Raw genomic sequence first — 56,878 nt, 5'->3', positions numbered from 1 at the left:
CGATTCCGCAGACTTGAAAAAAGTTGGTCCAATAATTGCTCAACATCTAGCGTGTCCGGCGAGGGTCGATCCGGAGAGCCTGTCAAAGAAGGCGCTAGAAAAGAATCTCTTCGTTAAGAATGAGGAAGCGGTTCTTCGGGAAGACCCTCGATTCCGGCAAGCGAATCATGATCTTAATGCGTTATCGGAATCCATGGGAGTCTTAGCTGATGGGCGATTTTCCCCACACCAATCAAGAGGTGCCTTCCCTTGATCCCCAGATCAAGGCCTTTGCCCAGGCATCCACCCTGACGGACGCCACCCGCGCTGCCTATTGGGGCGACCTGCGCCGCTTCATCGACTGGGGTGGGGTTATTCCGGCCCACGAGAAGATGGTCGCGAATTATTTGGTGGAACATGCCAACAGTCACAAGTTCGCGACGTTGGCCCGTTGGCGGGTCTCCCTCGGCAAGGCGCACTCGGCGCAAGGGTTGGAGGATCCGACCAAAACCGAGCTGGTGAACGCGGTGCTCAAGGGGATCAAGCAGAAGCACGGTCGCGAACAGCGTCGCGTCGCTCCCCTGACCTCCAACCAGACCACCGCGGTGTTGAACGTGATGGGGGGACGCCTGAAGGATTTGCGCGACAAAGCATTGATTTTAGTTGGTTTTTCTGGTGGATTGCGTCGCTCTGAGCTGACCACCCTGGCGGTGGAGAATCTGCGCGAACGGGCCGGTGGCATGGAATTGAGCCTGAGCACCGGTCGTCTGGTGATGATTCCCCACGGCACGGACTCTTCCACCTGTCCGGTGACCGCGCTCAAGGCGTGGCTGGTGGCCTCGGGGATCGTGAGCGGAGCGGTGTTCCAGGGGATCAACCGTCACGGGCGCATCTCCGGTCAGCCGTTGACCGGTCACGGGGTGGCCCTGGTGATCAAGGAGCGGGTCAAGGCGGTGGGATTGGATCCGTCGCTCTACAGCGGGTGCAGCCCGCGGGTGGGTGGCATCCTCGAGGGTGCCCAGGACAGTCCCCATGGCGGATTGGACAGCGATCCCATGCCTCTGCCCAAGGCCGCGCACGGTCACTGACGACCGATCGTCGCTTCATCCCGAGAGGGCGGAATCACACGACCGCGCGTCTGTAACGTGCAAGATGGGGGGATCCCTCTCACCCCCCCGACTGTGGACCTCCCAGGCGGGAGTCCCACGGTCGGAGACGCGCGGTCTCCAGAATCTCCCGCCTGGCCCGTTCCACCCGCGAACGGGGCGGCGGCGGGTCAAACGCCAGGGCCTCCCGCAACGTCTCGGCCCGCTGTTTCGATACGCTCTCCCGGAAGCGCGCCACCAGCGCCGCATCGGCCCCGCGCAAGGCGGTGACCAGGGTCTCGTCCGGCACCTGGTGCAAGAGCGTCTCCAGTTCGCGTCGATCCATCCCGGACAGATCCTCGAACAACACCATCCCCTCCCGAATCGTCCGGGCCAGTTCGGACTCCCGGCTCTCCAGAAACCCCAGCAGCCGATCGGCGGTGCGACGGTCGAGAAGGGTCAGGATGCGTGCCACCCGTTCGTGGCTCAAGGTTGTCTCCTTTCGATAAGTCCTTGTTCAAACCGTCCCGGCTGCTATCATCGTGGCCGGCGCTTCAGCGCCATGCTTCAGCGCCATGCTCCAGCGCCATGCTCAATCGTCATGCCATTCGGGAGTCCCGCATGCCAGCATCCACACCAGGGGGTCTGCGCCGTTTCTGGTCGGCGTTCGCCATCTATCGGGAACCCCGCGTGCTGGTGATCCTGTTGTTGGGCTTTTCCAGCGGCCTGCCGCTGGCCCTGACCGTGGGTACGCTCTCATTATGGCTGGCCGAGGTCGGGGTGAGCAAGAGTTCCATCGCCCTGTTCGCCCTGGCGGGCACCCCGTATACCTTCAAGTTTCTCTGGTCGCCGCTGGTGGATCGCATGCCGGTGCCCGGCCTTACCACCCGTCTCGGACAGCGACGCGGCTGGGCGATCCTGACCCAACTGGCGTTGATCGTCGGCATCCTCGGGCTTGGAGCGGGCGATCCGGCCCGCGATCCCTTCTGGACCGCCTGGTTCGCGCTGTTCGTGGCCTTCTGGTCGGCCACCCAGGATATCGTCATCGACGCCTATCGGGTGGAGAGCCTGGAAGAGCGGCAGTACGGCGCCGGCGCGGCGATGAGCGTGCTCGGCTATCGTCTCGGCATGGTCGCATCCGGAGCCGGGGGGTTGTACCTGGCCACCTATTGGGGGTGGTTTTCCGCCTATGCGGTGATGGCCGGCCTGATGGGGGTCGGCATGCTGGTGATGCTGCTCAACCCCGAACCCGTGCGTCCGATGGCGGAGGGGCTTTCCACGCCAACCGAAACCGACGGGTGGCGCGTCCGGGTCGCAGCCTGGCTCCGAAGCGCCGTGATCGCCCCGTTCGCCGAGTTCATGCGGCGGCGCGGCTGGCTGATGACCCTGCTCTTCATTCTGCTCTACAAGTTCGGCGATGCCCTGGCCGGCGTGATGAGCGGTCCGTTCTATCTGGAGATGGGGTTTTCGAAAATCGAGATCGCCAATGTCACCAAGCTCTTCGGATTGGTGGCGGTGTTGGTCGGCGGGGTGGTCGGCGGAATTTTGACGGAACGTCTGGGTATCAATAAGGCGTTGATTCTGTGCGGGATCCTGCAAATGGTCTCCAACCTGATGTTCGTGGTGCTCGCCGAGGTGGGATACTCCCTGCCGATGCTCACCGTGACCATCGCGGTGGAGAACGTCACCGGCGGCATGGGTACCTCGGCCTTCGTGGCCTACCTCTCCCGGCTCTGTCATGTCGCCTATACCGCGACTCAGTATGCCCTGCTCTCTTCGTTCATGGCCTTCGGACGCACGCTGCTGGCCTCGAGCGGGGGTTGGATCGCAGAGCGGATCGCCTGGGCGGACTTTTTCCTCATCACCACCTTTGCCGCCATTCCGGGATTGTTGTTGTGGGTGTTCATGGCGCGCCGCTTCGAGATCCGTTGAGAGGGGGCGCCCGTCCGGCGGAGGTTCATGCCCCTCTGCCGGACGGGGAGTCGTTCAGGCGCCGATCTTCTCCTTGATCCTGCCGATCTCGTCGCGGGCGTAAAAGCAGCACACGCCGCGTTTGGAGGCCGGCTCGATCCCGAGATCCTTGATCGCTTTCTTGACCTTGGTGTCCGATACCCCCAACTCCTTGGCGATGTTGGTGGCGGACAGAACGTTCTCCTTGGCGGGTTCGGTCATGGTGGTTCTCCTTCGTGGTGGGGGGTTGAGATCTGCGTTGTGGATGGCAGATGCCGCATCTGCCGGGGCGGGGCATGCGTGGCCGCTTTTTTGGCCGTATTGTGCATGGATCGTCGATCGACTTCCAGGGCTTGCGACCATCGGTCCGGATCGATGCCGGTCACCTCTCTCAGGCCCGTTTCCACCAGTTGGATCAAACGGGGCAGGGCGATCTGGTGGGTCTGGCCGGTGGTGGCGTGCAGCCAGTCCGAGAAGGCCAGGAAGGTGGCAAAGGGCGAGCGGTTTTCAAAGGCCAGTTGGAGTGTGGTCCGAAAGCGGCCCGAGTTGCCGACCAGATCCCAATAGCGGGACAAACGTTTGAAGCGCCGCAGGGTCATGAAGTCGAATTGCGCGTTTTCCAGCAGTTCGTAGGGTGGTTCCGGGTCGAAGCGGAAGTCGGCTGGGGTGTCGAGGGCCAGCGGGGTGCCGGGCAGTCGTTTGAGAATGCCTACCTGGATTTCGTGGGGGTCCAGGGCGAGGAGCCGGTCGAACCCGGCGGCGAACGGCTCCGGGGACTCCCCCGGCAGGCCGACGATCAGGTCGGTGTGCAGATGGGCGTGGGTGTGGGTACGCAGCCAGCGCAGGTTCTCGGTGACCCGTTCCTGCTCCTGATGGCGGTCGATGGCCGCGAGTACCGCAGGTTGGAAGGATTGTACCCCGACTTCGAGTTGCAGAGAGCCGGCGGGAAAGGCGCTCAGGCGGCGTTTGAGCCCTTCGGGGAGGTGGTCCGGCATCATCTCGAAGTGGAGGAACAGATCCGGAGTGGCAGCCAGGTGGTTCAGGAAAAAATCGAGGATCACGCCGGCATGACGCTCCCCGAGGTTGAAGGTGCGGTCCACGAACTTGAAGTGGCGTCCGCCGCGGGCGATGAGGTTTTCGAGCGCGGCCAGGAGGGGTTCGAGGGGGAAACGGCGCACCTGGAGGTCGTTGGCCGACAGGCAGAACGAACAGCGGTAGGGGCAGCCGCGCGAGGACTCCACATACAGGTAGCGGTGGGCCAGATCGGTGGCGTCGTATTCGGCATGGGGAAGGGCAAGGGCGGCGGGATCGGGGCTGGGGGCGATCCGATCCCGGCTGGCGGGGGGATTTCCGGCCAGGATCGCCCGGCAGAGATCGGCAAAGGCCAGTTCTCCCGCGCCGAGGATGCGGTAGTCGGCCAGGGTCACCAGAGGGTGATCCGCCGGCAGATGGCTTACCTCGGGTCCTCCCAGCACGAGAATCACCTCGGGACGCACCTGTTTCAACAGGGAGGCCAGATGCCGGGTCAGGGTGTGGTTCCAGACATGCACCGCGCAGCCGATGATGCGGGGGGAATGCTTCAGGAGGGTCTCCAGGGCCTCCTCGGGCCGTTTTTCCAGATCGAACTCCACCAGGCGGGCTGAATCGCGCAGGGGTCCGAGATTGGCCATCAGACAGCGCAATCCCAGCGACGGGTGGGAAAAACGGGCGTTGAAGGTGGTCAGGACGATTTCCGCCATGCTGAACCTTGAAGAGTCGTGCTACAGTTGTGTCGAAAGAGGGGATCGACAATCCACGCCAGGTTGATGGGGGTTATTATGACGCAAACCGGGACAAACGCCAATCCGGAGCAGACGACGGGAGGGAATCGGGTCGGAAAGGAGACCGACGAGGCCCTGCCCCCCGGCCTGAAGCGACCGTTGCGGGACGCCATGACGCGCCTGTTGTCGGGCCGTCCGATGGACGAGGAGATCCTGGATCCGGCCAACCCCAACCTGATCCTCGATCGGGAGCGTTGAGGCGATGGCTCGGGACGATGCGGCCTCACGCGGCGGGGCGTGGATCCAGACCTTTACCGGGCGGCAGTTCTGGCCGTTGGATGCCCGGCCCGAAGAGGTCGAGATCGAGGATGTCGCCCACGCCCTGGGGATGCTGTGCCGGTTCAACGGTCACTGTCGGCGGTTTTATTCGGTGGCCGAGCATTCGGTGTGGGTGTCGCATCTGGTGGGCGCGGAGGATGCCCGCTGGGGATTGCTGCACGATGCCGCCGAGGCCTATCTGTCCGACCTGCCCAAGCCGCTCAAGCGGGTGTTGCCGGAGTTCGATCCCTGGGAGGAGCGTCTGCTCGGGGTGATCGCCGTCCGTTTCGGGTTGACCGGATTGCCGTCGGCACGGGTGAAGGAGGCGGATTGGCGGTTGCTGGCCAACGAGAAGGTCACCTTCATGGCCCAGGAACCGGCCCCCTGGCACGGTCTGCCCGCTCCCTTTCCGGGGGTGGAGCTGGAAGGATGGTCCCCGGAGGAGGCCAAGGAGCGTTTTCTGGCGCGTTATCGGGCGTTGTTTCCAGGGGGTTGACCGCGCTGTCCGTTCAACGGTCGCGATGGGGCGGGCTTACTAGGTTGCCGGCACGAAATCATCCGCGTTGGCCATGCGCCGGGTGTCGCCGGACTGCTCGATCACGAACAGACCCTGGCGGAGGGCAAAGCGGGAGACATTCTCCTCGATCACCATGGCCGCAACCGCGCCAGTCGCCCGGTCTCCTGAAAGGCTTTCCAGACATCATTCAGAGTCACGGTTTCGGACCTGTCGGTCTCCAGAGGGTCAAAGGAGGCATCATTCGGCATGGCTCCTCAATCCGAACCGAGCGACCACATCTAACAACTTTTGTTTATTGATCGGCTTGGAAAGATAGAGATCGCACCCGGCCTGGCGGCTGCGTTCCGCCTCGCCCTCCAGGGCGTGGGCGGTCAGGGTGACGATCGGCAGGTGGAAGCGTCCCTTCACCTTTTCCCAGTCGCGAATCCGGCGTGTGGCGGTGTAGCCGTCCATCACCGGCATCTGCACATCCATGAAGACCAGATCGAACGCCTCGGTCTGAACCATCGCCACCGCCTCTTCGCCGTTGACGGCGATGGTCAGGTGGTGCGGGCTTTTTTTCAAGAAGGCGCTGATCAGCAGTTGATTGTCCTCGGAGTCTTCGACCAGCAGAATCCGCATCGCCGGACACTCCGCGTCCGCGCCGCCGGAGGAGAGACCGGCGGATTCCGGACGCGCGGGGAGATGATTGGTCGCCGGGCGTGCGGGCAGGGCGATCCGGAACGCACTGCCACGGCCTGGTTGACTCTCCACGGAGATCTCGCCGTTCATCAGGGTCACCAGACGCCGGGCGATGGTCAGGCCGAGTCCGCTGCCCCCATGACGACGGGTCATGCTGGTATCCACCTGGGTGAACGGATCGAAAATGGTCTGGCTTTTCTCCGGACTGATCCCGATGCCGGTATCCCGCACCAGCAGGATGATCCGACCAGGATGATCGGGATCGACCAGGCCGTTCAGGGTGATCCGTCCCGCATCGGTGAATTTGATGGCATTGCCCAACAGATTGAACAGGATCTGCCGCAGGCGCAGGCGATCGAACAGCAGGATGGGTGGAACATCCGGAGAGACCGCGCAGTGCATCTCCAACCCCTTGCCTTCGGCCACCACTTTCAACATCCCTGCCACCTCGAACACCAGGTCTCGAATCGCCACCGGTTCTTCGATCAAGGTCAGGTGACCGGATTCGATCTTGGTGAGATCCAGGATCTGATTGATCAACTCCATCAGATTGGCGCCCGCCTCCTGGAGTCGGGCCACCCATTCGCGTTGCTCATCCCGCACCCCGGATTCGAGCAGCAGATCCCCCATGCCGATCACCACGTTCATGGGAGTGCGAATTTCGTGGCTCATCATGGCCAGGAATTCACTTTTGGCGCGGTTGGCGTTTTCCGCCACCTCCTTGGCCTGACGCATCAGCTCCTCGTCGCGTTTGCGCCGGGCCAGATCCTGATCCAGGGCCCAGGTGAGATGGCGATTGCGTTCGAGTTCGTCGCGCAGCAGATGTTCCACCTGATGGCGCTGGGTGATGTCGATCATCGAGACGTAGAAGCGTTGCCAGTTCGTCTCGCTCTCCGGGGAGAGGGAGATGGAAAGCGAGATCCAGATGACCTGTCCCTGGAAGGTGACCTGGGTCGTTTCGGTGGCAAAGCGCGTGGCGCCGTTGTAAAAGGCATCGAGGGCCTGGGTGAAGGTTTCCAGGCCATGGGCATCGAAGAAGCGTTGGAGTTGGGATCCCTGCATCGCCTCCATGGAGGGGGCGCGCAGCAGATCCACGGTGGCCTGGTTGACCCGGATGATGCGGGTCAGATGGGCGCATTCGGCGACGATCGTCGGGGTGATGCGCGTGAGGCCGGGATGATGCGCATCCAGATGCTTCTTGAGGGCGGAGAGATCCACCTCCCACAAGGCGGCTGGGGAGTCGAGGAACAGGCCGCGAAAGCGGGCTTCGCGTTCCGCCACCGCAGTGGAGGCCTGGGCCTGGGCGATGAGGAATCGGTGCGACTGGCGCCGCGCGAACCACAAGGCCACGACACCGGCCACCCAGACCAGCCCGAGTCCGGTCAGGAGTGTGGCGAAAAACCGATCCAGCCCTTCCAGATAGGGGGTGAGGGGCACGGCGGTGCTGATGCCGCCGCGGACGCCGCCGACGGGAACCCCGCTCGCCTCGTGACAGACGATGCAGCCCGGTTCCATGATCATGGCGCGCATGATGCGCAGATAGGGTTTGCCGTCGATTTCGGCTTGTTCGGCCCGTTCCCGGTAGACCCCACGCTCGAAGGATTCCAGAGTCTCCTTTTCCCAGGCGTCCGGGGCGTTGTCCGGATTGAGGAGCTTCAGGCTGGTGATGTGACCGCGCACGCCGTAGTTCTCGGTGTGGTGTTCCATCACCTCGCGCAGCATGTAGGCCGGGTTCATCAGGGTGAGGTTCATCCCCTCGCGGGTGGTGACATCCCGATCCGGGGCATGCAGGTAGGGGTTGGGAGGGGTGGAAGCGCTGGGTTTGACGTAGACTCCGCCATGGGAGGTGGCCCATTGGCGAAACGAGAGATCCTTGTTCAGATGGGTGATTCCCTCGAGACGGGCCTGGTTCAGGAGGTGACTTTTCTCCTGGGAGAGGGTCAGGATGAAGACGATGGCGATGATGCCGCTCCATCCCAACAGCGCGGCCAGCGCCAGGCGATCGACCGTGCGCATGGAGGGCTGGAACGTGGGGGGGGTGTGCATCCGGGGTTGCCTGTCTTTGGAAAGGGGGAGTCGGATGGGGTCTTGGATTTCTCGTGAGGAACGGTTACTGGTTTATTGTACGATTTCTCTTGAAAATGCAAGTGAAAATTAATTGAAATATCATTCTGATTGCCCGGTCCGCACGGGTGGTTGACGCTTTACATGACCATGGGATACAAACATGGTTTCCACCTTGGCGCCAGGAAGGAAACTCCACGCATCCCATGAGCAAAGAGCCGCAAACGCCCTATCGTCGCATCAAGCAGACCATCTATTGGGTCATGGAGGATCCCTCCTGTCCGTATCGCCGCTGGTATCACTTCTTCATGATGAGCATGTTGATCTTGTCCCTCGGGGTGTTGATCGTCAATGCGCATCACGAGCACGATCCGGAACACGATGTCTGGGCGCATCACGTTTTTTTCATCCTTTTGGATCATGCATTCTATTATCTGTTCGTGTGCGAATACCTGTTGCGATGGTGGACCGCCACCTCCCTGCATGAAGATTACCGCAAGGCGGTACGTCGTTATCGCCGACGGGTCTATCGCCCCACGCGCCATGGCGAGATTTTCGATGGTCTTTATCACGCCGTGCTCAACAAATTGCGCTGGATGGTCCATCCCCTGGCGCTGATCGATCTGTTGGCCATCCTGCCGATCTTCCGGTTCTTTCGGCTGTTCCGGGTCATTCAACTGCTCAAATTCTTTCGCTATTCGCGCCGCATCGCCTTTGTCACCAGCATCCTGGGTGAACGACGCTACGAGATGGTATCGCTGCTGTTGGCCGGGGTGGTGATCTGGGGAACCGTGGCGGTGGCCTTTTTTCTGGCCGAACACGGGGTGAACGACAAGGTGCCGACCCTCGGCGCGGCGGTTTATTGGGCGATCATCACCATCACCACCGTCGGCTATGGCGACATCGCCCCGGTCACGGAAGTGGGACGGATCATCGCCTCCATGGGGGTTCTGACCGGCATGTCGGTCACGGTGCTCATGACCTCGCTGGTGGTGACGGTCTTCACGGACCGGTTGTTCAACCTCAAGGAGTTTCACATGGAACGGCAGATCGAACGGTTGCGGAACCACTTCGTGGTATGCGGACTCGATGCCCTGGGGATTGTGGCCTGCCAGAGTCTGCACAACGAGAAAAAACCTTTCGTGGCCATCGATATGGATCAACAAAAGGTGGATCGGGCGATCCGGGATGGCTGGATCGCCGTTCAGGGGGATGTCACGCTCCAGGAAACCTGGACGCGGGTGGGACTGGAACGGGCCGCCGGGGTGATCATCGCCATCCTCAGCGAGGCGACCAACGTCTACATCATCCTGATCGTGCGCGAGGTCAACGCCAAATGTTTCGTGGTCGCCTGCGGCAGCCAGCACAGCTCCGAACAACGCCTCCAGCGGGTGGGGGCGGATCGGGTGGTGTTGCCGTTCCAGAACGCCGGTCATCAGATGGCCCAGACCGCCTTGCGACCCGGCGCGTTGCAATTTCTGCGGTTGGCGCTGGATCAAACCCACACCGAATTCGAAATGGACGAGATCAGCATCCATCCCGGATCGATCTTCGTGGGTTCTTCGTTGCGGGATTCGGATCTGCGTCACGGCTTCGACGTGATCGTGGTGGGGATCATCTCCGAGGGAGAGGGTATGACCTACAACCCTCAGGCCAGCCATATCCTCAAGGCCGGGGACATGATCATCTGTCTGGGACAAAGGGATGATCTGGCCCGTTTGAAACGGGCTTCGGCGATGAAGGCGACCAGCAATCCCCTCGAAGGGCAGGAACTGGCCGAATTCGTGGTGCAGGCCGGTTCGATACTGGAAGGCGTGACGCTCCAGGAGGCGCACATTCGCGAGCGGTTCAATCTGATGGTGGTGGCCGTGGCAGCCAAGGGGACGAGCGTGCAGTTCACTCCGCGACCGGCCATGCGTTTTGGCGAGGGGGATGTGTTGATCTGCCTCGGGTCGCTCGAGCAGGTCGAGGCGTTCGGAGAAGAGTTGGGACAACATGCCAGGACCGCCCGTTCCCTGGCGGAACTGGAGACCGAATCGGTGCGCATTCCGCCCGGATCCCAGTTGCACGGGATCCATCTGGGTTCCTCGGCGATTCGGAGTGGATTCTCCTGCAACGTGATGGCGGTGCAGCGTCCGGGAGAGAAACTGTTTTTCAATCCGCCGCCCGATTATCGCTTCGCCTCCCATGATTTGCTGGTCTGCCTGGGCAGACGTCCAGACCTGATCCGATTGAAAGCCATGATCCTCAAGAGTTGAACGGACCCAAGAAAAAGGGTTGGCAACGCCAGGGGAGTGCCCTATTATGGAAATCCAGAATTCGCTTCGTGCGCCGCGCGGCGTCTCGACCCTCTTTACCCTGTTCCAGGCCGGTTGAAACAGCCACGGCATTTATTCATTATTCATGTCAGCCAAGGGAAGCAACACAAATGAAGAGATCATTTTTGGGAGCCTGTCTGGCCGTATTCATGGTTTTTGGTGCCACGACATCGGCGCAGGCCCAGCAGGAGCGGTGCGTCTCCGGGGATTGCGTCAATGGCAAGGGGACGTACATCTATTCGGATGGCAGCAAGTATGTGGGTGAGTACAAGAACGGCAAGATCCATGGCCAGGGCAAGTTCACCTATCCGGATGGCAGCGTTTACACAGGCGAATACAAGAATAACAAGATGGATGGCAAGGGGAGCTTCGTTTATCCCAACGGCGACAAGTATGTGGGCGAATTCGCCAACAATCAGATGAGCGGCAAGGGCAAATTCACCCAGGGTGCCAAGAACGGCGAAAAGCCCAAGGAGGCCGCCAAGGAGGCTCCCAAGGATGCCGCCAAGGAGGCTCCCAAGGATGCCGCCAAGAAGCCCGCCGCGACCAAGGAGGCTCCCAAGGATGCCGCCAAGAAGCCCGCCGTGACCAAGGCTGATGCGAAGAAGGATCCGAAAGCCAAGAAGGACGCCGAGAAGAAGGCCGAGAAGAAAGCCAAGAAGAAAGCCAAGAAAGAGGCCAAGAAAGAGGCCGCCAAGAAAGAGGCCGTCAAGAAGGATCCTGCCGGCGCGTCCAAGGATGCGGCCAAGAAGGGTGCCGTTCCCGCCAAGAGTGGCGCCAAGGAGTGAGTTGATCTCGCGGGTCTGCCGGGGGATGTCTCTCAACCCGCCCCGGCAGACCCGCGAGCCATCAACCCGCGCCAGACCCGCCAGACCCGCCAGACCCGCCAGACCCGCCGGAGATTCCCGCCGCGCCCCCGCCAGGCTTCACGCCGGACCCTCTCTCCATCTCCTCATCCCACGGGAGCAACGGCTCCACCGGCAGGTCGATCTCCACCTCCAGACCCCCTTCCGCGCGGTTGCGCACCGTCAGCCTCCCCTGGTGATCCCGTATCGCCCGCGCGGCGATCGCCAATCCCAGACCATGACCGCCGCTGGCGCGATCCCGTGCCTCGCCAACCCGGAAGAAGGGTTCGGTGATGCGCGGCAGATCCGCTTCCGGCACGCCGGGGCCCTGATCCCGAACCTGAATCCGCACCCATGCCCCATGCCGGGAGAGCAGCAGGGTCACCTCCGTATCCCGGGGGGCATGGCGCATGGCGTTGCGTACCACGTTCTCCACCGCCGAGTGCAGCGACTCTCCGTCGGCCCACAGCAACGCCGGTTCGAGCAGTTGGCTCGCCAGCACCGGGCTCTCCAGTCCGTGCTCGAAACGGGCGTCCTCCACCACCTGTTCCGCCAACGCCCCAAGATCGATCAGGGTGTCGCGTGGCATCCGTTCGGGTTGTTCCGGACGCGACACGCGGATCACCTGACCGATCAGACCATCCAGTCGTTCCATCTCTCGCGCGAGTCGCTGCATGGCCTCCTCGCGCTCCTCGTCCATGCCGCCGTTGCCCTGTTCGATCAGTCCCAGGGCGACGCGCATCCGCGCCAGCGGGGAGCGCAGTTCGTGGGAGACATCCTGGAGGAGTCGTTTCTGGCTATGAAAGAGGGTTTCGAGACGCTCGGCCATGAAGTTGAAATCCCTGGCCAGGTCGTCGAGTTCGTCGGAGACCAGTCGGCGCGCCACCGGCGCGCGGGCGGTCAGGTCACCATCCGCCAGCCGCAGGGCGGCGCCGCGCAGCAGGCCCACCGGGCGGGTGAAGTGTCGGGCCAGGGGAAAGACCACGATACCACTGATCAAAAGTGGCAAAACCGGCAGCAGGGGATATTCGCGCAGCAGCAAGGCCAATGGGGAGGTCAGGCGGCTGAAAAGGATCCGATAGGGATGACCATCCGGATCGGTCACGCCCAGGGAGCGATGGAGTGGGGGTTCGCGTGGTCCGGGAGGGGGGGGACGGAAGTTCTGGGGAGAACCTTCATCCGGGGGTAACCCGAAGCGATCCGGCCCTGCCTCATCCGGGGGAGGGGGAGGAGGGCGACTCCCCCATTCCGGGCGGTTGCGTCGGAAAGGTCCGGGAACCGGACGGTCGAGGATATCCTGATGGTTCCGGTCCAGAACCAGGATCTCCTCGAGTCCGGGCGTGGTGATGAAATGGTGGCGTGTCGCCGCGATCCCCTGATGGACGATCAGGTTGGCCACCTCGCGTCGCTGTTTCATCAACGCTTCCAGATGGGCATCGAACAGCGGTTCCAAAAGACCGCGCAGATGGTGCCCTCCCCAGAAGAAGCCGCCTCCGACCAGCGACACCACCAGCCAGAACGAGAAAAACAGTTTCCAGAAAAAGCGCATGGTGTTACTCCCGGTTGCGTGCCGCCAGTTGGTATCCGCCGCCGCGCACCGTGACGATGCGTGCCGAGCCGTCCTCGGCGGGACCGAGTTTGCGGCGCAGGTTGCTGATGTGCAGATCCACGCTGCGATCGAAGCTGGAGAGATCCCGGCCCAGACCCTGGCGGCACAGATGCTCCTTGGAGACCACCTCGCCGGCGTGGCGCATGAGCACCTGCAACAGGTTGAACTCCGCGCCGGTCAGTTCGATCGGGAGATCGTTGACCTGAATGGCTCGTGTGCCGGGGTGGAGGGTGATGGAATCGACCTTGAGGATGGTCTGATCGGTTTTGGCCGGACCGCGACGCAGCACCGCGCGCAGTCGGGCCACCAGCACCTTGGGGTTGCAGGGTTTGGTGAGGTAGTCGTCCGCGCCGATCTCCAGACCCAGGATGCTGTCCACGTCCTCGCCGCGCGCGGTGAGCATCAGCACCGGGGTGTTGCGGCGTCCGCGCAGGCGACGCACCAGTTCGAAGCCGTTCAAGCGCGGCATCATCACATCCACCACCAGGGCGTCGAAGCTCTCCTTCAGGGCCAGATCCAGGCCGGAGTCCCCATCGTGGCGGCAGAGGCATTCGAATCCTTCGGCCTGCAGGTAACGGGAGAGCATGTGACACAATTCGCGGTCATCGTCGATGAGCAGCACGCGGATCATCCAGGGGACTCCCGAGGGTGGGGGGTGTAACGTGGTTCAATCGCGCCAATCCGAGCCGGGCCGCACTTTTGGGGTGGTTCCGAATCGTTTCGCTACAGGGCGCTTCGGGACATTGTAACCGCCTCTGTTTGGATTGGAAGCAGGCTTTACACTTCCTGACGCTTTCGAAACACACCCTTACGGGTTTTTTGTGTAGGCTCCTGACCCGAAGCTCGGATGATTCGCGTCCGGGGAGGGAGGCGAGAACCTCACCAATCAATCAAGGAGAGTCAGGCATGAACATCTCGATGAACGGCATGGGCGGCATGGGTGGCATGATGGGCATGGGCGGCATGGGCAAGCCTCCCACGGCGGCGGCGTTGATGAAGAAGATGGATCAGAGCGGTGATGGGCTCATCGATGCCACCGAAGCCAAGGGACTGTTGTCCGAGCGGTTTTCCACCTCCGATGCCGACGGCGATGGCAAGATCTCCAGCGACGAGTTGCAGACCGCCATGGAGAGTTTTCACAATGAGATCAAGGCAAAAACCGGAAACGGACAGCCCATGATGGGGCCGCCGCCGTCGGGTGGCAAACCGTCGGCCAGCGATCTGATGAGCAGCATGGATCAGGATTCGGATGGTTCGATCTCCTCGGACGAGGCCGAGGGGCTGTTGTCCGAGCGGTTCGAGACGGCGGACACCAACAAGGATGGCAAGGTGAGCCTGGAAGAGTTGCAGGCCGACATGCAGGCCGCCCATGCCGAGCGTGCAGGTCAGGCGGGAGGCGTTGGCGCATCGGGCAGCAATGCCGACTCCGCCCAGACGCTCCTCAATCTGTTGGACAACGACGGGGATGGCAAAATCGGCAAGGACGAGATTCAATCCCTGCTCGACGCCATGACCAACCAGTCCGGCGGCAACGATGCGGCTTCGACGAGCGATCCGGGTCGTTCGGTCTCTCCTTTCGGCATGATCCAGTACATGCTCTCCGCGGTCCAGGGACGTCAGTCGGGCGCTACCGGTCAGTCGGTCGCGGTAAATCTGACCGCGTGATCTCCGGTCCCCATCGGCATGCTTGGACCAGGCTGACAGTGTGGAAGGTGTCGTTTTTACCGTTAAGAAAAGGAGGTAACTATTGAGCCCCCCACTATATGCAGGGGACGGGGGACCGAAGGTCCCCGGCAGAGGTTCGGAGACGGAGTCTCCGAGGTTTGGTTTTTGACTTTGCTTTTTACCGTGGAACTCCCGAAGGGAGGTCCACGGTAAGGGGGGATCCCCCCACCATGTCAAGTTAGCGCGCTCTTTAAAAAAAGCATTGTTTCGCGCTTTTTGCGAAAAAACGTGGCGTTCCGCCTTGGCTACGGCATTGTTTCGCGCCGATAGTGGAACTCCTTTGGGTAGGGAGGCGCCTCCATCATAAATACAATGGGTAATCCCCCGGCCTTGCCGGGGTAACAGTAAAAGTTTTACATGTCAGGGGGTTCACCAGGATACTCCAAAACCGTGAGCCGCTAAGCACACGATATTTTTCGCTGAGCCCAGACAAGTCGGAGTTCGGTGCCCGAAGGTCCGACTTTGGTTTTTGGAGGTTTCCAAGCTCCGGGATCACGCTACCACTGGACGCAGAATGATGTAAGGGTGTATTATGGGATAATATATCATTTTTCAGTTTGGGGTTTATTAAAATGGATAATCGTCCTGTCACTAAGCTTAAAGATCGATCTCTTGTTCTTTGTGCGGAATTTCAAGATGGTTTTGCAATAGGATATGCATGGGCTCTTCTTGAATCTTTCAAGGAAGCTTTAGATATTCGTTTTCATGAATATCATGTGTATATTTATGATTCCAACGGAAATCATGTTAAAAATTTGGAAACCAATAAGAAAGCTACTAGGTCAGTGTGGGGTTGGACTCAAGGACACGGATTCAATTTTTGTGAAGGTGATATGATTCACTCCAATCGTTTGGCGTACACCAATTGGAAGGAATTTGTCGCCAACAAAGAAAGCAAGACTATTCAGATAATAAATGGAAGACAAGCGACCAAAGACGACGATGGAGAAATTGTATATCGATATTATGAGGCTGGATTGTTTGTGAAAGTGGTAAATACAAGTCAGACAAAGTTCGTCAAATTTTTGCAAACTGGAATGGAGCCAGAGTCGGCATGATGCATCTTCAATTTCTTGTTCAAGGCAGCAAACCGGAGCCATACCGGGTGACTTTTGAGCGGACATCCGGAAATCAACTCCATGCCTTCTGCACTTGTCCGGCGGGACAGAAAGGGCAATCTTGCAAGCACCGATTCCGGATTTTGGAGGGGGACGGGGAAGGTGTGATCAGCGAAAATGCAGGAGATGTTCCCCGTGTGGTGGAGTGGCTTCAAGAGACGGCATTGCAAGAAGCCCTTGCGAGGATGCTGACGGCTGAGGAGAAAGTGAAGGCGGCGCAACAGCAGGTATCCACTGCCAAGCGCGCCATCGCCGACATGATGCATGGTCGCCGTTGACCGCGCATCAGTCTGCTACGATCCAATTTCGTTCAGCGCAATCCAGTTTCGGCACTGGGATCCGATTGTTTTGACCTCCCTTGACTGATGCTGGTACTGGGATCCGACTGTTCTGTGTGCTTGTTAGTGTACGCTAGAAAAACTTAACGAAACAAAATCTCAACGACGATTCATCTTTGGATGTTAGTTAATTCTGTAACGATGAATGACGAGGCTGAAAAGTTCGAACTGTAGTCTGTGAGTATTTACTTTTATACATATGAGAATAGTGCGAGCCCAGTACCGATTTTTCGAATAGTCTAAGCCCATTGCCCTTTTCTGCGAAAAAAACGCGGCGTGCCGCTTGGTGTGCGCGTCGTTTCCGATTCTTGGAAACGACGCGCATCCTTTTGCATGGCAGTCTTGCGGAAAACGACGCATCCATGCTGGTTGCGGTTCAATCGTTAGTTTTGTTTCGGGTCAGGTCTGACGGGGGTCAGGGTGCCATCCGGGGTGAGATCGAAGGTGAGGGTCGGCGGGTTGGCCGGGATGGTGATCGAATCGGCGCCGGGGGCAGGGCTGGTCGGCTGGTTGGAGCCGTCCGGGGCATGGACGATGACGCGGGGGGTGCCGATCCAGATTTGTTGACCGTCCGGCGTGGGGGAGAAGCGCATCTGGCCGGGATTGGCATCCCCATCGCGTTGATAGGAGAGGTCGAAAGCAGGCGGCGTGGCGTGCGGATGAGCTGGTTTTTTGGGTTCGGCATGCGCGGACCCGGACATCAGGGAACCGACAAGCATGAGCAGCGCACCTGTCACGATCGGGCCTGTGTGGAGGGAGTGCGGCATGGGATCTCCGGTTGAAAGGGAGGGGCTGGTGTGGTATGCGATCTTTAATTCAATTTTCCGCATTTCATGCCATCCTACACCATTTTTTGCATTCTTGCCATGGATCGCATGTTGCGGGTGAAAATTTGCAAATTCACGACAATCCGCACGACTGAATGTCGCGGGTCATCCAATCGCTGTACAGACCTGAGATATCCGCTTCGCCCAGTCGGTTGGAAAGGAAGAGTCGGGCGCATGGATCGCGTTGTTCCCGCGCGCCGGGCAGGGGAGCTGGCAGCAGGCGATTCGGCACCCGCAGGGAGGTGATCCCCTCCTTGAAGAGCAGGTGACGGGCCAGCGCCGGATAGTGGCGCATGAACCGCTCCCCGTCGCTGATGTGCAGGAGGTTGGTGGACTGGAACCGTCCCTGTTTGAAGGGTTTGTGGATGATGTGGCAGTATCCGTGCCGATCGCCGAGCGCCAGTTGACGCAACCAGGGGAATGGACGGTGGTGACGACACGCCTGGGCCGCTTCGGGGGGGAGCGCGGTGAGGATTTCGTGGCGGTCCACGATGACCCGGCTGGTGAATCCTCCTGGCCAGCGCAGGGTGGAGAGCGCGCTGATCCGGTCCGAGAGTCGGACGAATCGTTGGGTGGTCAGGATCCGCGCCACGGTTTCGTTGGCGTTGAACAGGGTGAAGTGGGTGTCGGGCTGGGCCTTCAGGGCGCGTAGCAGGGAGAGGCTCTGCCCCCGATACCCTTCCAGCACCACCCAATGGCCCAGGTGACAGAACTTCTCCAACCGTCCCCGGATGAGCCGTTCGGCGTGGAGCGCCATGAAAGCGCCGACCACCCGATCCTCATCCACCAGCATGAAACCGTGGTTGGGTGGGGAGGTCATCCAGGTTTGGGCGTAGGCGTTTTTCCAGGCGGCAGGGGAGAGGGCGCTGCCTGTCGCGCGGTTGGCGTGCGGGGGCGCGACCGGCGGGATGGGATCCCGCGTGCCGGTCTGGCATTCGACGAGAAACGCGCACACCGTTTCCAGATCCATGGTCCGGATGGGCAGAACCTCGGCGCGGGGCCGAGGGGATCGGGCGGTGGCGAAGAAGCTGTCCATGCGCTTGGAACGGGCGTTCGGGGTGGGGTGGAACGGGTCAGGATCCGGTGACGATATCCACCACGCCCATGTTCATGAACTTGTCGAAACGTTCCTTGATCAGGGTGCGCGAGGATTTGCGGCGCAGTTCGCGCAGATTCTGGATCAGGTGGCGTTTGAGCAGGTTGGCGGCTTCGTCGGGATTGCGATGCGCGCCGCCGATCGGTTCCGGGATGATCTCGTCGATCACCTTGAGTTCCAGGATGTCCGGCGCGGTCAGGCGCAGCGCCTCGGAGGCCAGTTCGGCCTTGGAGGAGTCCTTCCAGAGAATCGAGGCGCACCCTTCCGGCGAGATCACCGAATAGGTGGCATACTGCATCATCAGCACCCGGTTGCCCATCCCCAAGGCCAGCGCGCCCCCGGAGCCCCCTTCGCCGATGACCACCGAGAGAATCGGCACCTTGAGCGAGGCCATCTCTTTCAGGTTGCGGGCGATCGCCTCGGCCTGGCCGCGCTCTTCGGCGCCCTTGCCCGGATAGGCGCCAGGGGTGTCGATGAGGCAGATGATCGGCAGTTTGAACTTTTCCGCCAGTTTCATCAGCCGCAGCGCCTTGCGATATCCTTCGGGTTTGGGCATGCCGAAGTTGCGGCGCACCTTTTCCTTGGTGCCGCGTCCTTTCTCCTGGCCGATCACCATCACGTCGATGTCGTCGAGCACCGCCAGACCGCCGATGATCGATTCGTCGTCTCCGAAGACCCGATCCCCGTGCAGTTCCGTGAAGTTGGAGAAGACCTGTTCCAGATAGTCCGTGGAGAAGGGGCGATCCGGATGGCGCGACAGGAGGGTTTTCTGCCAGGGGGTGAGCTTGGCGAAGATCCGTTCGGTCAGGTGGATGGTCTCTTGTTCCAGGCGGGCGATCTCCTGGGAGATGTTGATGTCCGAGCTGTTGGAGAGATGACGCAGATCGTCGATCTTGGACATCAACTCGCCGATGGGGCGCTCGAATTCGAGAAAGGTCTGGGACATGGTTTGGATCATGGGGTGTCCGGCGTGGCCTGGTGTGACTTGAAAGGGAACGAAGGAGTGCAAGGAACCATTATGCCATATCCGGATGGAGCTGCTCAAGCCACGATTCCAGCAGATCGACACGGCTCTCCCAGGTGTTTTGCAGCGCCCTGGCCCGGCGGGTGACCGGCGTGCCGACGCCCTGTCCGGCCACGGCGGCGGCGATGGCCCGTTCCCATTCCGGGATCGTCTCGGCGATGGCCGCCACATCGGAGAATTCGAGCAGTGCGGTCTGGGGTGCGGCCACGACCGGCTTGCCGGTGGCCAGATATTCGTGGAGCTTGGTGGGATAGCCGTGTACCACCCAATCCTCGGGGGATCCCTCTTCCACGCGGGCGATCTTGTAGCAGATGACATGCAGATCCATGTGGACCAGGTAGGACGGCAGGATGTCGCGCGGTTTGAGCCCCAGAAAATGGATGTTCGGGCGTTGGCGCAGCCGGTCCCAGGTGAGGCGGGTCTGGCAGTCGCGCGCCTTCTGACCATGCAGGGTGACCGGTCCCATGAAGACCCAGTGCCATTCCGGATGGTTCTGGGCCAGGGCGTCGATCATCTCGAAGTCGAGTTTGGGATTGATGTTGCCCACATAGCCGATGCGCGGATGGGGAATGGAGGCCAACTCCGCGGGACAGGGGGCCAGATCCGCGGAGGCGAAATGGTGGGCATCCGCGCCATTCGGGAGCTGGCGCGCCTTTTCGGGACCGGGTGCGGGCAGGTTGAGCGCCATGCCGGGGGAGGAGGTGGTGATCAGATCGGCGCGGGAGACCAGTCGCGTCTCCATGGCGGCCTTCTCTTCCGACCACTCCCCCATCAGCCGGTAGACGTCGTAGACGTGGTAGTGGACCCGATCGGGTCGCAGGAGTTCGATATAGGGTTCGAAGCGCGGATGAAACAGCATGAGGTGCCGGCGGTCGCTCAAACGGTCGGCGGCAGAGCGCAGGCGACGGGCGTGCAGGGCGGTGACGGTGCGGCTCCAGGCGGGAAAACGGTCCCACAGACAGGGCCAGCGGCCCGGAATGTCGGTCAGGACGCCGATTTCCCGCGGTTCCAGCCGACCGCGCCAGGGCGCGCGTTGCCACTCCGGGGTGTCGCGGGACCACCAGTCCAGGGGGCCGGAGGCGTAGATCACCGGCCAGCCGCGGCGCGCCAATCGGGAGAGCAGTTGCTGACGGCTCAACCAGTGGGTATCCCAGGGGTGGGGGGCCAGGGCCAGAATGACCGGTTTGGGGCGGCGCCTTGAGTCGGACTGCATCGCGTGATACCGTGGAGCGTGGGAAATCGTTTAAGGAAACCCAACAAAACAGGGTGGTAGATTAATCGCGTTCGACGAGGGATGGCAAGGGATGGCAGGGAGTGGGGAGACGTTCGCACGGCGGGCGGGAGACCGATGAACGGGCCGTCCGGAGCGCGTCATGTTCTGGTGGTTTTCCATGCCACCTTTCCCGTGGCCCACGGCGGGATCAACGTGATGATCGCCGAGCTGGCCCATGCCTGGAGCGCCATGGGGATCCGGGTGTCGCTGTTCGCGCCCGGACCCTGGGGGCAAAAAACGTTGAGCGTCGAGCGGTTCGGCCCGATCACCCTCTACAAGATGCGTCTGCGTCCGTTGTGGGACCGGCGCAGGCCCTTGCGTGGTCTGCTGGGTCTGGTGGCCGAACTGCCGCGCACCCTGTGGACCCTGTGGCGACTCATCCGACGCGAGGGGGTGGATGTGATCCACTTTCACACCGCGCGGGATTACCAGTTCTTCTTTCATCTGCTCCGCTGGTTCGGCGGACCGCCGGGGGTCACCACCTTTCATGGCACCGATGCCCTGGTCCTGGCCGAGGGGAAACGTCGCGACACCCCGTTGTTGCGCTGGATCGTGCGCCGGTCAGCAGCCGTGACCGCCGTGGCTCCCCACATCGGGCGTCTGATCGAGAGGGCCTGTCCGGATCTGGCGCCGGTGCGGGTCGTGCTCAATGGCGTGAACGTCGGGATCGGGGGTGCGCTGGATCAACCACCGGACGACATGCGGTTGCCGGAACGGTTCTGGGTGGTGGTGGGGTGGGTCGAGCCGCCCAAGGGGCAGGATGTGGCGATTCGCGCCTGGGCCGAGGTGTCGAGGCTCTGGCCGGATTTGCATCTGGTGATCGTCGGCGGACAGACCTTCTTTCCGAATGGGGAGCCCCATTTCCCCGGATTCTTCGAGGCCATGTTGAACCTGGTCGCGGAGAACGGCACCGCGGAGCGGGTCCATTTTCTCGGCCAGTTGCCCAGGGAGCAGGTTCTGGCGGTCATGGCGCGGGCGCGGGGGTTGTTGTTTCCCTCCCTGCGCGAGGGGTTGCCCTATGCCCTGCTCGAGGCCGGCCTGTTCGGACTGCCGGTGGTCTGCCACCGCATTCCGCCGTTCTCGGATCTGATCGGGGAGGGGGTGAACGGCCTGTTGATCCCGGTTGGGGATGATCGGTCGCTGGCCGAAGCGGTCTCCCGGCTGGAGAGCGATCCGGAGGCGGCGCGCCGCATGGGAGAGGCGTGGCGGGAGCAGGTGCATGAACGCCATTCGGTGCGGGCCATGGCGCGGGGGTATGTGTCGCTCTTTGCCACCCTCGCCGGGGATGAGACCGGGTGGGGCGTGCGCGGCACCTCGGACGGGAGTTGATGGAGATGTGCGGACTGGATGGGGGCGCGGTCGAAACCAACCTGTTCTTGAGCCAGGCCTGGTTGCGGGTGATGGGCGCGGTCGGCGCGGTGAGCGCGGTCGTGCCGGTGGAGTTGGCGCGGGGCCGGATCCATGTTGGCCAGGTGCGCGAACTGGGACAGTCGCGCTGGGTGGTGTACGGCAGTTGGCCGGAACCCGCGGAGACCGAATTGCGCCACCTGTTCGACCAGGCGCGCCGCGCCGGAGCGTTTGCCGTGGCGTCGCGCTTCAACATGGCCCGTTGGCCCGAAGAGACGATCCGGAGCGTGGGGGGGGAGATCCTGGAGCCGTTCGGCACCTATGTGGTCGATCTGACCCGTGACGAGGAGCGACTCTGGATGGCGCTTAAGCCCACCCATCGCAACAAGATCCGACGCGCGCGCGCCCAGGGGATCGAGATCCGCCCGGAGCTGGAGCCGCGACGGTTTCAAAGCGGCCTGGAGAGCGCCTATGCCCGCGGAGGACGCCACAATCCCCATTCCGAAGGCTATTTCGCGGCCCTCGAACGCCATCTGGCCCCATCCACCCTGAAGATGAGCGCCTGGCTGGACGGGACGTTCCAGGCCGGGGCGCTGATCGTGTTCGATGCCAGACGGGGATACTATCTGCATGGGGCGGTGATCGATGCCCCGGCTGCCGGTGCGGCCAATCTTCTCCATTGGGAGGTGATGCGGGCGCTCAAGACGCGCGGCGTGGCCGAATACGATCTGGGGGGCGCGCGTCCGCACACCGATGACCCCAGACTGAGGGGGATCTTTCAGTTCAAGGAGCATTTCGGCGGAGCTTTCGAACCCTGTTGCTTCTGGCGCAAGATCGTCCACCCCTGGCGGCATCGCCTGCATCGCGGACTCGAACGGACGCGCGCCTGGCTGGGTTGACGGGCTGGTCGGGTCGATGGGGAGATGGCGCGCGCGAAATCTGGAAAAATTCTCCTTGGCGATTTGACGAAATTCAGATAAAGTGAATCTCTCTATGAATGGCTCGGCGTGGCTGCGTTTCTCGGGTCATTTATCTTTGCTTTTCAATAGGTTGAACAAGAATGAGCATCTACGGCGAAAATACGTTGATTTTCGGTGCAAGCGCCCAGGCCGCCTTCGACGCCCTGTCGCAACGCACCCGGACCATGGCCAGCGTCTCTCAACTGCGTCTGTTCGAGCAGCAGGCGGTGCAGAGCATGGCCGGTGTCGCCAACGACACCTCCCGCGCCTCGGTGGCCTACAAGGTCTCCCTCTCCGAAGCCGCCATGCGCCTTTATTATCAAAAAGCGGGTATCTCCACCTCGGAACCCATCTCCAAACTGATTCTGTAGGGGTCGATCTCTCCTCGATTCGTCGCGCGAGGTTCGTCCCTCCGGACCTGCCGGTTCGCTTGTCCCTCCATCGTGCCCGTTCGTCATGACTGGGGATGAGACGATTGATGACCTTTCATGATCGGATCCCAACCCGTGACCGGGTGCGGTTGACGCGCTCTGAAGGCTGTTTGGCATGTGCCAAACGGCCTCTGAACGTGGATGGAAATCGATACGAATGGATGGTCGCGAATCAGGATCATAGAAATCAATGAACTGCAAAGGAGTGCATGTGTGCGCCAAAAAAAATCAACCCATAAAAAATTTTTTCTTGTTTCGGGTTGCGCTCCTCCGTATGGTAATGTCCAGAGGGGATAAGCGGAGAGGACGATGGGACGTTTTACTCAATTTATCCTAAAGTTTATGTGGTCCAGTTGATTATCGGGAGTAGAAAACAATGTCGCAAACGGTTCGTGGGACGGTCAAGTGGTTCAACAATTCCAAGGGTTTCGGCTTTTTGGCCCCGGAAGATGGCAGCGAGGACGTGTTCGTCCACTTTTCCGCCATCAAGGCCGATGGCTTCAAATCCTTGGAAGAGGGGCAGAAGGTGAAGTTTGAAGTGGTGCGTGGACAAAAGGGCCTGCAGGCCGCGAACGTCGAACCGCTTTGATCGCTGCATTCTGACCTAGCGGTCCGTTCTCCAGGAAAGCCGTCCGGAATCCTTGTTCCGGGCGGCTTTTTTGTTTACCGTGAAAGGCTCGCGTGAACGTTCCACGGTTTTTGGGGGAGGCGGGGATGCGCTTGTCCCAACCTGTCGCCTCTCCGTGATGGAGCCGACGCGATGTTTCGGACGGTGGCATGCCGGGGATTTCCGGGTTTTTGCAACAGCGTGATTGAAGATCCATGAGTCAGGAGTTTTCCGAAAAGCCGTTCTTTCTGCAAGCCTTTCGCGGCTTGACCTTGACCATCGCCCTCTGCGAGGAGAGCGATCTGACCTTGCACACCCAACGTGCCCTGGCGGATGTGATCCGGGATCTGGTGATCCATCAGGCCAAGGTGCTGATCGTGGCCCAGGACGAAACGGTGGTGCGCGCCTTTCTGTCCGGCCTCGAGAGCGAGCTGTCCGACCTGTTGCCGGTCTTGACCTCCCACGGCGGGGAGATCCCGGCGGCCTTGTGGAATCGGGTCACCCCGGTGCATGTGGTGTATCTGGGCGGGGAGACCGCGATCGAGATTTTCTGGGAGCGGTTGGCCCGTTTCGGGGCCCTGCTGCGCCTGCCGAGACTCCTGCTGATCCATCGCGATGGCGGCGAGGGGTGGCTGGATGGGGAGGGGGAGAGCCTGAATTTCGTCAATCCGGCTCGGCTTAAACGTCTGTTGAGCGATTCCGATGCCGGAACGTCGGGTCGGGCGGTGTTGCGGCGGACCATTCTGGAGCTGTTGACCGGCGGGGTGGGCGCGGTGAGTCTGTGCCGGCTGAGCGATCTGGAACGGGAGCTCTTCTCCTACGAGGGGCGGGGGCTGTTTTTTTCGCGGCGTCATTACTGTCAGGTGCGACGGTTGACCCTGGATGATTTTTCGGCGGCGGCGGCCATGATCCGGCGTGGCGAGAGCGAGGGGTTTCTGTTGCCCCGCTCCGATGAGTCGGTGACCGCGCTTCTGACGCAGGGATATGGGGCCTTCATCTCCGAACACCACCTTTCCGGGGTGTGCGGTCTGGTGACCGGGCCGTATCGGTCGCGCAACGCCGGAGAGATCACCGCGTTGTATGCCCTGACCCGTTTTCAGGGCGAGGGAATCGGCGGGAGGCTTCTGGCCCGCATGATCCAGGAGGCGCGCCGCATGCGTCTGGATCTGCTGTTCGCCTGCGTGGGGGATCCGCGCGCCATGGAGTTTTTCGGCCACCACGGTTTCGAGCGGGTGGATTCGGATCGTTTGCCGGAAGAGAAGTGGCGACATTACGACCCGGCGCGCAAGGCGCGCGTCGTCTCTCTGGCGCGGCGCATGGGCGGCGGGCACGATGGGGACGGGGCAACGCGGGGATGACGACCGGTCGGTCGCGGCATCGTGATGCGGGGTGAGGCTTGGGTTGTGGTACGGTGAACACGGGAGGTCGGCGTGGAGAGGGTGGTGATCATCGGAGCAGGGGTGATGGGCTGTGCGTGCGCCCATCGGTTGGCCGAGGCGGGCTTGCGTGTCACCCTGCTGGAGAAGTCCATACCGGGGGCCGAGTCGTCTGCCGCCGCCGCCGGGATTTTGGGGGCCCAGTCCGAGGTGGCGGGTCCGGGTCCGTTTTTCGAGTTGTGTCTGGCCAGCCGTGGCCGTTTTCGCGACTACGCCCGCGAATTGACCGCCTTGAGCGGGGTTTCGGTGGGCTACGAGGATGCCGGCGTTTTGGAAGTGGCCCTCGACCCGGCGGAGGGGCGTCTCTCTGCGGCGCGCGCCGAATGGATGCTCGAACGGGGTTTAAGGGTCGAGATCCTGGATCGTGATCAGGCTCGGGCGCTGGAGCCGGCCTTGACGGAACGGATGGTCGGTGCGCTTTACTTTCCGGACGACCACTGGGTCGATCCGGTGGCGTTGTCCGCGGCTCTGGCCGCCGCCGCCGCGCGGCTGGGCGCGGAGTTCCGTTCCGGGGATCGGGTGCGCGCGATCGAGATCGAGGCCGGGCGGGTCACGGGGGTGAAGACCGAGGGCGGCTTCCTCCCCGCCGACCGGGTGGTGGTGGCGGGTGGGGCGTGGAGTTCGGAGATTCCCGGCCTGCCCCGGTTGCGTACCACCATCCGCCCCGTGGCCGGACAGATCATCCAGCTCGAGAGCCGTCCGCCCCGTTTTCGTCATGTGGTGTATGGCTACAAGGGGTATGTGGTGCCCCGAGCCGATGGCCGGGTGCTGATGGGCTCGACCCTGGAGGATCGCGGCTTCGACAAGGCGGTCACCCTGGGCGGATTGCACCGGGTGGCGGGCATGGCATTGGAGATGGTGCCCGGACTCGCCGATGCCCGGTATGCCAGCTCCTGGTCGGGCCTGCGTCCGGCCACGGCGGACAATCTGCCGATGCTGGGCGCCAGCGCGGTGCAAGGGTTGTTCGTGGCCGCCGGCCACTATCGCAACGGCATCCTGTTGACCCCGATCACCGCCGAGGTGATTCGCGACCTGGTGCTGGGGCGTGCCCCGGCGGTGGACATCGATCCCTTTGCCCCGTGATGGAACCGGGGGTTGGTGGGATCCGGTTGGGTGCTCTTCACCCGGCGTGGGAGTGGATCAACAGTTCGGGTCGCACGGCGCGGCTCCAGGCCAGATCGCAGCAATAGACCCGGACCTGACCGTTCTTGTGGCGCATCGCCAACGAAAGGGTCACGCAGTCCTGGGCATCGGGCAGCGAAAAGTAGGGGCCGGTCACCTGCACCTGGCCGAAGTAGCGCATCGCCCGACGGAAATAGTCGCGTCGCGACCAGTCCGCGCCTCGGGCATCGGTCAGGGGGATGAGTTGCCGACGGTGTGGATTGACGGGCGCGCACCCCTCGAGGTTCTCCCCGAGCTGAATGCCGTTACCATCCAGCACGAAGCAGCGTCGCACGCCGGGATTTTTCAGGTATTTGCCGAACCGTTTTTCATGCCGGTCGGTCTGTTTTCCGGTGACCTTTTTCTTGAACAGGGCGAGGAAATCGCCGATTCGGTTGTTGAGTTCCCGTGTCTGGGTGTGGGCATTGGCCCGTTCCCGTTCCAGCAGTTGTCCGGACAGCGAGGCGAGCAGCGGTTCGGCGGCGCGGATCGGGGTGAGATGCGGGGTCGGGCGCGCCAGGTGATACCCTTGCACGAAATCCACATCCGCGTCCATGGCGATCAGGGTCTGCTCTTCGGTTTCGATCCCTTCGAGCAGAACCAGCTTGCCGGCTTGATGGAGCATGGTCGAGATGCTGGAGAGAAAGGCGCGGGCCCGCGCGTCCCGGCTGGCCTGGACGATCAGGGAGCGATCCAGTTTGACGATATCGGCCTTGAGCTTCCAGATGCGGTCGAAATTGGCCTCGCCGGCGCCGAAGTCGTCCACGGCGATCAGGCAGCCCAGGGAACGGTAGTGATCGACGATCTCCACGATGCGGGATTCGTCGTGGAATCCCTGTTCCAGAATCTCCACCACCACCCGGTTGGGTTCGATGCCGTGGATGCGCAGCAGTTCTTCGGTAAAGCGGAAATGTCGGCTTTTGCCGGTCCGGGTGACGTTGGGATGGAAGTTCAAGAACAGCCAGCCATCCTGACCATTGCTCTGGCGCACGAAGTTGCGCAGATGCAGACAGCGGCTCAGCCAGTCGGAGTAGAGCAGATTCTTGGCGTGGTGTTCGGAGTGAAAGAACGCCAGGGGGGAGATCGGACGCCCCGTGTCGTCGTGGACCCGCAACAGGGCTTCGTGGCCGACCACGCCGCGATGCGCCAGACCGAAGATCGGTTGAAAGGTGCTGCTCAAGGTGTGGCCGAGGAACCGTTCCACGGCATGTTCCATGCGACCGAACGGACGGCGCGTGGCGCGATCCTGGCGCAGGCGGAAGTCGAACGAGGGGGCCTGATCGATCGGTTGATCCGCGGATGTTGGGGGTATGGCAGTGTTGAACACGGTACGATTCCATGACTTGAGCTGGACTGTATTGTAACGAATTTTGAAAGCAAGATGCGAGCCATTCGTGTTTGTCTTTGCAATATCGAACATTGTCGGTGGGGTTTGGTTTGATTGCGTAGTTGTTTGACAATTTTTTGTACAGATGTTAACGGTAAATTGTGTGGTTTCTGGCAATCTGCGGAATGTTTAAGCAAAATCTTCGGTGTGCGGCCAGTGCGCATGGTCATACGTTTGAAAGGGAGCTGTTTGGATGATGTCCACGGGTGAACAAATCGATCCGCGACGCTATCTGGAGTTGGTGCATGCCTTGGCCGAGGGGGGCAATGTGAAGGCCCAACACAACCTGGGCGCCATGTATCTCAAGGGATTGGGGGTGCCGCGCGACCCGGCCCAGGCGGTCGCGTGGTTTTCACGGGCTGCCGAGGGCGGGGATGTGTTCTCCCTGCACAATCTCGGCACCCTTTATTTGCGCGGCATCGGCGTGGCCAAGGATCCGGAAGCGGCGAGTGGCTGTTTCAAGCGAGCCGCGTTGCTTGGGGATGCCCGTTCCGCCCACTGTCTGGGTGCGCTCTATTACGAGGGGTTGGGGGTTCCGCGCGATCCGGCGCGGGCGATGATCTGGCTGGCGCGGGCCGAGCCGGGTGTGCCTGAAGCGTTTCGCGCGGAGGTTTCCCAGGCTTTGGAGTTGGCCCGGAGCGAGTTGGACGAGGCCGCGCTCGCGTATGTGGAGGCGCGCATTCCTTATCCTGGCGAAGAGGATTGAAACTCGGGTGATCGATACCCATTGCCATCTCGATTTTCCGGTGTTCGATGCGGATCGCGACGCGGTTTGGGCGCGGGCTCGTGCCGTCGGGGTGCGTGGATTGGTGATTCCTGGCGTGACTCTGGCTGGTTTCGAGCGGATCGTGGGGCTGCGTGGTCCGGGGTGTGAAATCGCGCTTGGGCTGCATCCGGTTTTTCTGGCGGATCATCCCGAAGATGGTCTGGCGCGGCTTGAGGGGTGGTTGAGGGGGGTCGTGCCATTGGCCGTGGGGGAGATCGGGTTGGATCATCTGTTGCCGCCGGAGACCCACGCGGTCCAGGCCGTGCTTTTCGAGGCGCAGTTGCGCTTGGCCATGGCGTTCGATCGGCCTGTGTTGTTGCATGTGCGACGGGCGCATGATCCGGTGGTGGCGTTGCTCAAGCGGTTGAAATTTCCGTGTGGCGGGATCGTGCATGCTTTTGGCGGCAGTCTGGAGCAGGCCAGGGATTACATCCGTCTGGGGTTTTGTTTGGGCATGGGCGGGGTGGTGACCCGTGAGCGCGCCACGCGGATACGACAGGTGGCGGCAGCGGTGGATGAAACGGCGTTGGTGCTGGAGAGTGATGCGCCGGATCTGCCTCCGGTGAGTCGTTATTGGCAGCGCAACGAACCGGCCTGTCTGGCCGAGGTGGTGGAAACGTTGGCCGGGTTGCGGGGTGTGGCGGTGGAGGGGTTGATCGCGGCCACGACGCGCAATGCGCGGCGGGTGTTGAACTGGCGGGAGGGATGAGCGTGGAAGCTGGACTGCATACGCGCACGGCGATTCTGGTCAAGGAGGAGGGGTTGGCGCGGTTGCGTGGGGCGCATGTGTTGTTGGCCGGCGTGGGCGGGGTTGGAGGGTTTGCCGCCGAGGCGTTGGCGCGGGCCGGCATCGGTCGGATCACGCTGGTCGATCATGACGTGGTGGCCCCGACCGATCTCAATCGGCAGTTGCCGAGCACTCTGGAGACCATGGGGGAGAAGAAGGTTGAGGTGCTTGGGCGGCGGATCCTCTCCATCAACCCGGCGTGTGAACTGACGTTGGTGGATCGTTTCATCACTGCCGAGACCATTCCGGAGTTGGTGGATGCGCCGCGACCGGACTGGCTGATCGATGCCATTGACAGTTTGAACTCCAAGGTTGGGTTGTTGATCGCGGCGCGGGAGCGTGGGATTCGCGTGGCGAGCAGCATGGGGGCTGGCGGGCGGTTGGATCCGACCCGCCTGGAGGTGGGAGATCTGATGGATTCGACCATTTGTCCGTTGGCGCGGGAGGTGCGGCGGCGGTTGCATCGGCGAGGTCAGGGGCGTGGGATTGTCGCGGTCTGGTCCACCGAGTCGCCTGCCGAGCCTTTGCCGCCGGTGCCGACCCCGACCGGAAGGCCGCGGGCGGTGAATGGGACGATCAGTTATCTGCCGGCGTTGTTTGGCATGACGTTGGCCGGGGTGGTGATTCAGGCGTTGGTGCGAGGTGGGGAGGGTGGTGGGGTTGCGTGATTGCCGGGGGCCGGGGACCGGCTCGGTCCCCGGCAGAGGTTCGGAGGCAGAGCCTCCGAGGTGTTGATGTTGTTTTTGTCTTCAGGCGCGTCTTTGAAAGAATTTTTTTTTCACGTTTCTCGTGAAAAAAAATCGCGCCAGCCTTGGCTGCGGGATCGTTTCGCGTCTCGTGAAAAGCGCGCGAAAGACAAAGACAACAAAAAAGGAAGAGTCCAAGACCAAACCTCAGGGCTTCGCCCCGAACCCTGCCAGGGGCCATTGGCCCCTGGACCCCGCCAAGTTTCGACCTTGCCCTTGCCAGTTGGCCTGGACCCCGCCAGTTGATCGAACCTCGTCTGCCCTGACCCCACTCCCACTCACAACGAAATTTTCATCTGCTGCTGCACCTCTTCCGGCTTCTGCTGAATCTGCTCGATCGAATCCGCCAGACACAACTCCACCTCCGTGGGACCGGTCGCCTGGATGAACAACCGCTTGTCCTTGATCAAACCCGGACCAAAGGTGATATTCTTCTCCTGCAACTCCTCGGAACCACGCGGCAAATTCCCCATGCCAGCCTGGGGCGAGTTGGAATAGAGCAGGACGAACGCACCACGGGTCGGCACGCCCAACTCCCGCCACTCCCGATAGGCGCCGTTCTGGAGCAACACCGGCTGGAAGTAACCGTTGTTCAAACGACCCACGAAAATCCGGAACGGCGCCTCGCCCGTCTCACACGACGGCGTGGCATTCAAGGCCAACAGCGTTTCGCCCGGAATGAGCTTCAACAATCCAATGGCCACACCCGTCTTGGCCGTGGGACGGTACGGATTGTCCGGATCGCCCACCGGCGGACGGTGGACCACGAACCTCGGGAAGGCCACCGCCTTTTGGATCTCCTCCAGGGCGGTGTTCTTGGCGATCCCCTCCGGCGGCGGACACCACTTGAACATCTTGTTTTGCAACATGGCCGCGAACAGGGCCTGCACCAGCAAGGCGCGACTGGCGTTGCCGGCCTGGAGGATGTGGACCTCGCGCGGGGTGATGCCGCGCGCCTCGAAGGCCTGCTTCATGGCGATGAAGAAACGATGGATCCCCTTGCCGACCCGACGCACCAGGAAATGGTTGATCTTGTCCCGGTCGATGCGGAACATCACCGGCACCTTCTCCCGTCCGCGATTCAGAAACTCCATCTGAACTTCCAGGAAGTTGTCCGGCGGGGAGAGGGTCAGGGTGTCCGTGGCCAGGGAGAAGTTCTCGTCCATCAGATACTGACTCAACGCATCGGCAATCCGATCCGACATGCGCCGCGAACTCTTCTTCGGACTCCCGTCTGCCGGCGGGACCGGCTCCTCCAGATCCCAACGGAAGTTCTCCCACATCTGCCGCACCTTGGCGGTCAGAAGGGCGGTGTTGGTCTGGGCAACGTGGGAGTTGTCCAGGAAAAGTTCATGTCCTGGAAATTTGTCCGCCTCCGGAGGCATCGAAAAAGGCAGTTGATGCTCGCGACAGATCTCCAGATTCTGCTTGAAGGCGATGTAGGCCAGATGGGCGACCAGATTTTCGCCGCCCAGATACATGTCGCCACTCGCGCCGAACCGCTCGATCACCCGCTCGTATCCCTGCTCGATCTCCTGGGGGGTGGGTTGACGATACAAACCGAAATCGAAATCCGTGCTGCCGCCACCGAAGTCGAACACCGCATAGGCCGTGCCGTGCAGGGTCGGGGCGATGTCGAGTTCCTCGAGGGCGCAGGCCGCGTAGGCCGCCGGCTCCGAGGCCTCCTCGCGCATCTGGAACCGCTCCATCATCGGGCTCGACATCAACGACTCCGGCAGACTGCGCATCAATCCTCGTGCGAAGGCGGTGAGAATGGTCTTCTTGATCTCCCGCGGATAGGTGACCGGGAAGGTCATGTAGTATTCCAGGAACAGACCGTTGGTGCGGTGGTTGATGAACAACCCGAGATAATAGGCATACAACTCGATCGGATCGAACGGATCCTCCCGCGATACCGAAATCGACTGCCCGCGCACCGGCATGGGGGCATCGGTGGAACGGATTTCCAGCTCCAGACCGGTGTTCTGATCGGTGATGCGCCGCGCGCGCATCTCCGGGGGGGAAAGGGGCCACTGCTTGATGTTGGTGACCATGCTGGCCACGATGCGCTGGTTGGCCTCGTTCTCCCGGTAGTTCTTCAACGCCTCGTGGGAGAAGTGGAAATCATCCCAACGGGTGAGGGGTTGATGGGCCTCGCTGGTCCAGGCGGCCAACAACCGTGGCAGATGGATGAACTCCAACACGGTCGGATTCTGATAGTCCGCCGGGGAGGGCTTGCGGAAGAAATCCGGCATGCCGACCCGCAGCAGCGTGGTCTTGCCGTTTTCGCGACAGGCCACCACCGTGGAACTGGTGCCGAAATCGATGGCGATCACCCCCTGACGCACGTCCATCTCCGGGTTGCGCGCCTCCCAGGGGGGATCCAGCGTCATCTCGATCCACCCCTTTCCCGAGGGCGGATTGGGTTGATACAGCTCCCAAAGCCCCTTCTCCATGTCCACCAGATAGGAGGGCTCCAGAATCGGCAGACGGGCGCGGATCCAGTCTCCCTCCAGCAGACGATTCTGCAACGCCTTGAGCGAGGGGAGCGCCGGTTCGTTGCTGTTGCGGTTTTTTTCGTTGACCTCCTTGGTGAGCAGGTAGAGCTGATGCATCTTCTCGCCCACCCCCTCGACATCGCGCGGGATCAGACCGTGGTTGAGAATGAAGGCGAAAACGTCGCGCTGGGCCACCCGATGGATCGGCAACACCATCTGCGGGGTCTCGGTGGTTTCGTTTTCGCCCGAGGCGCCGCCAAAGGTCAATGTGCGGTAGCCCGGTCCGCTGGGAGCCGGATCACGGGAGAGGAAGGTGGAACCGCGGAATTTTTCGTTGTTGCGGAACAGATCCTCCCGCGCCACGGAGCGCAGCTCCTCCATCGCGGGGATCTCCCAGTGCCGGAAGGCGTAGATCTGCAACCGCGCCACATGCTGAAACATCTGTTCCGGCGTGGAGCTGAATTCGTGCAGCAGCCACAGACAGTTGAGCTGGTTGTCGAAGTGCAGTTTCGGCTGCTTGATGAAGGAGATGAAGCGTTGCCGGGTGAGAAGTCCCAGGATCTCCTCGCGCAGATCGCGCAGTTTCTTGCGCGCCTGGGGATCGACCTCCGAGGGGAGGCGCGGAACCAGGCGATTTTCACGCAGTCGAATGCTGTAAACCTTCATGGGTGACTCCAGTGACAAGACGAAGGATTCCGATGGATCGCGTCATCGGCGCACGCGTGTGACAAGCGGGATGTGGACTCAATCGGACTCCCGACCGACATGCATCACCCGGAAATCGGGCCAGACCGGTTTGATGCCGGCCAGAATCTCCCGGACCGCGCGCAGCGGATCGCCATGTTCTTCCAAGGCGTTGAGGGCCTCCTCGACGGGCAGCCCGAACAGCGGCCATTCGCCAACATCGTCGAGATACCCCTTGGCCAGGGCGAAGGCCCAGTAGGGCAGATCGTCCAGGTCATTCAGATAGGCGACATACCGTTGCCGATCCGCCTCGGGACCATCTTCGCTGACCACCACCCATTTGGCGGTGGGGGACTCCACCACGGCGGCCAGCCACTCTGGAGGGTGTTCCGCGGCCAGGGCCAGCCAGCGGTGCAGTCGTCCCGAGGGGGGGAGCGGCAGGGTCAGATCGTCTCCATCTTCTTGATATAATTCTCGCACCGACGGAACTCCTTCTGGATGCGTTCAACCAGGGGGCGGCAGGCCCCGGAATCGTTGTCACGCGCCGCGGCCTGAAGCTCGATGCACAGGCGGGACATGAGATGGGCGCCCATATGGGCGCTCGCCCCTTTGAGTTCGTGGGCGTACTCCTCCAGCGCGACGGCATCCTTGAGCTTAAGGTTTTTTTTCAGCTTTGCAATGATTAACGAAGCTGACGAAAGATAGGCATCGATGAATTCTCCGATCACCTTCGGATCCGCGCCGAATTGACCATGCAGCCGCTCCAGGGACATGGGTGGCAAGGTTTCGGCCTGACTGGTTTCCGGGGTGGTGGCGTCGGGATTGATCTGGGAGGGGAGCCATTGATCGATGCGGTTGGCCAACTCCTCGATGCGGATCGGTTTGTTGAGGATGTCGTCCATGCCGTGATCCAGGCAGCGTTGTCGATCTTCCGGCAGGGCATTGGAGGTGAGGGCGATGATCGGGGTGCGGGGACGGTTTTCCTGGTGTTCCAGTTGACGGATGGCGCGCGCGGCTTGCAGGCCGTCCAGGATCGGCATGTGGCAATCCATGAGGATCATGGCGTAGATCCCGGAGTTGGCCGCCTGGATGGCATCCCTGCCGTTGGCGTAGGTGTGGACCCCGAAGCCCAGGCGGTTGATTTGCAACTGGGCCACTTTTTGGTTCACGGCGTTGTCCTCGGCCAGCAGAATGGTCCGTTCGGGTTGGGTGGCTTCGCCGGGAAAGCTTGGTTTGTTGGTGCGCGGTTCCGGGGGAACCGATTCGGGTCGGTGCGGATCCATCTCCTCCTGGGGGGTGGGATTGACCAGCATCAGCAGTCGGTCGAGCAGTTGGTGGCGGTGCAGGGGACGGGCGAGATGGGCCATGAAGCCGACCTTGCGGGCTTCATCGAACCACTTCTTTTCGTGGATGCCGGTGATCAGGATCATGCCGAGGGGTGGAATGGTGGCATCCTCGCTGATGATCCGGCCCAGTTCCAGACATTTTTCCAGAGGGATCGGCGAGGCGGCCAGCAGCAGATCGCAGGGCGCGCCGGCGCGGGCCTCATGGCGCAGGTAGGCCAGGGCCTCGTCGGTGCTCTCCACCGCGGCCCCTTTCATGCTCCAGTTGAGCAGGTGGTTGAGCAGGATGGTCTGGCTGGTCTGGCGCGGATCGATCACCAGGGCCTTGATTCCCTTGAGACGGTTGGTGGGCAGAGGGGTCGGTTGACTCTCCTCGATGCGCGCCGACAGGGGAAACGGTACCGAGAACCAGAAGGTGGACCCCTTGCCACGACGGCTGGTCATGCCCATTTCGCCGCCCATCAGCTCCACGAGGCGGTTGGAGATGGAGAGTCCCAACCCCATGCCGCCGAAGGGGCGGGTGGAGGAGCCATCCACCTGGGAGAAGGGTTGGAAGAGTTTGTGCCAGGCCGATTTCGGGATGCCGATGCCGGTATCGGTAACCGAAAAGCGCACCATAAGCGGGGATTTGGTTTTGTCGGTGAGGCGGGCCTGGATCACCACGCCGCCCTTGCGGGTGAACTTGAGGGCGTTGCCGATCAGATTCAGGAGAACCTGGCGCAAGCGGGCGGGATCGCCCAGCAGCACCCCCGGCAGTTTGGGACTGATGTCGGTGAGCAGCTCCAGGCTTTTCTGCTGGGCCTGGGAGGCCATGAGTTCCGCGACCTCCTCGACCAGCTTGATGGGCGAGAAGGGGGTGGCGGCGGTCTCCATGCGTCCGGCTTCCAGGCTGGAAAAATCCAGGATGTCGCTGATCACCGTGAGGAGCGCCTGGGCCGACTCCTTGAGGGTGGTGGCAAGCTCCTTTTGATCCTTGTTGAGCCGGGAGTCGAGCAGCAGATCGGCCATGCCGATCACGCCGTTGATCGGGGTGCGGATTTCATGGCTCATGTTGGCCAGGAACTCGGACTTGAGACGCGAGGTCTCCATGGCGATGTCGCGGGCCTGTTTGATGTCCCGCTCCCACTGTTTTTTCAGGCCGAGATCCGAAAAGAGCGTGAAGCTGCCGATGATCTGGCGATGGGCGTCGAGCAGCGGCACGGCGGTCAGGGCCAGGGGGATCGGATGGCCATCCCGATGGGTGAATACCTCCTCCTCGGCGCGGAAGATCTCGCCCCTCTGGACGTGCTGGAGGATCGGGCACCGTTCCGAGGGGATGCGTTCTCCGGCGGCGTTCTGAAAGTGGAACAGGGCGTGGGGATCCTTGCCCATCACCGAATCGCGGCTCCAGCCGAGCAGCTTTTCCGCCATGTCGTTGAACAGGACGATCCGCCCCTGTTGATCGAGGATGTAGAGTCCGTCCGCGAGATGGGCTGTCAGTTGCAAAAAGGTCTCGACCCCAGCCGGCAGGGCGGGGTGGAGCTGGGCGACGGCGAAGTGGGGAGGTGGAGTCTGGCTCATCCTGGTTTTATAGAACAATCCGATCTCAAAGCCAATTGATTTTCTTCCGCCTGTTGGAGATCCCGAAGGGAGCGCCGGCGGTCTCGGGTGAGGGGGAGTCTTCCCCGGTCAGGCAAGCGTCACCTGCCGCAGTGCGACCAGCAGATTCCGGAACGCTTCCGGCGGGTCGGCGGAAAAGGTCATGCTCTCGCCGGTGGTCGGGTGGACGATGGTCAGTTGCTGGGCGTGCAGGGCCTGACGGCGGAAATTTTCGATCACGGCGCGACTCTCCTCCGGCCAGGCGCCCGGAGGATGGAACGGACGGGCGTAGAGCGGATCGCCGAGCAGCGGATGCCCGATGTGGGCCAGGTGGACGCGGATTTGATGGGTTCGTCCGGTCTCCAGGCGGCAGGCCACCAGGGTGAAGCCGGAGAGGATCTCCAGGCGCTGCCAGTGGGTGATGGCCGGGCGTCCCAGACGGGGCTCCACGGCCATTTTCTTGCGGTCGCGCGGGTGACGACCGATCGGCGCGTCGATGGTGCCTTGGGGTTTGGCCAGCGTTCCGCGCGCCACGGCCAGATAACGACGGAACGCGGTGTGGCTGGCGAACTGTTCGGCCAGGTGCAGATGGGCGCGATCGTTCTTGGCCGCCACCAGCAGGCCGCTGGTCTCCATGTCCAGACGGTGGACGATTCCGGGCCGGATCGCGCCGCCGATGCCGGAGAGTCCCCCCGGTTCGTCCGGACCGCCGCAGTGGTGCAACAGCGCGTTGACCAGCACCCCGTCCGCGCGTCCCGCGCCGGCGTGTACCGCCAAACCGGCTGGCTTGTTGAGAACGATGATGGCATCATCTTCGAATACCACGTCCAGGGGGATCGCCTCGGGACGCGCCTCGATCGGTTTCGGGGCCGGGATGTCGATGTGATACCCCTCGTCGGTGCGCACCTTGTCGTCGGCGTGCGGGATCGAGCCGTCCGCGCGGCGGATGTCGCCGCTCTTGAGGAGTCTCTGGATCGTCGCGCGACTCAACGACGCATCCAGGGCGGCGAGCGCCTTGTCCAGACGCTCGCCGGCGCGTTCGGCGGGAATGGTCAGGCAACGCGGGGCAGGGTGGTGATCGGTCATGCGTGGCGCCCGCTTGGGGTGATGAATCTTGAATGGTGGGGAGAGAGCATGCGAGCCTTGAAATTCTTTGTGATCTTTGGAGCGGTGTTGCTTCTGGTCGGACTCGGGGGTCTGGTCGTGAAGCTGGTCGAACGGGGCGCCACCGGCGTGACGACCGCCGCGCCGGTGGAGACGGGCGTCCCGGTGGTCGGGGAGGAGACCCTCCCGTTGCCCCCCGGCGCGCGTCTGGTCCAGGTGAACGGTCTGGATTCAAGCGGTGTGGCCGTGCTGGTGGAACTGCCCCGAGGCGCCGGTCATCAGTTGTTGTTCTTTTCGTCCCAGGGCAAGCTCAAACGGCGCGTCACGCTGGATCCGACTCCTCCGCGCGATCCGCCATCCGGATCCCGTAACCCAGATAGTTGACCTCGGCCTTGCCCACCGCCAGCTCCCAGGAGTCCCGCCACGGGGTGTAGTGCATGCCGGTCACGTCGCGCATGCCGATCCCGGCGTGACGCAACCAGCGTCCCAGGTCCGACGGGCGGATGAACTTGTCGAACGAGTGGGTGCCGCGCGGCAGCCAGCGCAACACGTACTCCGCGCCGACGATCGCCATGAGCCAGGCCTGCATGGTTTTGTTGAGGGTGGCGAAGAAGAAGAGTCCATCCGGTTTCAACAGCGCCGAGCAGCCGCGCAGAAAGGCCGGCACGTCCGGGACGTGCTCGAGCACCTCCATGGCCACCACCACGTCGAACGACGCGGGACGCTCCTCGGCCAACTCCTCCACCGAACGCACCCGATAGCTCACCTGGGAGCCGCTCTCCCGCTGACGGGCGCGCGCCACGTTGATGATGGTCTCCGAGCGGTCGATCCCCATCACCCGCGCGCCCAGCCCGTCCAACGCCTCGGAGAGGATTCCGCCCCCGCACCCCACATCGAGCAGTTCCACCCCTTCCAGCGTTCCGCCGCCGGGTTTCACCTGACGATGAATGTAGTCGGTGCGCAAGGGGTTGATGCGGTGCAGCGGCTTGAATTTGCCATCCGGATCCCACCATTCGTGGGCCATGCGTTCGAATTTGGCGATTTCGTCCGGATCCTCCGTGGACATGGGGCCCTCCCTGATGCGCCTGTTGCGAAACAGGCCTTGGTTGATATTTCGATAATGGCAGCATAACACATCTTTGGCCCGTGGCGTAGTCCTGACGCTGATTTTTTCTCAAGTGTCAGGAAAAGGAGCCGATTACCGGTATGGGACTTGCTTGAAGGATGGCCAGTTTGATGGTCCGATAGCAGGAAAAATTATTCAAACATTTGATAATTATTGAAATCGATCTTCCGAAACCACTGTCAAGAAATTGTGATCGAAAGGGAGAGCAGGAGCGATGTTTGATCGGCGCGCGATGTTGAAATCCATGGCCTTGACGCTGGGCAGCCTGTGTCTGTCCTCTTCCGTGGCGCATGCCGCGGTGGAGTCGTTCAGTCGCAGTTCCAAGCGGGGTGTGGTGATCGCCATTGATCCGGGTCACGGCGGCGTGGATCCGGGGGCGGTCGGTTCGAGCGGCGCGCGCGAAAAGGATATCACCCTGGCCGTGGCGCGGCGTGTCCACCGGGAGATCAATGCCATCCCCGGCTTCACCGCCCGTTTGACCCGTGACGGGGACTATTTCGTGCCCTTGAACCAGCGGGTTTCGCTGGCGCGCAAGTTCCAGGCCGATCTTCTGATCAGCCTGCACGCCGATGCCTTTCATGTCAGCTCCGCGCGTGGCGCGTCGGTCTACTGTCTTTCCGAGCGCGGCAAACCCTCCCCGGACAAGGCGATCCGTCTTTTGGAAAAGCGCGAGAACAACGTGGATCTGGTCGGGGGCGTCGATCTGGACGACGTGGCCGACCAGGAGGTCCGGGGCATTCTGATGGATCTCTCCCAACGGGATTCGCTCAACCGCTCCCTGCTGCTCGGCAACAATCTGTTGGCCTCGATCTCCAACACCCCGCCCTTGTCCCTCCATTTCAAGACCATCAAACAGGCCGGTTTCGCGGTGCTCAAGGCTCCGGACATTCCGTCCGTGCTGGTGGAGATGGCGTTTCTGAGCAACCGCGAGGAGGAGTACCTGTTGCGCCAGGAGCAGCATCAGGAGTCCCTGGCCAAGGCCCTGACCCAGGGTGCGCAACGGTTCGCCAGAGCCTCGGGACTGGCCTGACCGCGCCACCCGCCCCCTGATTCCCCATCCATGGTTGTTGCCGGGGTGCGTTCTTCCGAACCCCGGCAACAAGCGAAACGACTCCCTCCTTTCTGTACCCCCCCACCGCGTCGTTGACGAACGGACGCCCCCTCCTTCTCGTCTTGATGAAATCCTGATTCCGTTGCACGCGATTTGATCCCGAATTGATGTTGTTCCGATTAGCATGTCCCCTTTGACCCACGTAGAGCCCACGGAGGAAACGCCGCAGGGCCGATTCAGGTGGGGTAGCCCACGGATCTTCACGGAACGAAGGAGGCGCGGCATGTCCCAACACCCCCCCCATGGTCATTCGACCAGGCTGTCCACCCTGGTGATCGGCGCCTTGGGCGTTGTGTTCGGGGATATCGGCACGTCACCCCTCTACGCCCTCAAGGAGTCCCTGGCCGCCTCCGCCGGTCACGGCGGTATGCCGACCCAGGCCGACATCTTCGGCGTGCTCTCGATGATCTTCTGGTCGCTGGTGATCGTCATCACGGTCAAATACGTCGTCTACATCATGCGCGCCGACAACAAGGGCGAGGGGGGCATCATGGCCCTGACCGCCCTGGCGCTGCGCTCTCCCAACGCCACCCCCAACTGGAAGGTGATCATTCACCTGTTGGGCATCTGCGGCCTGGCCCTCTTTTTTGGGGATGGGGTGATCACCCCGGCCATCTCGGTACTCTCGGCGGTCGAGGGGCTTGAGTTGGCCACGCCGGTGTTGAAACCGGTGGTGGTGCCGGTCACCCTGGTGATCCTGATCGGTCTGTTCATGTTCCAGCGCAAGGGGACCGAAGGGGTGGGCGCGCTGTTCGGACCGGTGATGGTGATCTGGTTTCTGGTGCTCGGGGCGCTCGGCGTTCACGGGATCCTGCTGAACCCCCAGGTGCTCCAGTCGCTCAATCCTCTGCATGCCATGCAGTTCTGCCTGGTCCACAAGGGACAGGCCTTCATCGTGTTGGGATCGGTGTTCCTCTCCGTGACCGGCGCCGAGGCTCTCTATGCCGATATGGGTCACTTCGGCTGTCGTTCCATTCAACTGGCCTGGACGCTCCTGGTCTTTCCCTGCCTGACGCTCAATTACCTTGGCCAGGGCGGCATGATCCTGCACGATCCGGAAACCCTCAAGAACCCCTTCTATCTGCTCGCCCCGGAGTGGGGGCTCTATCCCATGGTCGGCATGGCCACCGCCGCCACGGTGATCGCCTCCCAGGCGGTGATCTCCGGCGCCTTCTCCGCCGCCCGCCAGGCCATGCAGCTCGGCTTCCTGCCGCGCATGAACGTGATCCATACCTCGGAACGCGAGGAGGGGCAGATCTATGTTCCGGCCATCAACTGGATTCTGCTCGGCGCGGTGATTCTGCTCGTGCTCGGTTTTAAGAGCAGCAGCAACCTGGCCGCGGCCTACGGCATCGCCGTCACCGGCGCCATGGCCATCGACACCACCCTGGCTTTCGGCATGGTGTTGAGCGCCATGTTCGGCTGGAGCCAAGGACGGGCCATTGCCGCGACCGTCTTCTTTCTGGTGTTCGATCTGGTGTTCTTCGCCGCCAATGCCTTGAAGATCCCGGATGGGGGCTGGTTTCCCCTGTTCCTGGGCGCCATGCTCTTCATGCTCATGTCCACCTGGCAGAAGGGGGTGGAACTCTCGCGCGAGGCGCTGGCCAAGGATGAGATCCCCCTGGCGCCGTTTCTGCGTCAATTCCAGGAGAATCCGGTACCCCGCTCCCAGGGAATCGGCGTCTACATGACCACCCACACGTTGACCACGCCCCGCGCCCTGGTGCAGAATCTCCAACACCACTGGAGCATTCACGAAACCGTGGTGATCCTGACCACCGAATTCGCCGATACCCCGTACCTGGAGGACGGCGAACGGCTGATCGAGGTGAATCTGGGCAACGGTTTCTATCGGGTGGTGGCCCGTTTCGGCTTTGCCGAAACCCCGGATGTCCCGCGCGCCTTGAAGGCCGGACAGCTTTTCAAGGACTGGTCCAATCCGGACGAGACTTCGTTTTTCCTGGGGCGCGCGGTCTTCTTCGCCAACCGCGCCCGTCCCGGATTCCCTCTGTGGCGCCAGCAGCTCTATCTGGGGATGCAGCGCAACGCCAGCAGCGCCGCCTCCTGGTTTCAACTGCCTCCTCACCGGGTGGTCGAGATGGGGGCTGGCATCCACTTGTAAAGGCTCTCTTGCCGGGGAAGCGGACGCCATGACCAACGGGATGACGAGGAGAACCGGATGATCGTCCGACCACCCCGCATCCAGGGTTATCATGCCTCGTGGTTCGGTCACGTCGCGGCCATCTTCTCCGTGGCGGTCACCACGATCCTGGTCTTCTGGGGGCGCTCCTGGCTGACTCCCCCGGATCTGGTGATGCTCTATCTGCTGCCGATCATGGGCGTGGCCTTCCGCTTCGGGCAGGGCGCGGCGCTGTTGACCTCCGCCCTGTCGGTCGCGGCCTACGACTTCTTTTTCGTCCATCCCTATTTCACCTTCCTGGTCTCCGATTCCCAGTATATCCTCACTTTTACCATCCTGTTCGTGGTTGGCTGGGTGATCAGCAGCCTGATGAACCGCATTCGCGCCCAGGAGCAGGAGGCCCGTGATCGCGAATTCCAGACCGAGGGGCTGTTTCGTCTCGGACGGGATGCGATGACCACCCTGGATGATGCGGAAGTGGCGCGCATCATCACCCGGCATGCCGTGGGCCTTTTTGGCGGCGAGGCGGCCATCTGGGTCGAGGACGGCCAGGGTGGATTGAGTCGGGTGGCGGTGACCCCGGATTACTTCCAGCTCTCCGAACAGGGCATGGTGGTGGTGCGCTGGTGCTGCGAAAACGGCCAGGCCGCCGGTCGCGGTACCGAGGTGTTCCCGGATGAGGCGTTCACGGCCCTGCCGATCGCCATGGGGGAGCAATTCGGGGCATTGGCGGTGCGCATCGGCGATGCGACGATTCTCAAGCAGGGACGTTGGGGGTTGCTGGAGGCGTTCACGCGTCAGGCGAGCCTGGCCATGGACCGTGCGCGTCTCGGCGAGGAGGCGCGTGGCGCGGCGGTGCGGGTGCAGGCCGAGCAGATGCGCGCCGCGCTGTTGAGCATGGCCTCCCACGACCTGCGCACCCCTCTGGCCGCCATCACCGGCGCCGGGACCGCGCTGCGCGACGACGATGCCCGTCTCGACCCGCGTCAACAGGCCGAACTGCTGGAAACCATCTGTTCCGAGGCCGAACGCATGGAGCGGCTGATCGGCAACCTGTTGGACATGGTGCGTCTGGAATCCGGCGTCTCCCGATTGCGTCAGGAGTGGATCCCCTTCGAGGAGCTGGCCGGATCGGCTCTGGCGCGACTGGGGCCACGGGTTGACGGACGGCGTGTGTCGCTGGAAGTGGACGAAAAGGTGCCGATGGTGCATGTGGATCCGGTGCTGTTCGAACAGGTGCTGGTGAACCTGCTCGACAACGCCATCAAGCATGCCCGTCGGGAGAACGAGATTTCCTGGAAGGTGCGGGCGGAACGGGATCGGGTGATCATCCGTATCGGCGATCGCGGACCGGGCATCCCACTGGGGGAGGAGGAACGCATCTTCGAGAAGTTCGTGCGCGGCGCGGGAAGCGAAGTGCCAGGATCGGGTTTGGGGTTGGCGATCTGTCGGGGGGTGGTGGATGCCCATCATGGTACGATTCGCGCGTTGAATCGGGCCAGAGGCGGGGCGGAATTCCGCATCGAACTGCCTCAGCCTCCCATGCCGGTGGATCTCTATCCGGATGCCGACGAACGCGAGGCGTTGCGGGAGGATGGGGAGTGACAATCCGGTGGATCTCTATCCGGATGCCGACGAACGCGAGGCGTTGCGGGAGGATGGGGAGTGACAATGATGAAATCCACGGCGGGATCACGGATTCTGGTGGTCGAGGATGAGCCGCAAATGCGGCGTTTTTTGCGAACCGCGTTGAGCGCGCGGGAGTTCGAGGTGATCGAGGCGGTCAACGCCCGCGAGGCGCGACTGGCGGTCACCTCCCATCCACCGGAGATGGTGTTGCTGGATCTGGGGCTCCCGGATGGGGATGGCATCGATTTCACCCGCGAGGTGCGTGGCTGGAGCCTGGTGCCGATCATCGTGATTTCGGCGCGCGGACGCGAGGATGACAAGGTGGAGGCCCTCGATGCCGGGGCGGATGATTACCTCACCAAGCCGTTCGGGGTCAACGAGCTTCTGGCGCGCATCCGGGTTGGTCTGCGTCACGCGGCCCGGCTGGCGTCGGGCAATCAGCGCGAGGGAATCTTGAAGGTCGGTCCGTTGTATCTGGACCCGGAGCGGCGCGAGGTGCGCATCGAGGGACAACCGATCACGCTGACGCCGATCGAGTACCGTTTGCTGCTGCTCATGGCGCGCAACGCCGGACGGGTTCTGACCCATCAGCAGATTCTCAAGGAGGTGTGGGGCCCGCACTACACCCATCAGACCCACACCTTGCGGGTGTTCATGGCGCAACTGCGCCGCAAGGTGGAGTTCGATCCGGCCCAGCCGCGGTTGTTGATGACCGAGATGGGGGTGGGCTACCGCATGCACGACGAATAGCGCACCCGTGCGCGCCGAGGCCAGGCTTCCGCATCCGACTTGACCCCTGTCGCATCAGCTCTTCCACCCGCGCCGAGGCACGACATCCCGCCGGCGCCCGACATCCCGCCGGCGAGTGGGCGTGGAGGGTCAGTGTCCCTTCCAGAAGCGGGGGAAGAAGAGGATCAGCACCGTGAAGAGTTCCAGGCGTCCGGCGATCATGGTGACGGTGAGGAGCAGTTTGCCGGCGTCGTGGATGAAGGCGTAGTTCTCGATCGGTCCCACCTTGGCGATGCCGGGTCCCACGTTGGCGATGCAGGCCAGCGAGGCGGAAAAGGCGGTGGTGAAATCCAGTCCCACGGCGGTCAGCACGATCACCGAGAGCAGCATCACGAACAGGAACACCACCACCATGATCAGACTCCCCTCCATCACCTCCGGCGGGATGCTGGCGCCGGCGTATTTGGGCAGAGTCAGACGGCGCGGAGTCATCAACCGGTCGAGGATGTTCAGGAACAGCTCCCAGATCATCACCAGGCGGACCACCTTGATTCCGCCCGCCGTGGAGCCGGCCATGCCGCCGATCACCATGAGATTCAACAGGATCGCCTGCAAAAAGAGTGGCCACTGGGCGAAGTCGTCGTTGGCGAAGCCGGTGGTGGTCATCACCGAGACGACGTTGAAGTAGGCGTGGCGCATGGCCAGTTCCAGAGTCTTGTTCTGCTCGAACATGAGGACTATGCCGATCAAGGTGGAGGAGATGATCACGATACCTGCGTAGGTTTTCAGCTCCGGATCCGAGAAGATGGCCAGGTCACGCCGATAGAGGAGGCGGTAGTGCAACAGGAAATTGGCGCCGGACACGAACATGAAGAAGGTACACCACCACTGGGCGGCGGGAGAGAAGGCGGCCAGGCTCAGGTTGCGGGTGGAGAAGCCGCCGGTGGCCAGGGTGGTGAAAGCGTGATCGGTCGCTTCCAGAAAATCCATGCCCGAGCCCATGTAGACGAGGATGTTGGCAATGGTGATGCCGGTGTAGAGCACCCAGAGGATGCGCGCGGTGCTGGCCACCCGAGGCACCAGTCGATCCTTGGTGGGACCGGGGACCTCGGCTTTCATGATCTCCATGCCGCCCACCCCCAGGAAGGGGAGGATGGCGATGGCCAGCAACAGGATTCCCATGCCGCCGAGCCATTGGATCTCCGAGCGCCAGAAGAGTTGGCTCTTGGGGAGGATCTCCACGTCGGTGAGGATCGAGGCGCCGGTGGTGGTGAAGCCGGAGGCGGTTTCGAACCAGGAGTCGATCCACCCCATCCAGCCGCCGAACACGAAGGGCAGTCCGGCCAACACCGTGGTCATGGTCCAGCCGAGTCCCACGATCAGGATGCCGTCGCGGGCGTGAAGTTCCGTGCGTGCCTGGCGTGTCGCGAAAAACAGCGCCCCACCCATGCCGCCACCGACCAGCATGGCATGCACGAAGGGGCGGATATCCTCATGCAACAGCCAGGCGACCAGCAAAGGGGCGACCATGGAGAAAGAGAGCATAATGGCCAGCAGGGAGAGAACCCGCAGATTCATCGTGTGATTCATGGGGTCAGTGTCCCGGCTTGATCAGTTGGTTGAGTTTGTGTTTATGTTTGCTCTGGCGGTGGGTGACGATCAGGATTTGATCGTCGGGCAAGAGGTGGGTGCTGCCATCGGGGAGCAGAAGGCGATTCTTGCGCAACAGTGCGGCGACGATCACCCCTTTGGGCATGCCAGCCTCGTGGAGCGCTTTGCCGACCAGCGGCGAGTCGTGCTCCAGACGCACCAGCACCGCTTCGAGCTTGCCACCGAGCATCAGGTGGGCCTCGCGCACGTCATAGGGGCGCAGCAGTCCCAACACCTGCCCGATGGCGGTCAGGTTCGGATGGACCGCCGCATCGATTCCCATGAAGGCGGAGAGGGAGATGTACCCCTCGTTGTCGAACATGGTGATCGATCGCCCTGCGCCGAACCGGCGCGCCAGCACCGAGGACATGAAGTTCAATTCCTGGTTGCCGGTCAGGCCGATGAAGGTGGTATCCGAGTGGATCATCTCCTGCATGAGACTGGGATCGGTGATGTCGCCCAACAACACGCGGGTTTTGGAAAGCCGTTCCACCAGCAGTTGTCCTCGGGCGCGATCCTTTTCGATGAGGGTGGGGCGGAATCCCTCGTTTTCCAGTTTCAACGCCAGTTGCAACCCCATGCGCCCCCCACCGGCGATCAGGTGGTGGCTTTTGCGCATGCGCAGATGGCTCTGTTCCAGCCCCATGAAGGTAAAGGCCGAGGAGAGTTCCTGTCCGGCCAGCAGCGGGATGTAGAGCCGGTCGTTGATCTCGAAGACGAAATTTCCGTCCGGAACGTGGGTCTCCTGACCGCGTTCCACGGCGGCGATCAGGGTGCGATTCTCGCGGCTTTTGGCCACATCCTTGAGCCGTTTGCCGATCAACGGGCTGTCGTCTTGCAACCGGAATCCGGCGATGTGGATCTTGCCGTCCAGAAACGAGGTGACTTCAAAGGAGAGCGGGATCTCCAGAAGGTCCATCACCAGGTTGAGGGCGTTGCGTTCCGGCGTGAGCACCATGGTTTTGTCGAGCTGGGAGCCGTTCCAGAGGTGGTTGTTGCCGGTGAACTGTTCGTCGCGGACCCAGATGGCCGCCTTGGCCTTGGGGGCCAGAGAGTGGAGACCCAGTGCGGTGACGATGTTGCTGGTGTCGGAGTTGGTGACCGCCATCACCAGATCCGCCGAATGGATGTGTGCCTCGCGGAGGATCTCCGGGTCGCGCACATCCCCTTGCAACGCGCGCACATCCACTTTGGTCAGGAGTTGGGCGATCGCCTCGGAGTTCGGATCCACGACGTGGATGTCGTGTCCCTCCTCGACCATGTATTGGGCCAGCACTTCGCTGATGGGGGTGATGCCAATGATGATGACATTCATGCGGAGAACCTTGGGCTGGCGATGGATTATGAAGGAGAACCTGAAAATTCTAGACCCATTTGAATCAGTTTGGTGTCATGATTGCCAATTCGAGTGTCATGTTCTTATAAGATCTCCGAAGGCAATTCATTTTGTGTATGGTTCTTGAGCTGTCAATAAGTTTGGTGGTATGATCGTCCGCCACGCACGGGGACAGGTTTGGTGTTTTTTTTATATCGAAGGAGAATGTTCATGGCGGATGGTGGAGAGCAGGGCGCATCGGTGGTTGAGTCCAGGGACCGGGATGAGAGCGAGGATTCCCGTTTGAATTTTCTGATCGCGGCCCTGACCGCGGTGTTGGCGACGTTGTTGGGGGTGTTCAACGTCAAGGATGGCAACATCGCCCAGTCGATGGGGCAGCATCAGGCCCAGGCGGTGGACTCCTGGGCGCACTATCAGTTCAAGAACGTCAAACAGCACATGGCCGAGAACATGGTGGCCACCTTGAAGCTGGACAAGGCCAGGGAGGGATCTTCCGAGGCGTATCGGGCCTTGATCGAGGAGCGGATCGCCCACTACCAGGCCGAGGCGACCCGTTACGGCGCCGAGAAGGAGGAGATCCGGGAAAAGGCCGAGGGGCACGAGAAAGCCTACGAGGATCTCAATTATCGGGACGACCAGTTCGACATGGCCGAGGCCGGCATCGGGATCGCCATCGCCTTGTTGGGCATCAGCGCCCTGACCCGACGCCGCTGGCTGTTCGGCGTGGCCACGGTGTTCGCCCTGTTCGGGGTGGCCACCGGCCTGGCGGGCTTTTTCGGCTTGGCGTTTCACCCCGATGTCGTCGCCGGCTGGTTGGGATGATCCTTGGTTGAAAGTGGATGGTTTCAAGACGGTCAAAGTCGGCCTGCTGTCCCATGCGGGACGCGGCTCTCCCGGTGTGGTGGATGCCAACCGCCGCAAGATTGTTGCCGAGGATATCCCGACAGGCGGGAGAATGACGTTAGAAAGATTGATGGATTGAGTATCCTTGTGTTTTTTTGAATACCATGTTATTTAAACAAACACACATGCCATAGTACCTTGCGTGCAATTGGAGATGCTCATGACCATAAAATCCAAATCATCCTGTCGTCGCGTTGTCACGGGCTGCCTGTTGAGTGCGGCGCTGTTGGTGACTGGTTGCTCTCTTTCTCCGCGGCAACTGACCCTGCCGGAATTGGAAAAGCAACGCCAGTCCGACTTGGCTTCGATGTTTCGTCCCGCGGATCCGATTGGCCATCCGATCACCCTGTCCGAGGTGGTCGCCCGTGCCTTGCGGCATAACCTCGATCACCAGGTGAAGGTGATGGAAGAGGCTCAGGCGTTGGATCTGACCAGCCTGGATACCTTTGAGCTTCTGCCCAAGGTGGCGGCCAATGCCGCGACCACGGCGCGTTCCAACGTGAGCGCCTCCAACAGCCGTTCGGTGACCACCGGCCAGCAGTCGTTGGAAATGTCCACCTCCCAGGATCGCCATCACACCACGGCGGATTTGGGGTTGACCTGGAACATCCTGGATTTCGGCGTGAGCTACTACAACGCCAGGCAGAACGCCGACCGATGGCTGATCGCCCGCGAGCGCGAGCGCAAGGTGATCCAGAATCTGGTGCAGGAGGCCCGTTCCGCCTATTGGCGCGCTGTGGCCGCGCAACAACTGGAACCGCGCATTCAGGCCGTGGTGAAGCTGGCCGAGTCGGCCCTGGCGGATGCCCGTCGCGCCGAGGCGAGCGGATTGCGCTCGCCGGTGGAGAGCCTGCAATACCGCAAGAGCCTGTTGGAGAATCTGCGCCAGTTGGAGAGCCTGCAACAGGAGATGGGCACGGCTCAGGTGGAACTGGCGACCATGATGACCCTGCCTCCCGGCACCAAATACACCCTGGCGGTGCCGGAGGGGGTGTTGAACCTGCCGGTCTGGAGTCTGCCCCTCGACAAAATGGAGGAGTTGGCCATGCTCAACCAGGCGGATGTGCGTGAGATGTCCTATCAAACGCGCATCGTGGCCGACGAGAGTCGCAAGACGCTGTTGAAGCTCTTTCCCGGTATTTCGTTATCGGCTTCCAAACAGCGCGATGACAATTCGTTCTCCATGAACAAGGATTGGTACGATGCGGGTTTGCGGGTGACGTGGAACCTGTTGGGGCTGCTCTCCGCGCCGGCTCAGCAGGCGTATGCCAAGAGCAACGAAGAGGTGGTGGAGATGAAACGTCTGGCCCTGCGCATGGCGTTGTTGTCGCAGGTGCATGTGGCGCATCGCCAGTTCGAGCAGGCCAGCATCCAGTTCAAGCGTACCGACGAGTTGTACCATGTGGAGAAATCCCTGGCCAGGCACATGGAGAACCGTGTCGGGCAGGAGGCGGCCAACCCCTTGGATCGCATCGCGAGTGCCACGAGCGCGATTCTGGCCGAGCTGCGTCGTTATCAGTCCTTGTCTCAGGCGCATAACGCTTTTGGTCGCATGATGGCCACCACGGGTCAGGATCCGGCGGTGGGATCGATTCGGGAGGGATCCCTGGAGGATCTGACAGGGCGGGTGGATCGGTGGCTGACTGGCCAGACTTCCGCGCCGACGACCGCCGCCAAACCCGCCGAGTCCAAACCCGCCGAGTCCAAACCCGCCGAGTCCAAACCCGCCGAGTCCAAACCCGCCGAGTCCAAACCCGCCGAGTCCAAACCCGCCGAGTCCAAACCCGCCGAGTCCAAACCCGCCGAGTCCAAACCCGCCGAGTCCAAACCCGTCGAGTCCAAACCCGCCGAGTCCAAACCCGCCGAGTCCAAACCCGCCGAGTCCAGGCCGGCGAAAGAGAGTTCGGTCGTGAAACAGGCCACGGTCAAGATGGCCTCCAATGTGCGTTCCGGCCCCGGCATGAAGTTCAGGACGGTTCGTCTGCTCGCCAAAGGTGAAAACGTATCGGTGTTCGAACAGAACAAAGGGACCGGCTGGGCGCGTATCGGCGAGAATGCGTGGGTGGCGATCTCTCGGATTGCCATGGAGCCATGATCGCGGGGAAAACCCGGATGATGATCGTCGCCGGACTTGGGATGCTCGGCTCCCTCGGGTCGGTGACGACGCATGCCGAATCGCGCGTCGAGCCCACCGCCAGGCATCCGTTGTCGGTCAATCGGTTGGTGGCGCCATCTGCGTCCGCCGCATCCATGCCGGTCGCGACGAATCCGCTCCCCGCTCCGACCCCGAGCGCGCTGCCGGCTTCGGGGTTGCTGCGCGCCCAGATTCTGCCCTGGCAGTTCACCACCCTTTCCAACGAACTGCCGGCGCGCATCGAAAAGATCCATGTCGCGGAAGGAGGGCGTTTCAAGGCTGGTGAGACGCTGGTCTCCCTGGACTGCGCCATCCAGAAGGCGCAGATGGAAAAGGCCCGTGCCGCGTTGACCGCCGCCGAAAAACTCTCCTCGGTCAACGCCAGGCTGGCGGAAATGAAGACTCTCGGCGGATTGGAGGTGGTCACCAGCGCCGCCGAGGCGGCCAAGGCTCGCGCCGAGCTGGCCTGGATGAGCGCCACCGTGGCCAAATGCACGATCGCCGCCCCCTTTTCGGGTCGGATCGCGGAACAGAAGGCGCGGGAGTTTCAATATCTCCAGGCCGGCCAACCGATCCTCGACATCCTCGACGACAGCCGCCTGGAGATCGAATTCATCGCCCCCTCCGCCTGGCTGACCTGGCTGACACCCGATCTGACCTTCACGATGCACGTCGATGAGACCCAGAAGGCGCATGCCGCCAGGATCTTGCGGGTCGGCGCGCGGGTCGATGCGGTCAGCCAGTCGGTCAAGGTGACTGGCGTCTTCACCCGGAATTTCCCGGAGTTGCTCGCCGGCATGAGCGGTCGCGTCGAAATCACCCCGCCCGCCGGGCAACCATGAACGCATACCACCCCCTGGTGACGCTGCTGCAACTGGCGCAACGGATCCGCAACGCTCCGGATCTGGAGATGCTGCGTTTCATTCTGGTCAACGAGACCCACGGTCTGGTCCCCTATCGTCAGGCCGTGCTCTGGAACGCTTCGGGAACGGTGGAGGCGTTGTCCGGGATCCCGAGCGTGGATGCCGATGTGCCGTATGTGTTGTGGCTGCGCCATCTTTTTGCGCAATTGCAGCCGGTCGTCAGCGACGCTCCCCTGTTGATGGAAGGGTCGTTCGCCCCCCTGGAGGTGCGCGATGGCTGGAGCGAATGGTGGCCGGAAATGGCGTTGCTCATCCCTTTGCAGGTTGGTGAGACGCTCATGGGGTGGTTGCTGCTGGCGCGCGAGACCCCGTTCGAGGAGGCCGAGGTCGAACTGTTGCGCCATTTGGGCGAAAGCCATGCCCATGCCTGGCGTTGTCTGCGAGGCGGCGGGCGTGCCCTGGGAACCATCCTGCCCGCGCAACGATGGAAAACCTGGGCCGTGGTGGGGCTGCTGGTGATTGGGGGATTGGCCTGGCCGGTGCCGCTGACGGTGTTGGCCCCCGCCGAGGTGGTACCGCGTCATCCCGAGGTGATCCGCTCGCCGATGGATGGGGTGATCGACCGTTTTCATGTGCAGCCCAACGATCCGGTCACCCCTGGCCAACCGCTCTTCGACCTGGACGAAACCACCCTGAAAAGTCGCCTGGAGGTGGCGGAAAAGAGCCTGGCCGTGACCGAATCCGAGTATCTGGTCACCTCGCAACTGGCGTTGCAGGATTCGCGCTCCAAGGCACAATTGGCGATTTTTGCCGGGCGGGTCGAGGAGAAACGTCTGGAAGCCGATGGGGTGCGTGATCTGCTCGCGCGGGGGCGGGTGAAGGCGACCCGTGCCGGCATCGCCTTGTTCAGCGATCCCCAGGGGTGGATCGGTCGTCCGGTGATGACCGGCGAAAAGATCCTTACCGTGGCCGATGCGCGGGATGGCGAGGTGGAGGCGTGGCTGCCGGCGGGCGACGTGATCCCGCTCGAGGTTGGCGCGTCGGTGACGCTCTTCTTGAACATCGACCCGCTCCATCCCCGTGGCGCGCGGCTGCGACTTCTGGCCTACGAACCGGTCGCCCGTCCGGATGGCATCGTGGCCCATCAGTTACGCGCCACCCTGGACGGAGAGGGGAACGAGTCGCCCCGTCTGGGGTTGAAGGGAACCGCGCGCATCGCCGGCGACACGGTATCCCTCGGCTGGTGGATGGCGCGGCGTCCGCTGGCCTTGGCGCGACAATGGCTGGGTTGGTGAAAACCGCGCTCATCCTGCCGCCGCTGCGCGAGGAGATCGTGCTCCACGGTCTGGCGCGCGCTCTGGACGGGTCGCCGCGCTTCACCCTGGCCGATCCGACCCGCAACCGATTCTTTCAGATCAACTGGCCCACCTTCGAGATCCTGTCACGCTGGGGGGAGGGCGATGGTGTCCGCATCGCCGATCGGATCGGACACGAGACCTCTTTGTCGGTGACCTGTGCGGAAATCGAGGAGGTGCTGAAATTCCTGGCGGACAACCATCTGCTGCGTTCCGCCCACCCGGAGACCACCCGGCGCTTCCATCGGCTCGCCCTGGCCAAAAGGGGGCACTGGCTCACCTGGCTGTTGCATCACTACCTCTTCTTTCGCATTCCGCTCATCAGGCCCGACCACTTCCTGAACCGCACCTATCCGTTGGCGCGGCCTCTGTATGGCGCCTTTTTCGCACGGTTCATGGTGGCGTTGGCGGCGGTCGCGCTGTTTCTGTTGTTGCGGCGCTGGGATGCGTTTCACGCCGCGCTGCTGCACCATCTGGAGTCCGGCAATCTGCTCGTGGGGTATGGGTTGACCCTGATCGGCGTGAAAAGCCTGCACGAACTCGGACACGCCTACACCGCCAAACGGTACGGATGTCGCGTGCCCACCATGGGGGTGGCCTTTCTGGTGTTGCTGCCCATGCTTTACACCGACACCACCGAAGCCTGGAAACTGTCCGACAAACGGCGGCGACGGATGATCGCCTGCGGCGGAATGCTGGCCGAGGGGTGCCTGGCGGTGTTCGCCCTGCTGGCCTGGCAGTTTCTCCCCCCTGGCCAGGGACGCGAGATGGCTTTTTGGATCGCCACGACCTCGCTGGCCACCACCCTGGCCATCAACGTCTCCCCCTTCATGCGTTTTGACGGTTATTTCATCCTGTCGGACTGGCTGGATCTGCCCAACCTGCACGAGCGATCCTTTCACGTGGCGCGCTGGTGGTTGCGGGAGCGGTTGTTTCGTCTCGGAGCCCCGTGTCCCGAGGAGCTTTCCGGGCGCATGCGGCTGTTTCTGATCCTTTTCGCGTTGGCCACCTGGATCTACCGCTTCGTGCTTTTTTTGGGCATTGCGGTGCTGGTGTATCACTTTTTCGTCAAGGTGATCGGCATTCTGCTGTTCATCGTCGAGATCGGCTGGTTCATCATCCGTCCCGTTTGGTTCGAGATCCTGGCCTGGAGGCGGGTGTTGCCGGTGGCGCGCACCCCCTGGCGACTGCCGCTGTTGCTGGCGGGCGCGACGCTGCTTCTGGTCGTTCCCTGGTCCACGCGGGTGAACGCCCCGGCCTTGCTGGAAGGGGCGGCGTTGACCCGTCTGTATGTTCCGCACGCGGCACGCCTGGAACGGATTCATGTGTCCGGATCCGCCAGGGTCGAGGCCGGGGAGCCCCTGTTTGTGCTGCGCGCGCCGGATCTGGAGCGACAGAAGCGGTTGACCGGGGTGCGCATGGCCAACGCCGGCTGGGAGTTGGCCGTGGCCGGCCTCGATACCGCCTGGAGTCGTCGCGCGCGCACCGCCCGCGAGGAGCGGGAGCGTTTCGCCGCCACCCTGACCGGTCTGGAGGCCGAGGAGCGGCGTCTGGTGCTGACCGCGCCTTTCGCGGGAGAGATCCTGGATCTGGCCCCGGAGTTGACCGAGGGGGTCTGGATGGGGGGCGGTACCCATCTGGCCACCCTGGTGGAGCGGCGGCAGTCGGCGGTCTGGGCCTATCTGGAGGAGGGCGATTTGGGGCGGGTTCGGGCCGGGGCGCGAGGGGTGTTCGTTCCGGAGGGGGTGGAGTTTCCCGGCGTGGCGGTCCGTTTGGCGGAGTTGGAGGCGAGCGCGGTGGCGGAGTTGGACGAACCGTTGCTCGCTTCGTTGTCCGGGGGACCGATTCCGGCGCGGCTGCAACAGCGGAGCGTGGTGCCGGAGGGGGCGTGGTTCAAGATTCATCTGACGAGCGAGGCGGACCACCCTCCGTACCCGGTACGTCTGCGCGGCACGGTCCATCTGGAGGCCGAATCGCGCTCGCCGCTGGAGGGTTGGCTCCGTTCCGCGCTGCTGGTGCTGGTGCGTGAGATGAAGATGTGATTCCTTCGGACCCGATGTTCCGAAAGCGCTGTTGGTCATCGGGGGCGTGGTTTGCAACGTTATGGATGGTCATGAATCGTCGAGAGCCTGATGATCTCGATTTTTTCACCTTTGCCTGACCTGATCACCCCGATCAGACCTGCCAAGGATTGATCCTGACTGTGGTTCCCTGACCAGAACAAACTCATTGCACCCCATGCGCCCTCCGCAGGTCTTCATGTTCACGAGTCGATACCCTTTCGTTTGCAAATACAAGAAGACCTCTTCCGGCTTGGTGACCTCAAATGGATAACCGCCAAGCCAATCCAGCATGTCCCGCCACATGGACATGCCTCTCTCAATCTTGATGCGTCTGCGTATGAGCCTGACCTCATATCGGAGGCCGTAGAGATAGGGCCAGTGCAAAACAATGATTGTCCATCGCATCAAGCCGTTCTTGTTGAACAGTCTTTTGACAATAGTCCAATAGCGGCTTACCCATCCTTGATCGTTGTACAAGGCAATGAACAATCGTCCGCCATCTGTTCTCGGAAGATCGGCAACATTCTCCAGGGCTTGCCATAAATTTCCGGTGTGATGCAAAACGCCCCACGAATAGACGACATCCGCACCGCGAAATGGCCTTAGATAGTCGGCATCCAGTGCAGAAGCCAATGGTGCTTATGTATATAAAAATAATTTTTATTTAATAACTATTTGCTTTATTTCAAATTAATGCTTTAATTTATTGTTATATTGTAATAAATATTTATAATTTTTCAATTATGACGATAAAAATTTTATAATATCCATCTCTGGAACCACCGCTTTGTGGTACGAAAAAGGTGCAGGGCAGGTCGTCCACACCAGAGATAGGCGACTCGCTGCCAGCGCATGCGCAACAGATCCCAATGGTTGATTCGTGCGGCTACAGAACTCTGGGTAGGTTTTGCCAGGAAGAAGATGGATCCGTGATGCTGTTCTTTTTTTAGCACCTCGAAGCCATGTTGGTGCAACGCATACTGCATTGCACCGCCGGAGGGATACCAAGTATGCACTTGGCTTGGCAAAGCATCGGCGAGAACGGATGCAAAATCGCTCACAATCACCAGAAAGATTCCTCCTGGCGCAAGATTTTCCTTCACCCGGGCAAAGAATGCGCGCGGGTTATCAACAAAGTAGATGGCATGCGCAATCGAAATTACATCCCATGGTCCAGCCATTTGATACCGTTCGAATTGACCAATGACGCAATCTACGTCGAATTGCTGATGAAAGCGTTGGGTATTGGGATCGGCGTCGATGCCCATGGACTGCCAACCCTGCTCGTGAAACTTGCGGACCGTCAGTCCCAATCCGCAAGCGATATCCAGAAAGCGCTTTTGTGGCCTGGACAAAAACGGTTGCAACGTTTGCCAACTTTTGTCTGCCCAATAGCGGGAATAGGCAATACGCCGTTCCCAGACAGCCTGATCATCAAGGTCGGGCACAGAAACCAATCGATTGATGTGCCAATAATTTTGCAGATCGTCGAGATTCGCAGCCACGGATGGGTATCCGCTGCCGCAGCGAGTACACAAATGCCACGCATAGCCGGTTTTCCGCATGACGGATTGGCCTGACTCCTGATCCATAAAGGGCATATACCAATGTGTCGAGTGATTACAAATCGGGCAGTTTTGTGTCGTATCAGCGATCATGCGGTGCTCCTTTCACGAATTGGCAACCTTGAGTCCCCCGAAAGAAGCCCTCGCGTATCTCAAGCTCATTGACCGTCCTGGAGTCGATTTGGACGGTTTTTTTGCTCTAAGCGCAAGTCAGAGATCAAGTCGGCCGATTTTTGTCTCCAGACGAGGGGATATTCCTCCCTTTAGGTTGTCATTTCGATCAATTCCGTCTGATTCCTCGTCAATTGGGCGCAACTGTAGCGCATAGAGCGCTTGACGTTGCAAGCCAGGGTCTTCATCGTTACCGCGAAAGCGACACGGACCAGCCCTCGTGTCCACACCTTGTCCAGCCCATGAGCCGTCTTGAGTTCTGCGTTGGCCGATTCGATTCCAGCGCGGATGGCATACGCTTTTTTGAATGGCTCACGTTCATCCCGTGCCCGACTGTAGGTTGTGGCGATATCCCGGGGATGAACCCGCAACCGCCCGCCCTGCCGTCCCGCCGGGCAGTCGTCCACCAAAAGGCAGACAGCGCATCGTGTCGGATCGAACTGCAGATTGCGCGTCCTTTGATCCTTGCCGAGTCGGCTGCGAATCGGTGCTGCCCCTTCGGGACAGGCCACCACCCGATACTTCTTCAGGTCCAACTCGAAATGGCCCAGCCCGATTCCGTCCCGATCTCCCTGGCCAGGCGTGGGGGCTACCAGATCCACACCCCGTTGGGCCGCCGCAATCAGGTTGTCGCCGCTGTTGTAGGCCGTATCGGCGAACATTTTCTCTGGCGCGATTTCCCGCTTCACCAGATCATCCAAGGCGGGGATCAGGGCGTATTGATCGCTTTGGTGCGCCGGTT

51 protein-coding genes (2 of these 51 only partly in view) are annotated in these 56,878 nt (G+C 61.8%); 30 read left to right on the top strand and 21 right to left on the bottom strand.

Going from position 1 to position 56,878, the window contains the following annotated elements; all coding sequences use genetic code 11:
- Positions 1-117: the final stretch of a TIGR04282 family arsenosugar biosynthesis glycosyltransferase gene (locus ACOY6C_RS09505; protein ID WP_420905234.1), read on the top strand. Its footprint begins 618 nt before the window's first position; only the last 117 of its 735 coding nucleotides appear in the window; its start codon lies off the left edge, out of view; the stop codon is at positions 115-117.
- A gap of 92 nt (positions 118-209) precedes the next feature.
- Positions 210-1,067 (top strand): site-specific integrase, encoded by an 858-nt coding sequence (locus tag ACOY6C_RS09500; RefSeq protein ID WP_420905233.1) that lies wholly within the window; start codon positions 210-212, stop codon positions 1,065-1,067.
- 79 nt (positions 1,068-1,146) lie between these two features.
- On the opposite strand, the gene ACOY6C_RS09495 is transcribed toward ACOY6C_RS09500, so the two are convergent.
- Positions 1,147-1,554, bottom strand: a complete 408-nt coding sequence (locus tag ACOY6C_RS09495) for a FliG C-terminal domain-containing protein (RefSeq protein WP_420905232.1) — start codon at positions 1,552-1,554, stop codon at positions 1,147-1,149.
- Positions 1,555-1,685: 131 nt separating this feature from the next.
- On the opposite strand from ACOY6C_RS09495, the gene ACOY6C_RS09490 reads away from it, so the two are divergent.
- Positions 1,686-2,996 (top strand): AmpG family muropeptide MFS transporter, encoded by a 1,311-nt coding sequence (locus ACOY6C_RS09490; RefSeq protein ID WP_420905231.1) that lies wholly within the window; start codon positions 1,686-1,688, stop codon positions 2,994-2,996.
- Between the two features lie 54 nt (positions 2,997-3,050).
- On the opposite strand, the gene ACOY6C_RS09485 is transcribed toward ACOY6C_RS09490, so the two are convergent.
- Together ACOY6C_RS09485 and ACOY6C_RS09480 are read right to left on the bottom strand one after the other, a co-directional pair.
- The gene (locus tag ACOY6C_RS09485; RefSeq protein WP_420905230.1) at positions 3,051-3,236 is read right to left on the bottom strand and encodes a hypothetical protein; all 186 of its coding nucleotides are present in this window, start codon (positions 3,234-3,236) and stop codon (positions 3,051-3,053) included.
- Complete coding sequence (locus tag ACOY6C_RS09480) at positions 3,233-4,753, bottom strand: B12-binding domain-containing radical SAM protein (protein WP_420905229.1); 1,521 nt, start codon at positions 4,751-4,753, stop codon at positions 3,233-3,235. Before ACOY6C_RS09480 ends, ACOY6C_RS09485 begins: the two co-directional genes overlap by 4 nt.
- A gap of 78 nt (positions 4,754-4,831) precedes the next feature.
- On the opposite strand from ACOY6C_RS09480, the gene ACOY6C_RS09475 reads away from it, so the two are divergent.
- Together ACOY6C_RS09475 and ACOY6C_RS09470 are read left to right on the top strand one after the other, a co-directional pair.
- The gene (locus ACOY6C_RS09475) at positions 4,832-5,032 is read left to right on the top strand and encodes a hypothetical protein (protein WP_420905228.1); all 201 of its coding nucleotides are present in this window, start codon (positions 4,832-4,834) and stop codon (positions 5,030-5,032) included.
- Between the two features lie 4 nt (positions 5,033-5,036).
- Positions 5,037-5,588: a phosphohydrolase gene (locus ACOY6C_RS09470; RefSeq protein WP_420905227.1), complete on the top strand. Its 552-nt coding sequence runs from the start codon at positions 5,037-5,039 to the stop codon at positions 5,586-5,588.
- Positions 5,589-5,846: 258 nt separating this feature from the next.
- Here ACOY6C_RS09470 and ACOY6C_RS09465 read toward each other — a convergent pair whose 3' ends face one another.
- Positions 5,847-8,336: an ATP-binding protein gene (locus ACOY6C_RS09465; protein WP_420905226.1), complete on the bottom strand. Its 2,490-nt coding sequence runs from the start codon at positions 8,334-8,336 to the stop codon at positions 5,847-5,849.
- A gap of 224 nt (positions 8,337-8,560) precedes the next feature.
- On the opposite strand from ACOY6C_RS09465, the gene ACOY6C_RS09460 reads away from it, so the two are divergent.
- Together ACOY6C_RS09460 and ACOY6C_RS09455 are read left to right on the top strand one after the other, a co-directional pair.
- Positions 8,561-10,612: a TrkA C-terminal domain-containing protein gene (locus tag ACOY6C_RS09460; protein WP_420905225.1), complete on the top strand. Its 2,052-nt coding sequence runs from the start codon at positions 8,561-8,563 to the stop codon at positions 10,610-10,612.
- A gap of 170 nt (positions 10,613-10,782) precedes the next feature.
- A complete protein-coding gene (locus ACOY6C_RS09455) occupies positions 10,783-11,460 on the top strand; it encodes a hypothetical protein (RefSeq protein WP_420905224.1) in 678 nt (225 codons plus the stop codon).
- A gap of 61 nt (positions 11,461-11,521) precedes the next feature.
- Here the strand turns inward: ACOY6C_RS09455 and ACOY6C_RS09450 are convergent, their stop codons facing one another.
- Entirely contained in the window at positions 11,522-13,066 is a 1,545-nt protein-coding gene (locus ACOY6C_RS09450) for a sensor histidine kinase (RefSeq protein WP_420905223.1), read from the bottom strand.
- Positions 13,067-13,070: 4 nt separating this feature from the next.
- Complete coding sequence (locus ACOY6C_RS09445) at positions 13,071-13,757, bottom strand: response regulator (RefSeq protein WP_420905222.1); 687 nt, start codon at positions 13,755-13,757, stop codon at positions 13,071-13,073.
- A 275-nt stretch (positions 13,758-14,032) separates the two neighbouring features.
- Here ACOY6C_RS09445 and ACOY6C_RS09440 point away from each other — a divergent pair, with 275 nt between their 5' ends.
- The 3 genes from ACOY6C_RS09440 (at position 14,033) to ACOY6C_RS09430 (ending at position 16,247) form a co-directional block, all read left to right on the top strand.
- A complete protein-coding gene (locus ACOY6C_RS09440) occupies positions 14,033-14,791 on the top strand; it encodes an EF-hand domain-containing protein (protein ID WP_420905221.1) in 759 nt (252 codons plus the stop codon).
- Between the two features lie 632 nt (positions 14,792-15,423).
- Complete coding sequence (locus ACOY6C_RS09435) at positions 15,424-15,909, top strand: hypothetical protein (protein ID WP_420905220.1); 486 nt, start codon at positions 15,424-15,426, stop codon at positions 15,907-15,909.
- A complete protein-coding gene (locus ACOY6C_RS09430; protein WP_420905219.1) occupies positions 15,906-16,247 on the top strand; it encodes an SWIM zinc finger family protein in 342 nt (113 codons plus the stop codon). The genes ACOY6C_RS09435 and ACOY6C_RS09430 overlap by 4 nt, the downstream gene beginning before the upstream one ends.
- 443 nt (positions 16,248-16,690) lie before the next feature.
- Here the strand turns inward: ACOY6C_RS09430 and ACOY6C_RS09425 are convergent, their stop codons facing one another.
- The 4 genes from ACOY6C_RS09425 to ACOY6C_RS09410 all read right to left on the bottom strand — a co-directional run bounded on the left by ACOY6C_RS09425 (position 16,691) and on the right by ACOY6C_RS09410 (position 20,467).
- Positions 16,691-17,074 (bottom strand): hypothetical protein, encoded by a 384-nt coding sequence (locus ACOY6C_RS09425; protein WP_420905218.1) that lies wholly within the window; start codon positions 17,072-17,074, stop codon positions 16,691-16,693.
- A gap of 133 nt (positions 17,075-17,207) precedes the next feature.
- Positions 17,208-18,170 carry a hypothetical protein gene (locus ACOY6C_RS09420; protein ID WP_420905217.1) on the bottom strand — a complete coding sequence of 321 codons (963 nt, stop codon included), beginning with the start codon at positions 18,168-18,170 and terminating at the stop codon, positions 17,208-17,210.
- A gap of 37 nt (positions 18,171-18,207) precedes the next feature.
- Positions 18,208-19,176, bottom strand: a complete 969-nt coding sequence (locus ACOY6C_RS09415) for an acetyl-CoA carboxylase carboxyltransferase subunit alpha (RefSeq protein WP_420906112.1) — start codon at positions 19,174-19,176, stop codon at positions 18,208-18,210.
- A gap of 70 nt (positions 19,177-19,246) precedes the next feature.
- Positions 19,247-20,467 carry a glycosyltransferase gene (locus ACOY6C_RS09410; RefSeq protein WP_420905216.1) on the bottom strand — a complete coding sequence of 407 codons (1,221 nt, stop codon included), beginning with the start codon at positions 20,465-20,467 and terminating at the stop codon, positions 19,247-19,249.
- A 135-nt stretch (positions 20,468-20,602) separates the two neighbouring features.
- Between ACOY6C_RS09410 and ACOY6C_RS09405 the strand changes: the two genes are divergently transcribed.
- From ACOY6C_RS09405 to thiO, 6 genes are all read left to right on the top strand, one after another.
- Positions 20,603-21,856 carry a glycosyltransferase family 4 protein gene (locus tag ACOY6C_RS09405; protein ID WP_420905215.1) on the top strand — a complete coding sequence of 418 codons (1,254 nt, stop codon included), beginning with the start codon at positions 20,603-20,605 and terminating at the stop codon, positions 21,854-21,856.
- Entirely contained in the window at positions 21,823-22,773 is a 951-nt protein-coding gene (locus tag ACOY6C_RS09400; protein ID WP_420905214.1) for a peptidoglycan bridge formation glycyltransferase FemA/FemB family protein, read from the top strand. The genes ACOY6C_RS09405 and ACOY6C_RS09400 overlap by 34 nt, the downstream gene beginning before the upstream one ends.
- Before the next feature lie 161 nt (positions 22,774-22,934).
- Positions 22,935-23,204, top strand: a complete 270-nt coding sequence (locus tag ACOY6C_RS09395; protein WP_420905213.1) for a hypothetical protein — start codon at positions 22,935-22,937, stop codon at positions 23,202-23,204.
- 436 nt (positions 23,205-23,640) lie between these two features.
- On the top strand, positions 23,641-23,853 hold the full coding sequence (gene cspE / locus ACOY6C_RS09390; protein ID WP_420905212.1) for a transcription antiterminator/RNA stability regulator CspE: 213 nt from the start codon (positions 23,641-23,643) through the stop codon (positions 23,851-23,853).
- Between the two features lie 233 nt (positions 23,854-24,086).
- Positions 24,087-25,229 carry a GNAT family N-acetyltransferase gene (locus tag ACOY6C_RS09385; protein WP_420905211.1) on the top strand — a complete coding sequence of 381 codons (1,143 nt, stop codon included), beginning with the start codon at positions 24,087-24,089 and terminating at the stop codon, positions 25,227-25,229.
- A gap of 72 nt (positions 25,230-25,301) precedes the next feature.
- The gene (gene thiO, locus ACOY6C_RS09380) at positions 25,302-26,390 is read left to right on the top strand and encodes a glycine oxidase ThiO (RefSeq protein WP_420905210.1); all 1,089 of its coding nucleotides are present in this window, start codon (positions 25,302-25,304) and stop codon (positions 26,388-26,390) included.
- A gap of 37 nt (positions 26,391-26,427) precedes the next feature.
- On the opposite strand, the gene ACOY6C_RS09375 is transcribed toward thiO, so the two are convergent.
- On the bottom strand, positions 26,428-27,795 hold the full coding sequence (locus tag ACOY6C_RS09375) for a sensor domain-containing phosphodiesterase (protein WP_420905209.1): 1,368 nt from the start codon (positions 27,793-27,795) through the stop codon (positions 26,428-26,430).
- Between the two features lie 253 nt (positions 27,796-28,048).
- Between ACOY6C_RS09375 and ACOY6C_RS09370 the strand changes: the two genes are divergently transcribed.
- The 3 genes from ACOY6C_RS09370 to ACOY6C_RS09360 are packed head-to-tail and all read left to right on the top strand — an operon-like array spanning position 28,049 to position 30,076.
- Positions 28,049-28,561 (top strand): tetratricopeptide repeat protein, encoded by a 513-nt coding sequence (locus tag ACOY6C_RS09370; protein WP_420905208.1) that lies wholly within the window; start codon positions 28,049-28,051, stop codon positions 28,559-28,561.
- Between the two features lie 7 nt (positions 28,562-28,568).
- Entirely contained in the window at positions 28,569-29,330 is a 762-nt protein-coding gene (locus tag ACOY6C_RS09365) for a TatD family hydrolase (protein ID WP_420905207.1), read from the top strand.
- A complete protein-coding gene (locus ACOY6C_RS09360; protein ID WP_420905206.1) occupies positions 29,327-30,076 on the top strand; it encodes a tRNA threonylcarbamoyladenosine dehydratase in 750 nt (249 codons plus the stop codon). The genes ACOY6C_RS09365 and ACOY6C_RS09360 overlap by 4 nt, the downstream gene beginning before the upstream one ends.
- Positions 30,077-30,432: 356 nt before the next feature.
- Here ACOY6C_RS09360 and ACOY6C_RS09355 read toward each other — a convergent pair whose 3' ends face one another.
- From ACOY6C_RS09355 to ACOY6C_RS09340, 4 genes are all read right to left on the bottom strand, one after another.
- Positions 30,433-33,318, bottom strand: coding sequence for a hypothetical protein (locus ACOY6C_RS09355; protein WP_420905205.1), 2,886 nt, complete (start codon positions 33,316-33,318; stop codon positions 30,433-30,435).
- 78 nt (positions 33,319-33,396) lie between these two features.
- A complete protein-coding gene (locus ACOY6C_RS09350; protein ID WP_420905204.1) occupies positions 33,397-33,816 on the bottom strand; it encodes a hypothetical protein in 420 nt (139 codons plus the stop codon).
- Positions 33,780-36,239: an ATP-binding protein gene (locus ACOY6C_RS09345; protein WP_420905203.1), complete on the bottom strand. Its 2,460-nt coding sequence runs from the start codon at positions 36,237-36,239 to the stop codon at positions 33,780-33,782. Before ACOY6C_RS09345 ends, ACOY6C_RS09350 begins: the two co-directional genes overlap by 37 nt.
- Before the next feature lie 108 nt (positions 36,240-36,347).
- On the bottom strand, positions 36,348-37,343 hold the full coding sequence (locus tag ACOY6C_RS09340) for an RluA family pseudouridine synthase (RefSeq protein WP_420905202.1): 996 nt from the start codon (positions 37,341-37,343) through the stop codon (positions 36,348-36,350).
- Positions 37,344-37,391: 48 nt separating this feature from the next.
- On the opposite strand from ACOY6C_RS09340, the gene ACOY6C_RS09335 reads away from it, so the two are divergent.
- Positions 37,392-37,745, top strand: a complete 354-nt coding sequence (locus ACOY6C_RS09335) for a hypothetical protein (protein WP_420905201.1) — start codon at positions 37,392-37,394, stop codon at positions 37,743-37,745.
- Here ACOY6C_RS09335 and ubiG read toward each other — a convergent pair.
- Complete coding sequence (gene ubiG / locus ACOY6C_RS09330; protein WP_420905200.1) at positions 37,684-38,427, bottom strand: bifunctional 2-polyprenyl-6-hydroxyphenol methylase/3-demethylubiquinol 3-O-methyltransferase UbiG; 744 nt, start codon at positions 38,425-38,427, stop codon at positions 37,684-37,686. The two genes, ACOY6C_RS09335 and ubiG, sit on opposite strands and share 62 nt — an antisense overlap.
- Positions 38,428-38,701: 274 nt before the next feature.
- Between ubiG and ACOY6C_RS09325 the strand changes: the two genes are divergently transcribed.
- The 4 genes from ACOY6C_RS09325 (at position 38,702) to ACOY6C_RS09310 (ending at position 44,117) form a co-directional block, all read left to right on the top strand.
- Entirely contained in the window at positions 38,702-39,517 is an 816-nt protein-coding gene (locus ACOY6C_RS09325) for an N-acetylmuramoyl-L-alanine amidase family protein (protein WP_420905199.1), read from the top strand.
- Positions 39,518-39,821: 304 nt separating this feature from the next.
- On the top strand, positions 39,822-41,720 hold the full coding sequence (locus ACOY6C_RS09320) for a potassium transporter Kup (RefSeq protein WP_420905198.1): 1,899 nt from the start codon (positions 39,822-39,824) through the stop codon (positions 41,718-41,720).
- Between the two features lie 57 nt (positions 41,721-41,777).
- Entirely contained in the window at positions 41,778-43,343 is a 1,566-nt protein-coding gene (locus tag ACOY6C_RS09315) for a DUF4118 domain-containing protein (protein WP_420905197.1), read from the top strand.
- Between the two features lie 69 nt (positions 43,344-43,412).
- Positions 43,413-44,117 carry a response regulator gene (locus tag ACOY6C_RS09310; protein WP_420906111.1) on the top strand — a complete coding sequence of 235 codons (705 nt, stop codon included), beginning with the start codon at positions 43,413-43,415 and terminating at the stop codon, positions 44,115-44,117.
- A 129-nt stretch (positions 44,118-44,246) separates the two neighbouring features.
- On the opposite strand, the gene ACOY6C_RS09305 is transcribed toward ACOY6C_RS09310, so the two are convergent.
- Together ACOY6C_RS09305 and trkA are read right to left on the bottom strand one after the other, a co-directional pair.
- Positions 44,247-45,686: a TrkH family potassium uptake protein gene (locus ACOY6C_RS09305; protein ID WP_420905196.1), complete on the bottom strand. Its 1,440-nt coding sequence runs from the start codon at positions 45,684-45,686 to the stop codon at positions 44,247-44,249.
- 4 nt (positions 45,687-45,690) lie between these two features.
- Positions 45,691-47,061: a Trk system potassium transporter TrkA gene (gene trkA, locus ACOY6C_RS09300; protein WP_420905195.1), complete on the bottom strand. Its 1,371-nt coding sequence runs from the start codon at positions 47,059-47,061 to the stop codon at positions 45,691-45,693.
- A 231-nt stretch (positions 47,062-47,292) separates the two neighbouring features.
- Here trkA and ACOY6C_RS09295 point away from each other — a divergent pair, with 231 nt between their 5' ends.
- The 6 genes from ACOY6C_RS09295 to ACOY6C_RS09270 all read left to right on the top strand — a co-directional run bounded on the left by ACOY6C_RS09295 (position 47,293) and on the right by ACOY6C_RS09270 (position 54,379).
- Positions 47,293-47,904 carry a DUF4337 domain-containing protein gene (locus tag ACOY6C_RS09295; protein ID WP_420905194.1) on the top strand — a complete coding sequence of 204 codons (612 nt, stop codon included), beginning with the start codon at positions 47,293-47,295 and terminating at the stop codon, positions 47,902-47,904.
- Between the two features lie 7 nt (positions 47,905-47,911).
- Positions 47,912-48,064: a hypothetical protein gene (locus tag ACOY6C_RS09290; protein ID WP_420905193.1), complete on the top strand. Its 153-nt coding sequence runs from the start codon at positions 47,912-47,914 to the stop codon at positions 48,062-48,064.
- An 81-nt stretch (positions 48,065-48,145) separates the two neighbouring features.
- Complete coding sequence (locus ACOY6C_RS09285; RefSeq protein WP_420905192.1) at positions 48,146-50,080, top strand: TolC family protein; 1,935 nt, start codon at positions 48,146-48,148, stop codon at positions 50,078-50,080.
- Positions 50,077-50,961, top strand: coding sequence for an efflux RND transporter periplasmic adaptor subunit (locus ACOY6C_RS09280; RefSeq protein ID WP_420905191.1), 885 nt, complete (start codon positions 50,077-50,079; stop codon positions 50,959-50,961). The genes ACOY6C_RS09285 and ACOY6C_RS09280 overlap by 4 nt, the downstream gene beginning before the upstream one ends.
- A complete protein-coding gene (locus ACOY6C_RS09275) occupies positions 50,958-52,277 on the top strand; it encodes an efflux RND transporter periplasmic adaptor subunit (RefSeq protein WP_420905190.1) in 1,320 nt (439 codons plus the stop codon). Before ACOY6C_RS09280 ends, ACOY6C_RS09275 begins: the two co-directional genes overlap by 4 nt.
- On the top strand, positions 52,274-54,379 hold the full coding sequence (locus ACOY6C_RS09270) for an HlyD family efflux transporter periplasmic adaptor subunit (RefSeq protein ID WP_420905189.1): 2,106 nt from the start codon (positions 52,274-52,276) through the stop codon (positions 54,377-54,379). Before ACOY6C_RS09275 ends, ACOY6C_RS09270 begins: the two co-directional genes overlap by 4 nt.
- Before the next feature lie 105 nt (positions 54,380-54,484).
- On the opposite strand, the gene ACOY6C_RS09265 is transcribed toward ACOY6C_RS09270, so the two are convergent.
- From ACOY6C_RS09265 to ACOY6C_RS09255, 3 genes are all read right to left on the bottom strand, one after another.
- Positions 54,485-55,033, bottom strand: coding sequence for a class I SAM-dependent methyltransferase (locus tag ACOY6C_RS09265; RefSeq protein ID WP_420905188.1), 549 nt, complete (start codon positions 55,031-55,033; stop codon positions 54,485-54,487).
- A 125-nt stretch (positions 55,034-55,158) separates the two neighbouring features.
- The gene (locus ACOY6C_RS09260; RefSeq protein ID WP_420905187.1) at positions 55,159-56,058 is read right to left on the bottom strand and encodes a class I SAM-dependent methyltransferase; all 900 of its coding nucleotides are present in this window, start codon (positions 56,056-56,058) and stop codon (positions 55,159-55,161) included.
- Between the two features lie 170 nt (positions 56,059-56,228).
- A protein-coding gene (locus tag ACOY6C_RS09255; protein ID WP_420905186.1) for a transposase crosses the window boundary here: on the bottom strand, positions 56,229-56,878 show its 3' portion. It continues 22 nt past the right edge of the window; the window shows 650 of its 672 coding nt (coding positions 23-672); its start codon lies beyond the right edge, outside the window; its stop codon occupies positions 56,229-56,231.

Source organism: Candidatus Magnetaquiglobus chichijimensis (genome assembly GCF_045865675.1).
Classification (GTDB): Bacteria; Pseudomonadota; Magnetococcia; order Magnetococcales; family Magnetaquicoccaceae; genus Magnetaquiglobus; species Magnetaquiglobus chichijimensis.
This window is presented reverse-complemented; position numbering and strand designations above follow the sequence as displayed.

Excerpts from the sequence above, each read along its gene's own strand:
- ACOY6C_RS09500 (WP_420905233.1), top strand. The coding sequence starts at position 210 with ATGGGCGATTTTCCCCACACCAATCAAGAGGTGCCTTCCCTTGATCCC.
- ACOY6C_RS09490 (WP_420905231.1), top strand. The coding sequence starts at position 1,686 with ATGCCAGCATCCACACCAGGGGGTCTGCGCCGTTTCTGGTCGGCGTTC.
- ACOY6C_RS09485 (WP_420905230.1), bottom strand. The coding sequence starts at position 3,236 with ATGACCGAACCCGCCAAGGAGAACGTTCTGTCCGCCACCAACATCGCC.
- ACOY6C_RS09480 (WP_420905229.1), bottom strand. The coding sequence starts at position 4,753 with ATGGCGGAAATCGTCCTGACCACCTTCAACGCCCGTTTTTCCCACCCG.
- ACOY6C_RS09475 (WP_420905228.1), top strand. The coding sequence starts at position 4,832 with ATGACGCAAACCGGGACAAACGCCAATCCGGAGCAGACGACGGGAGGG.
- ACOY6C_RS09470 (WP_420905227.1), top strand. The coding sequence starts at position 5,037 with ATGGCTCGGGACGATGCGGCCTCACGCGGCGGGGCGTGGATCCAGACC.
- ACOY6C_RS09465 (WP_420905226.1), bottom strand. The coding sequence starts at position 8,336 with ATGCACACCCCCCCCACGTTCCAGCCCTCCATGCGCACGGTCGATCGC.
- ACOY6C_RS09460 (WP_420905225.1), top strand. The coding sequence starts at position 8,561 with ATGAGCAAAGAGCCGCAAACGCCCTATCGTCGCATCAAGCAGACCATC.
- ACOY6C_RS09455 (WP_420905224.1), top strand. The coding sequence starts at position 10,783 with ATGAAGAGATCATTTTTGGGAGCCTGTCTGGCCGTATTCATGGTTTTT.
- ACOY6C_RS09450 (WP_420905223.1), bottom strand. The coding sequence starts at position 13,066 with ATGCGCTTTTTCTGGAAACTGTTTTTCTCGTTCTGGCTGGTGGTGTCG.
- ACOY6C_RS09445 (WP_420905222.1), bottom strand. The coding sequence starts at position 13,757 with ATGATCCGCGTGCTGCTCATCGACGATGACCGCGAATTGTGTCACATG.
- ACOY6C_RS09440 (WP_420905221.1), top strand. The coding sequence starts at position 14,033 with ATGAACATCTCGATGAACGGCATGGGCGGCATGGGTGGCATGATGGGC.
- ACOY6C_RS09435 (WP_420905220.1), top strand. The coding sequence starts at position 15,424 with ATGGATAATCGTCCTGTCACTAAGCTTAAAGATCGATCTCTTGTTCTT.
- ACOY6C_RS09430 (WP_420905219.1), top strand. The coding sequence starts at position 15,906 with ATGATGCATCTTCAATTTCTTGTTCAAGGCAGCAAACCGGAGCCATAC.
- ACOY6C_RS09425 (WP_420905218.1), bottom strand. The coding sequence starts at position 17,074 with ATGCCGCACTCCCTCCACACAGGCCCGATCGTGACAGGTGCGCTGCTC.
- ACOY6C_RS09420 (WP_420905217.1), bottom strand. The coding sequence starts at position 18,170 with ATGGACAGCTTCTTCGCCACCGCCCGATCCCCTCGGCCCCGCGCCGAG.
- ACOY6C_RS09415 (WP_420906112.1), bottom strand. The coding sequence starts at position 19,176 with ATGTCCCAGACCTTTCTCGAATTCGAGCGCCCCATCGGCGAGTTGATG.
- ACOY6C_RS09410 (WP_420905216.1), bottom strand. The coding sequence starts at position 20,467 with ATGCAGTCCGACTCAAGGCGCCGCCCCAAACCGGTCATTCTGGCCCTG.
- ACOY6C_RS09405 (WP_420905215.1), top strand. The coding sequence starts at position 20,603 with ATGAACGGGCCGTCCGGAGCGCGTCATGTTCTGGTGGTTTTCCATGCC.
- ACOY6C_RS09395 (WP_420905213.1), top strand. The coding sequence starts at position 22,935 with ATGAGCATCTACGGCGAAAATACGTTGATTTTCGGTGCAAGCGCCCAG.
- cspE (WP_420905212.1), top strand. The coding sequence starts at position 23,641 with ATGTCGCAAACGGTTCGTGGGACGGTCAAGTGGTTCAACAATTCCAAG.
- ACOY6C_RS09385 (WP_420905211.1), top strand. The coding sequence starts at position 24,087 with ATGAGTCAGGAGTTTTCCGAAAAGCCGTTCTTTCTGCAAGCCTTTCGC.
- ACOY6C_RS09370 (WP_420905208.1), top strand. The coding sequence starts at position 28,049 with ATGATGTCCACGGGTGAACAAATCGATCCGCGACGCTATCTGGAGTTG.
- ACOY6C_RS09360 (WP_420905206.1), top strand. The coding sequence starts at position 29,327 with ATGAGCGTGGAAGCTGGACTGCATACGCGCACGGCGATTCTGGTCAAG.
- ACOY6C_RS09355 (WP_420905205.1), bottom strand. The coding sequence starts at position 33,318 with ATGAAGGTTTACAGCATTCGACTGCGTGAAAATCGCCTGGTTCCGCGC.
- ACOY6C_RS09345 (WP_420905203.1), bottom strand. The coding sequence starts at position 36,239 with ATGAGCCAGACTCCACCTCCCCACTTCGCCGTCGCCCAGCTCCACCCC.
- ACOY6C_RS09340 (WP_420905202.1), bottom strand. The coding sequence starts at position 37,343 with ATGACCGATCACCACCCTGCCCCGCGTTGCCTGACCATTCCCGCCGAA.
- ACOY6C_RS09335 (WP_420905201.1), top strand. The coding sequence starts at position 37,392 with ATGCGAGCCTTGAAATTCTTTGTGATCTTTGGAGCGGTGTTGCTTCTG.
- ubiG (WP_420905200.1), bottom strand. The coding sequence starts at position 38,427 with ATGTCCACGGAGGATCCGGACGAAATCGCCAAATTCGAACGCATGGCC.
- ACOY6C_RS09325 (WP_420905199.1), top strand. The coding sequence starts at position 38,702 with ATGTTTGATCGGCGCGCGATGTTGAAATCCATGGCCTTGACGCTGGGC.
- ACOY6C_RS09320 (WP_420905198.1), top strand. The coding sequence starts at position 39,822 with ATGTCCCAACACCCCCCCCATGGTCATTCGACCAGGCTGTCCACCCTG.
- ACOY6C_RS09315 (WP_420905197.1), top strand. The coding sequence starts at position 41,778 with ATGATCGTCCGACCACCCCGCATCCAGGGTTATCATGCCTCGTGGTTC.
- ACOY6C_RS09310 (WP_420906111.1), top strand. The coding sequence starts at position 43,413 with ATGAAATCCACGGCGGGATCACGGATTCTGGTGGTCGAGGATGAGCCG.
- ACOY6C_RS09305 (WP_420905196.1), bottom strand. The coding sequence starts at position 45,686 with ATGAATCACACGATGAATCTGCGGGTTCTCTCCCTGCTGGCCATTATG.
- trkA (WP_420905195.1), bottom strand. The coding sequence starts at position 47,061 with ATGAATGTCATCATCATTGGCATCACCCCCATCAGCGAAGTGCTGGCC.
- ACOY6C_RS09295 (WP_420905194.1), top strand. The coding sequence starts at position 47,293 with ATGGCGGATGGTGGAGAGCAGGGCGCATCGGTGGTTGAGTCCAGGGAC.
- ACOY6C_RS09285 (WP_420905192.1), top strand. The coding sequence starts at position 48,146 with ATGACCATAAAATCCAAATCATCCTGTCGTCGCGTTGTCACGGGCTGC.
- ACOY6C_RS09280 (WP_420905191.1), top strand. The coding sequence starts at position 50,077 with ATGATCGCGGGGAAAACCCGGATGATGATCGTCGCCGGACTTGGGATG.
- ACOY6C_RS09275 (WP_420905190.1), top strand. The coding sequence starts at position 50,958 with ATGAACGCATACCACCCCCTGGTGACGCTGCTGCAACTGGCGCAACGG.
- ACOY6C_RS09260 (WP_420905187.1), bottom strand. The coding sequence starts at position 56,058 with ATGATCGCTGATACGACACAAAACTGCCCGATTTGTAATCACTCGACA.